This is a genomic window from Psychrobacter piscatorii (assembly GCF_904846415.1).
Taxonomy (GTDB): Bacteria; Pseudomonadota; Gammaproteobacteria; order Pseudomonadales; family Moraxellaceae; genus Psychrobacter; species Psychrobacter piscatorii.
Genome location: NZ_CAJHAR010000028.1, coordinates 1 through 49,060, shown reverse-complemented (window position 1 = coordinate 49,060; position 49,060 = coordinate 1). Strand labels below are relative to the sequence as shown.

Sequence of the window (49,060 nt, the reverse complement as noted above, 5' to 3'; positions counted from 1 at the left end):
ATCATATATTTATAATTAAAATATAGTTATGTAAAATAGTTCTACGTCATTGCCAAGGTTGGGGTCCGAGAGTTCGAATCTCTTTTCCCGCTCCAAACATGGCTTGAAAAAGCACTAAAAGCCTCACTCCTTAAATAGGAAGTGAGGCTTTTTTTTGTTTGTTTTTTGAGGGCTACTCCACTTAAGCTTATGTGTTACGACACTTACTCACAGACTCATTCGCTTATCTTTCAACTCTTCACAAAACCCGGTGTAAAGCTTATAAGTAATTAAATAACTTCTTCCTTTTGACAAACAGTAAAACATATCTTTTTTTAAGTAATATGCCATATCAGAATCATTCACATCTAAAAGATATAATTTATTAGACTGCTTAAAGTCAGTAATCCAGCTATTTGCAACTTTACTGTAATGAGACAGTTTTATCGAAATTTTTTCTAAACAATACAACGATGCCATGAATAAAAAGTTTTTAATATCACACCAAATGAGCTCGTTTAAAACTGGATTGCCTATTTCGTCAACTTCCTCACGGTAAATGATACCTGTGGACTGTTAGATACATAAAAGGCCTGATTTATTTTTACTGTCAGGGTTGCTGTTACCTTTATCAAATATTCCCGCTGCGATAGCAGGTACAGCAAGCCCTGCCGTACCTGTAATAGCTGCAATAACTTTCAAATTCTTAGGTAAGTTCCTTTGCTCATCAATAATCTCAGCCCGACCCGCCTGAGTCAACACACGCGTATCAATACCCGTATCGACAGCCAGTCCACCTGTTTGCACATCTTTAATAATTGTTTCAGTATTCAAGGCGTCACGGTTGACGCCTGCTAAGCTGTCCTTACCTGTGAGTGTATCCCCTGTGACAATAGCGCCTTGGCCAACAGTGGCTTTGTGAGAAACATAAAAAAAGCTACGATGCATGAAGTATCGTAGCTTTCTGATCTAATTGCGCTTAACTTTTATGTGTACGGCTCATCCCACACTACAATCAGTAATGTTAATGAGCAATTATCCAGCCATTTTTTAAAGCAACGCTTTGTGTATCTTGACGTAAGCTTTCAATGCCTGCTTCGTTTAATCCCTTTTCAATTAATAAATCTAGACTTCGCATCAGCATCTCGTAGATAAGCTGTTGCTGACGCTTGGCATCTCCATTGACAAATTCGGGATAGTCAATTTTTAGTTTAAAATCCATATCCTTAGTCTTAGATGAGTATTTTATCACTTCATAATACCGCTCTTGGTCTGCTTTGTCTTTCATTAATATCGCTATACAATCCCAGCTTCCTAATTTAATATTATAGTTTTTGTCTGCAATTTTCGCATTGATTTTATCTTCTACAAAGTTTCTTGCGGTTCTCATTTCATGACCAATATTACCACTGTACTCTGCGCTCATCCATAATTTCATATCACCTACCTTTAAGCTCAGGTAGTGGCAAAGTCATAAACTGCGTCATGCCATACTCAAAATCACGTTCTAGCTTATCTTCATCTATGACTTCACCCAATTCTATAGCTTTTTGTTTTAATGAGTCAAAACAGGATCTGACCCCTTCGGCAATGTATGAGCGTAACTCTACATCGGTTTTATTATGCCAACGCTCTTGTGGAATGGCGAAGTCGATGGTGTAAACATTTCGACTGTCTGACTTTTGCAAAAACTCTGCTCCTTCAGACTCAAAGTTTTGATGTTTATCACTAACTCTAAAAACAATGGATAAGAAGAGCAAGGTTTTAAAATAATCACTACTATCTTGTTTCTGATAAAATATTCTATTTAGTAGAATATGATAAGGTCTAGTAGCTTTACCAGCTTGACTCCCTCCCGATTGACCACTGAACTCAATCATATACATAACCTATCTCCTTTATATCATAAATTAATTATTTACTTTTATTATCGCTTTTCATATGTGGTGGTACATAGTCAGGGTCATAGTTGGGGTGAGAGGGATCGCGTTTGCTCTTACACTTTCAGTAAACTAAAAAAGGCTTAGTTAAACACTAAGCCTCTTTGATACGATTCATGCTATTAATGGGTAGTTATCCAGCCATGTTTTAATGCAACACTTTGCGTATCTCGACGTAGGCTTTCGATGCCTGCTACCTCTAACCCTTGCTCCATTAGTAAGTCTAGACTTCGCATCAGCATCTCATAAATCAGCTGTTGTTGACGCTTGGCATCTCCATTGACAAATTCGGGATAGTCAATTTGTAGTTTAAAATCCATTTTTTTAGTCTTAGATGAGTATTTTATGACTTCACAATACCGCTCTTGATCTTCTTTTTCTTTCATCAGTATCGCTATACAGCGCCATTTGTCTAAGTTGATACCATAGTCTTTGTCTTCAATTTTTGCATTAATTTCGTCTTCCACAAAATTTAAAGCATGGCGAACAGGTTCACCAATTCCTCCGCTTATCTCTGCGCTCATCCACAATTTCATAACTATTCCTTTGATCATTGATAGGTTTTATTGAACTCTGGTTTTTTGCCATTCTCTTTTTCATATTGTTTAATCATTTCTGTTTGTTTTCTATGCATATCTTTTTTAGTCCCTGAGTCTATCTTGTCATAAAGCACACCCATCTCTTCAATCTTATCAGTGGAATAGCGCTTTTGGTTACCTTTCCCGTAGCGGTCTTCACCAAGAGTGGTTTCGCCATATTTTTTTGGTTCACCTGTACGGCGACAGGTTAGGCAGTATAGTTCAGCAGGCTGATCGCCCAACGTATTACCATGCTCATTCGGCGAACTGGTTGTCCGTTGAACTCCATTATCATCAATCACATAGTAACCACCACTGTCTCTTTTATAGATTTTATGACTACTATCTTGATGCATTACGACTATTTTGACGTGAATGATACAGTTAAAGATATAAAGCCTAACTGGTTAAGTTAGGCTTTATGATAAAAAATCGTCGAATATTAGGCATCTTCTTCATCGGTCAAATACCAAATCATAAACTCGTAAAAGCTATCCCAATGCGGTAATGTACCGTCGGCTAGTTGCTGTAGCTGACCCATATTAAAATTCCATACACTATCATCTTCTGTATTGTAAAAATAACCGCCTTCACCTTCGCCTGTACTAAATAAAATGTAATGCTTAGAAACATCCCAATAGTCATGTGCCATTTTAGCTGAGAAACCTTGTGGAGGAAGTGGATCAACTACTTCACTTGCGCCATAACGGCAATTTAAAGACCTTAAAAAATATTTTGTATATAATTTAAAAAAACTGCTATGTTTTTGAACGCCAAGCTCTGTAAGAATGGCTTCAGTTTCTTGAATATGTTCAATTTTCTTTTCTATTACAGGATAATCCTGCTTAGATAATAAAACTTCAACTTCATTGAATGAGCTCACATTAATCTCCTTGCAGTTGGTTTAAACGATCTTTCCAATATTGATCTTTATCAAAAACCTCACGATTAACTGGATAGTCTGGATGCTGCTGAGGTGAATATGGATGCACAGCTTGCCTACTATTTTGATCATTACGCCCTAAATGAGTTGATTTAGAAGTTTCAAATAAAGCACCGCGCCCATCTTGACGTGAATGATGAAGCTGAACATGCTCATATTGACCATTTTTTAGTACATACGGTGATCCACCTTGTTTCATACGATTTGCGTTTGTTCTCATATCACCAAGACTCTCTCTAGGCTTAGCATTTAAATCAATATCTTGCTGATAAAATTTATAGTTTAAACCAGTTCCTTTACCAGATGCTTGCCACTCCGTCTCTGTGAGCTATGTTGAATAAACTGTAGAGATGGACTTGGTTTATGTTACGAATCAACTCTTCTACTATGAGTATGAAGGTGAAATACATACCTCATTAGTGCAGAGGCATAATTTCAACCGGAAATAGGCACAAGCTAGAGTCATTGTATTTTCATGACTCTAGCTTGTGCCTACTTTTTACGACCGCGCTGTAATTTTTTAGATTAGTAAAAGCACCTTCCTCTAAGTAGCGATCTTTGTACAAGTACTATTCTATATGGTTGTTAGTAGACTGAATATCATATTTACGAAGATAGCAGACTAACGATATCGAATAATAATCTGATTTTATCAATTTGGCTTAGCTACTTTTTAAAATCAATTCACTAATAAACAGCTGATCTTTATAACTTAACCAGCTGCCCCAATCCTTCTTCTTTGGCTTTCTGCGCAATCTTTAGCGCGACTGCTGCATCAAAACTTGCTGCACCAACGGACTTAAATAATGTGATGCCTTTATTCTCATTCGTATCAATCCTAACTTTTTCAGTGACCAGATCACTTAATGTGCCCGTTAGCTGCTCCCATGTCCAACTACAATTCATATCATTATGAGCTTGTATCAAGTCGCCCGCTTCGTGCAAACCTCCTTTGACATCATCAATAATCACAGAAGCACTAGCCTCTATTACCGAATTACTAACTTCCTTCATCTTTGCTTGATAAGCACCAATGGCATTGATGTGAGCATCTGGCTTTATCTGTGATGCTTCAAACAACCCTATCGTCGCTCGCGTGGCAAGATTAATGATATCGGCATCTTTGATAGCATCTGCAATATTCTCACAGACTTCAAATTCAACTTGCCACTGCGGGTACTCTTTGTTAAATCTATTCTGAAACTCATGCGCCACCTGTAGAGTTCTGTTCCAAATATTCACCTGTTTGATATTTGGACGCACAGTAAGTATGGCGTTGAGCTGCTCATAGGCCATGCCGCCTGTCCCGACCACTGCCACAATGCGACTATCCTGCTTTGCTAAATGCTTAGTCGCAATCCCTGATAGTGCCGCCGTGCGTACTTGAGTGATATATATACCATCCAAAAAGGCCAGCATCTCCCCTGTCGCATTGTCGGATACAGTAATCGTTGCCATCGTCGTTGGCTTACCACGCTTGGGATTGTCTGGACAGATACTGACCAACTTGACCACGGCATATTCGTTCTCACCATCAAAAACCACGGACGGCATGGATAAATGTGAGCCATTGGGATGGTTATCATTTTGCTCAAAAGTAGGAATCACTAAGCGCTCAGGTGTTTTAACCCACTTTGGATGATCACTTTGCATTTTAAGTAGCTTTTCAATAGCATTTATTGCCATCGACATCGTTAGTTGTTCTTTTACCGTATCGATATCTAAAACGTACATAGTAACTCCTAAAACATTCTGTGAGGGTACTATCCCCAGTCTATGAGAATACAAAAACAAACTGCATGATTCATCCATGCTTAGAGCAAGATAATGACAAATATAAAAACTACTTACTACATCCGCTTTTTTATCTACATATCAAAAATTTTGCCACGATTCATAATATTATTAGGATCAAACACCTTTTTGACCTCACGCAGATAATTGATCTCCGTCTCACTGCGGCTGTATTGCAAATACGGCTTCTTCGTCATGCCCACCCCATGTTCCGCAGATACTGATCCGCCATATCTTTGTACTGTCTCAAACACATGCTTATTCACCACCTGACACTCGCTAAAGAACTCGTCTTTACTCATGTTTTCAGGCTTTAAGATATTCAGATGCAAATTGCCATCGCCAATATGACCGAACCAGCACACCTCAAAGTCAGGATAGTTGCTGCTCACAATCGCATCAATTTCTGCGATAAAGTCAGGCACATGAGTGATGAGCACGGACACATCATTCTTATAAGGGGTAAACACAGAAATGGTCTCTGAGATGTACTCACGCAGCTTCCACAGCTCAGCCGCTTGCGATAAGCTCTGGCTCATCACCCCGTCAACAACCCAGCCCTCTTCCATACACTGCTCAAAAATGGCCATGGCTTTGTCCATGATTGGCTCGTAGGGCGCTTCAAACTCTAATAAGGTATAAAACTTAGTACGTGACTCAAACGGCTCTTGTACTTGACCATGGGCCATCAGCTTATCAATCGCCACATCATCAAAAAACTCAAACGCAGTCAAATCAATCTGGGCTTGAAAGGCAGAGAGGACATTCATGACGTCACTAAAGTTGTCCATACCCAGCACCATGACATTTAAGTCTTGTGGCTGACGCTCAAGCTTGATCTGCGCGTGGGTAACCAAACCAAGGGTACCTTCAGCACCGATAAACAGTTGGCGCAAGTCATAACCCGTAGCATTTTTCACCATACCGCGGTTGAGATGCAAAATGTCCCCTTTACCAGTAACGACCGTCAGTCCCATGATCCATTGACGGGTCATGCCATAACGAATGACTTTGATGCCACCTGCATTGGTACCGATGTTGCCGCCCATTTGACTGGAGCCTGCTGAGGCAAAGTCGACAGGATAGTAGAGGTCTTTGGATTCGGCGAACTGTTGCAGTTGTTCGGTGATGACACCTGCTTCAATCTCAACGATGCGGTCGGCTGGATAAAACTGGCCAATCTGGTTCATTTTATCCATGCTGACGACAATCTCGCCATTGGCGGCAACGGCACCTGCAGAGAGTCCGGTACGGCCACCACTAGGGGTGAGGACGACGTTGTGTTCATTGGCAAGTAGGACAATCGCTTGAACTTGTTCGGTTGTCTTTGGAAAGACGATGGCGGAGGCAGCGGGTGCGAAGTGTTTGGTCCAGTCTTTGCCCCAGTGTTCTAAGCTCTCAGCATCGGTTTTGATTTGGCTGGGGTCAAAATTATGATTGTCTTGTAGCGCAGAGATAATGGTATCGATTATAGCTGCTGAAGCATTGATAATATCACTCACTGAGTAGGTTCCTTCACTTAATAAAAAATAAGCCGCACCGTGAGCAGATAGCACTTTATTAGCGTGTCTATCAACCACTATGGATGCGACTATAATTGAGCGGGAAAGCTCGTTATCTGATAATTTTGAGACATTGACCCGCGTGATACAACGTCAACCCTAGCTCAGTCAATCCAGACCTAAGTCCGCTAAAGGCGATTTTTTCTTCTTCTAAGCGTTTAAAGGGTAAAGGGATGCTGTCGCTGTTACCTGTCAAGATATAATCTGCAAAACACTTACCCATGAGCGTCCCTGTGGTAATGCCGCGACCATTATACGCCGTCGCCGTCATGATGCCTTCAGCAGGCTCAAGTACACGAAAGATATGGTCCTGTGTAAAACCAAAACTACCGCCCCATTCATACTGCCAGTTAAATGCGGGCAAATCTGGGTAATAGCTTTTTTGAATGGTATTGGCCCATGACTGGTAAAAGGATTTTGGTTTGAGCTGCATACCGCCAACCGTGCCCAATAATAAACGATCATCTTTATCACGGCGAAAACTAGAGAGCGCCAAACGGGTATCCCACGCCCCTGTCCTGTATGGCAAAATACGATCTGCAACAGGTCCGCTCAGTGGTTCGGAGGCAACCTGATAGTAGTCAACCAAATAAAACGTCTTCGCAAGTTCTGTCCATTCACCTTCAGTATAAGCGTTGGTGGCAATAATCACCCGCTCGGATTTTACATGCGCTTGCGGGGTTTTGGTGTACCAATGACCATCTGCTTTTTCTATCGCTGCAACGGGTGAGTGCTCATAAATTGTGACACCCAGACTGGTAGCGACTTTGGCCAGTCCTCTGACATAAGCCAACGGATTTATCGTGCCTGCTCGATGATCAAGCAAGGCTTTATTAATACTCGTCGTGCCACAATACTCATGACACTTACTGCCAGTCAACACTTCCACATTCGCGCCGCGGCGGGTCAACTGCTCATAGCGGATATCGACATCGGTCTCGCCTTTGACATTGTGCGCCATATGAATGTTACCAGCATTGACCGCCTGCGCATCGATGTTATAACGCTCAATCAGATCAAACACCAAACGGGGCGCTTGTCCGAGCGCTTCGGTCAAGCGCTCTCCTGCAGTGTCACCTAGCGCAATGTTTAAATCCTCAGGACGCGACCAAGTGCCTGCATTGACCAGTCCCACGCTTTTCCCTGAGCCGCCATCACCAATGGTATGACCCTCTAACAGGACAACCTCAACCCCTTTTTCTGCCAAATGAATGGCCGCTGACAACCCTGTATAACCGCCACCGATGATGCAGACGGTCGTTTGCGTGTCACTACTGATCTGGCTATAGGCATCAATCGTCGGCGCGGTTATATCCCATAAACACTGCTGTTGCAACATGACATACTCCTTTGGAATCACGCTTCATTGGCTGAAGCGGTAGTGTCGAGCTTATTTTCCATAGGCTCTTCACGTGGGATAAATTTATTTAGGAACGCCCATAGCAAACCAAACAAAGGAGACAACCAACAGGCAAACGCAAACGGGGCATACGTCAGTGTGGCGATACCTAGAGTTGCCGCGACAAAGCTACCACCCATGTTCCATGGAATGAGCGGTGATAACAACGTACCACTGTCTTCGATAGAGCGTGTCAAGGTGGTGCGCTTGTAGCCCATTTCTTGATATTTGTCTTTTAATAAACGCCCTGGTAGTACCAGCGTTGTATATACATCACCGATAATCGTACCCACGCCCAAGACACTGGCATACGTGGTGAGAATCAAGCCGATACGCGACTTCACCGCCTGATCGATTTTTGCCATGATAGCTTTTAGCGTGCCGTAATGCTCAAGGGATCCGACAAAACCGAGCGCAAATATGGTTAAGGTAATGACCCATGTCATCGACATAACGCCGCCTTTTGATAGCAGTTTATCCACCACTTCAAAACCTGTCTCACTGACATAACCATTTTGTAAGACATTAAAGATCTCACTGACCCCAACACCTTGCATAAAGAACGCAATCAATGAGGCGACAACTACACCGCCAAGCACCGTCGGTATCGCTGGCATTTTCATCACCGCGGCTGCCACGACCACAAGCGCAGGCAATAGCGTGATCACGCCCAGATTGTAGTTGTCCGCTAGGTTGGTCTGTAACGCTTGGATAGAAGATAGATCGATACTGTCATCGCCGTAGCCCATCCCGATCCACGCATAAATGGCCAAAGCGGTCACCATAGCTGGCACGGTCGTTGGTAACATACCTTTGATATGGTCCCAAAGCTCAACACCCGCAGCTGCTGGCGTCAGGTTTGTGGTGTCTGATAGTGGCGACATTTTGTCCCCAAAAAACGCACCAGACACAATAGCGCCGCCCGTAAAGTGCGCAGGGATACCCAAGCCCATGCCGATACCCATCATCGCAAGACCGACGGTACCGACCGTACCCCACGACGTCCCTGTCGCAACAGAAATAATGGCGCAAATAATACAGACAGAAAATAAAAACGAGGAAGGCGAAAAAATACTAAAACCGTAATAAAGAATGGTCGGCACGGTGCCTGCAATAATCCATGAACCAATGAGCATACCCACGCCCATTAGAATAATCATGGCTGGCAGACCAATCTTGATGACTTTTAAAAATCGATCTTCCATACCCTGCCAGTCGCGACCACGCAGCTTCATAAACAAGCCTGTGATCAAAATACCGCAAGCTAAAGGTATGTGAGGGGTAAAGTCTTTGAATATAAAAAACTGCACCATCAGAATAATGGCAGTCAATACGAGGGGGGCAATATCAAGTAAAAAATTAGAAGATGGACCATAGCCATCAAAATCAGGGTTATGCGGTTTGTCATCAATCATGATAGTGCTACCTTCCTTAGTAGTAATTGATAATAATGGCAACCTCGTCCGTCGTTGCTCAATCCTTTAAAAAATTGCTGCTTACAAAAAATTCTCGCTCAAAAGACACAGATGTGTTGTAGGTTGCTGGTCAAATATGCCCAGCAACCGGTTTAATAATGAATAGTCAAAAAGGATAAAAGAAAATAAGCGTGTTGTTATTAGCCGAAACTAATGCCCTGTGCCAGCGGCAGCTCTTTTGAATAGTTGATGGTGTTAGTTTGACGACGCATATAGGCTTTCCAAGCATCAGAACCCGATTCACGGCCACCGCCTGTTTCTTTTTCACCGCCAAATGATCCGCCGATCTCAGCGCCACTGGTACCGATGTTGACATTGGCAATACCGCAATCACTGCCACGATCGCTCAAGAAAATCTCCGCTTCACGCAAGTCATTGGTAAAGATACAAGAGGATAGACCTTGAGGGACGTCATTTTGCATCTCGATGGCGTCATCGAAATCTTGGTAGGTCATGGTATATAAGATAGGCGCAAACGTCTCACTTCTGGCAACGTCATTTTGCTCATCAAACTCTACAATGGCAGGTTTAACATAGTAGGCATCAGGGTATTTGTCAGCCAAAACACGCTCGCCGCCTGTTACCGTACCGCCCGCCGCGCGCGCTTTTTCCAAGGCATTTTGCATGTTGTTAAAGCTGTCTTCATCAATCAGTGGACCAACCAAGTTGCCCTCTAGTGGATGACCGATAGTGACGGTTTCATAAGCAGATTTAACCCGCGGTAAGATGTCATCTTTGATAGACTCATGGACAAACAAGCGGCGTAATGTAGTGCAGCGTTGACCTGCAGTACCGACCGCTGAGAAGAGAATACCGCGTAGCGCCAGATCCAAATCTGCACTTGGGGTCAAGATCATGGCGTTGTTACCACCAAGCTCAAGTAAGGATTTGCCAAAACGATTGGCTACCTTTGGCCCCACTTCACGGCCCATACGTGTACTACCAGTGGCACTGACTAACGCCACATCTTTGTGCTCAACCAAGGCATTACCCACCTCTGTTTTGCCAAGCAGTAATTGCGACAAGTGCGCGGGTGCATCGCCAAACTTAGCAAGCGCTTTTTCAAACATCGCTTGACAGGCTAAGGCCACCAATGGGGTTTTCTCTGATGGCTTCCAGATCACAGGATTACCACAAGCAATGGCAAGTGCTGTGTTCCAAGACCATACCGCGACAGGGAAGTTAAAGGCAGAGATCACGCCAATCACACCAAGCGGATGCCACGTCTCACGCATATGGTGACCTGGGCGCTCTGAGGCGATAGTTAGGCCATATAGCTGACGCGATACGCCAACGGCGAAATCACAGATATCGATCATTTCTTGTACTTCGCCCAGACCTTCTTGTTTGATCTTGCCAGCCTCAAATGACACCAGCATACCTAGGTCTTCTTTGTGCTCGCGCAATACCTCACCAAGTAAGCGAATCAGCTCACCACGTCTTGGGGCAGGTACGGTGCGCCATGCTTTGAATGCTGCTTTGGCATTAGCTACTTTGATATCGACATCATTAACGCTATCCAAAGTAATGTTGCCAATAACAGCGCCATCAATGGGGCTGTTAACCTCAAAATCGCCATCTTGATACTGTGCTTCCTCGACACCCATGGCGGACATATATTGCTTGATCATACTCAATCCTCTTATAGTGGTTTATGCTTCCTTGAAACACTTATTAAATTAACTGCTGACAAGATAAGTTGCAAAATAATTAATTTCTTACTGCCATTCCTTTTTGGAATGGCGTGTCAATATCGTGCTCAGGCTTAGTCTCATCAAGCATTCAGCGCTAAGCTTTACTATCCAAAGCCAGCAAACAGAGCTCTAAACTCTGAGATTGTAGGCGTTGATAAAGCGCCAGCTCATCATAAACAGCCGCCCCTAACGCCTGCTCAAACTCCTGCTGATTGGACGGGCCTTGATAATCGCTTTGCTTCTCATCATGCAGATTGGACTGAAAAATGCCCGCCGCACTGACTGGCAAAAAATCCTCATAGACGATAGGATCAATCCGAACAGCCCCTTGCTCGATCAAATCGGCAATGGCTTGTTTTGCTGTCTCTGTTTGCGACGCACTGGTGTCTAGATCAGATATGGCAGTACTCATATCGACGCCATCATCAACTGCCCGATAATAAAAGTAGGCCAACCCCTCATCATGCAGCGTTTGATAATCATCTGGAAACGCCTCAAATGCGCTGTCTAACAGTTGATAATATTTTGCAGCATTGTGTTCATTCGGTGTCCCGCCAAGCTGCTCGCGCGCTTGATTGAGTAGTTTGTCGTACAACGCACGACCTTTAGGTGTCAAGGCCACGCCGCGCTGTTCAATCTCACCGAAGCGCGCGCTATGGTGACCAGTGTCGTAGCCGCCCTCTGCGTTTTGAAAACTGACGGCCTCTTCTAGCGCTTTAAAGCTCGTTTGTCGTAACAAGATAGGGCAATCACGTTTAGGGGGTCCTTCTATGATGGCTTTTGGTGCAATGCCTTTACCTTGCATGCGAGCTTGTACGGTATCGATATCGAGCGTTCTGGGCGTCAGATGGTTGATGTGTGGCCCCTTAAAACCGACCACATCCGCTATGAGACCATGCTGTGCTAGTAGGCTTTGGTACAGTGTTTTTGAGACGGGTGTGTTGTCATGCCAACGAAACGTCTCTAACGCTTCTTTGACAAACTGCTGACTCTCATCCTTGGTGAGTCCGCCTTGCTGCTCAAACCGCTCGATTAAGTCGATAACGTTATCAGTAAATATCTGGCGTTGGTCCAATGCCGCTCTTGCCTCTTGTCTGAGCTGCTCATCAGCAATCAAATCCAAGCGCAGCAAAGAGGTAAAGACTCGAAATGGACTTCTGTTCAATGACTCCGTTTCAATCGCTCGAAAGGCAGTCGAGTGTACAGGCACCCCTGCAGGCGCCAAGTCATAGTAACCAACAGGATGCATTCCCATCACCGCAAACAGTCGACGCATCATGCTCAGCTCAGCCGCTGTGCCCAATCTAATTGCCCCATGACGCTCCATATTGAGCCGAGTAAGCTCGCCACTGTGCTCAAGCTGTTGTCTGATTTCAGGCTGCTGCGCCAGCGTCTCTGTATTGACGTCGCTTACTAAGTCAATCAAGTCGCCGTATAACGGCACTTCTTTCTTGTACATCTCGGACATCGCAATAGAAAATTCGTGGCGAATATCATCGCTGTTTATCAAAGTAGATTTCACAAGTCATTATCCTTTTTAAAAAGCTGTGGCAGTTTTGGTTTATAAAGTATGTCGATACAGCACAGTAACAATGTATTCATCATCAAGGTTGGCGTTCAAAATCGCATTGAGATCGTATGGAAAGTGATTATTTTTCTAGCACCACTTTAGGTTTCTGGTAGCTCATCAGGCAAGGCCATGAGCACCTCTTTTAAGATATGGAGTCCAGCGGTTAGTGTCTCAGGCTCGATGGTAAGTGGTGGCAATAGGCGAATGATATGTCGGTATTTGCCACTAGGCATCAGTAGCAGCCCACGCTCTCGGGCGTGTTTTAACACATGGGTCATGATGATAGAATGCGCGCCGTGCGTCGGATGACGCAGCTCGATACCGCGCATGGCACCCACGCCTGTGAGTCCATGCAACCACGGAGAGATGTTTTCTTGCTGCCACGCGGTAACCGTCTCTTCGATGGTCTTGGCATAGTGCCTAGCAGACTGCCACACCTCCTCTTTTTGCATGATATCTAAAGTGGCATTTGCTGCCGCGCAAGCGACGGGATTGCCCGAATATGTACCGCCCAAGCTACCCTTGGGACGTCCATTCATCACGCTCGCCTTACCGACTACTGCGCCCAGCGGTAATCCCCCAGCGATACTCTTACCGAGCAGTACCATGTCAGGTTCAATGTCTAGGTGTGTAAAGGCAAAAGACGTGCCCGTACGTCCATAACCTGACTGGATCTCATCCATAATAAGCAAAATGCCATGCTCGTCACAGAAGTCGCGTAGATAGCGAGCAAACGCCTTTGACATTATCTGAAACCCACCTTCACCCTGCACAGGTTCTGCGATGATGGCACCGATATTGTTGATGTCAGTTTCGACCGTAAAGAGCCTATCTAACGCATCGATTGCCTGCTGATCGCTAACGTCATTGTCTGGGCTGGGAAAAGGAATGTGGTAGACGCCGCCTGCCAATGGTCCAAGTCCTCGCTTATAAGGGGCAACTTTACCATTCAAATTGACAGCAGCAAGCGTGCGCCCATGAAACCCGCCATCAAAAGCGATAACCCCTGTGCGGCCTGTGGTCATACGAGCGATTTTGATGGCGTTTTCAGTGGCTTCTGCGCCGCAGTTGGTGAGCATGCCAGCAAGCACACCTTCAATAGGCACCAGCTGGCACAGTCTGGGCATAAAAGTCTGATACGGGGTATGAGCCGCCGCATTGTAAGCGTAGTGGATAAGCGACTGTGCTTGCGAGACAATGGCACTCACGATATGAGGATGGCAATGGCCAAAATTTAGGACGCCAATACCCCCAACAAAATCGATATAACTTCGATCATTGTCATCCCACACCGTTGCATTTATGCCTTTGGTGAGTGTTATTGGATGTACCATCGTAAAGGCATCGGTAACGTTGTGTAGCTGATCCATATCAATCTCTCGTCTTCCTTGAGTTAGATACTCATTTCAGCAAAACCCTGCATTATCAGCAAACGAAGAATAGTTGTGACACCATTCCTTTTTGTCATTGCCAAAAAAAACCGGCATAAAGCCGGTTTACTGGTGTCAGTTATAGACTTTTCGGTAGCGTCCCTTTTAATCGCTACTATTCATGGATATGTCGTCGTTTGTTTTTTTACGACACAATAATTTGCCAGTTAATAATAGCTAAATTACACGATAGCATTTAATGTTTGCTCATTTGACTTGGCAAGATACGCAGATACCCATTCTAAAATAACCTTTACCTTGTGCGAATTACCAAGCGATAAAGGATAAGACATATAGTATGCCCCTCTGCCCTTAGCTGCATAATCCCATACCGTTATCAGAGCCCCTGATTGCAGCTCTGGCGCAACCAAACGTATAGGCACTAACGCGATGCCATAGCCAAGTAAGGCGGCGGAAATGATGGCGTTAAACGTATCAAAACGCGGGCCGACAAAGGTGCCATCGATACTGATGTCTTGCTGCCTAAAATACTCATACCATGCACTTGGACGTGAGCTAAGTTGCAACAAGGCGTACTGATCGATATGGTTTATACAGGGCGGCTTATCTGTCAGATACTTAGGGTGACAGACCGCCACCGTATACTCATCAAATAGCTTTATTGACTCCATACCACCCCAAACGCCATCACCGTACATAAAGGCAACGTCGACATTTTGATCTTCGGCAAAAAAAGGCACTGCAAGTTCTTTGATATTTAAATTAAGCAGTGGATGTGCTTGGCTGAATCCCTCCAGTGCTGGTATCAACCAACGAGCACAAAAAGTGGGATGGGTGACAATTTTAAGTACCTCTGAGTTGTCACTGTTTGACATCAGACTAGTTGTCGCCGCTTCGATATGTTTGAGAATATTCAACACTTCAAGATAATACGTTTTGCCTGCAGGCGTGAGTGAGATGCGATGCGGTGTCCGATAAAACAGTGACAGATTGAGCATCTCCTCTAGCTGCGCCACCTGCTTACTGATCGCACTCTGCGTCATATGCATCTCTTGCGCAGCATTGGTAAAACTCAAATGCCGCGCTGCTGTTTCAAAACACTGCATAGCCGTGGTTGAAGGATACCTTCTAAAAGCAAGTGGGGTTTGAGTTTCAGTTTTCATAATTTGTTGATTCTTTTATATCATATAGATTAGAGTGTAAAAATAAATTCCGTTTACTCGTGCTGGTCTCTATTGTCAATTTCATAAACATTAACTTAGATAATCCTATTTACGCAGCTTAACAATTATAGTCTAAACCTTTCTTATTATTAGCCCAAATGCGAGCATAGCTTTGGCCTTGCGGTGCTGCAAAGCAGTTCTCCATTAATCATTTCATTACATTAGAAATCACTCTTCAACACATATTAAAAGCTCTCTATGAGCGCATTATTAAAGCTGTTTGATCGTATTAGGTAATATCAATCAATGTCACTAACACCTCTCCCAAAAACTTCAAGACGCTGGACGACTCATAAATTGCCAATGGTGAGGAGCAATAATTTCACATTCTATTTTTAAGAATTCAGCCAATAGCTCATGTTGAGACTATTTAATACCAAACCTTAAGTACGATCTAAAGGTGATATGCTTTTGCTTATAGATACTGACAAGCTGGTGTAATCTATCAGGATTATGTACTGACATCTAATATGTTTTATCTAATGATAAAGCCAATCACCGCTTCATATCTAGCATCAATAAAAATAGAATAAGCACTCGCCTCTTCTGCGCTATTATTCTACTCTGTAAACGGATTGTCTATATCAAGCGCCGTGAATAAAAGAAAATGATAATCTATATAAAACAAATCATTTAATCTCATGTATTTATACTCAATACCTAATTATAAAAAATAGTTCGGAATCATTGCTTAAGTTTACACAATATATTAACAGCCCAAAATCAGAACCGTGCATTCTAACTAATGATAGATTAAGCCATTCATTAATTTCATAGACGTTGCGCCCACCCCACGCTAGTTGCGCGATATTTATATCGTTAGTATCATGTCGGTTTTAAAGCGGCTCAATGACAGCTACTATATTAGATGGACAGTCTGTAAATAATAAGGCAATGAGTTATCAACATTTTTAAAATGCAAAATGTAATTATGATCAGATGTCTATAACTATACAGAATGCGCATTAATAACTAGGAAAAATATTATGGCAAAATTAGAATCAAATATCGAATTAGAAGCTGCGGCATTTCGTCGCTTACTGGCTCATTTAGACGAGCGTAAAGATGTACAAAATATCGAGCTGATGAACCTTGCTGACTTTTGTCGTAACTGTTTATCCAAATGGTATAAAGCTGCTGGTGAAGAGCGTGGTATTGAAATCGACTACGAGGATGCGCGCGAGCTTGTTTATGGTATGCCTTATGCTGAGTGGAAAGAGAAGTATCAGCAAAAAGCAACACCAGAACAGTTAGCACGTTTTAACGAAATTGAAGCTGCCAAGAACAAAACGGATTAAGACCAACTAATAGTGGCTCAAATAAAAGAGCCACCATTATATAATTATATTGAAGAAGACAATATTGCCGCTAGATTAGCGGCTTTCTATAGATTTGAGTATACTACTAAATCCTATGGTTCCTTGTTTCTGCATTTGACGATCAAATAGGCGACCGATTAATGGCAATGGTACAATCAATCGACCCTCGGATATCCAAGTCACGTGTGTGGTGCCATCGCCCAAGTCTTTTAAATCAATGACGCCTTTATCATGTCGCATTTTGACAGGTTTAGCTTTTTCGATTTGGTATTGCATATGAGTAGGACGCTCAAACGCTGTAATCCGCTCCCAAAACTTAACAGGTCCCGCTTGAATGCTACGTAAAGCGCCAACACCATTGCGCTCCTCATTACCTTCAGCGACTAACTTAGCAACTCCCACCGCTTTAAATGAGCCATAACTGGCATGGTCGCTCAGTGCTTCAAATACCTCATCAATCGGTTTTTTGACAATGCGTTCTACTTTTATTTTGAACATAATATGATCTCGTTAGGATTAAAGTTATTTCGCTTAGTGCCATTTTAGAAACAAATAAAGCCGTCACACTTTGAAAACTTATGATCGTGAAGAAGCTCGTCCTTTTGAAAGACGCTTACCATTAATACTATTCAACATCATCTAACAGTTTATTAAGCTCGTCCACCATTGGATCGTCAATGATACTGCCTTCTACATAGCTGATTATCTCATCTACAGTCGTTAGATCCATGGCCGCAATGCCCAAGCTGGCTAGCTGCTCATTGATCGAGTCCAAGCTATCATTATCTTTGGAGTCGTCTAACAACTCCTCTTCAAACCTGCCTCTGACGAACCAATACATTTTTTCTAGCACGGTTTCTTTTTTGGTCAAAGTAGAATAGCCATCGCCATAAATGAACAGATTAAAATGATACGGTATTTCTACATCATTGATGAAAAAAGTACGCTGACACTCTAGTGTATAGGCCTGAATCTCTTCGCCTTCAGTGCTGTCGTCACTTTGAGTATCCTCATCATATTCAATCGCTTCCTCTACCAATCCGCCTAGCAACTGATAGCCGCCCACTTTGATTTTGTGATTATAAATAATACTCGAATCTGCAATTGCATCAAAAATAACGGCGCTGACATCTAGTGTATGGTTATCAATATCATAAAACGCTTTTAGGGCAGGCAAAAACCCTGTCAGCTCCTCTTCAGGTACTTGAATGAGAAACTGCTGCTCATATATTTTAATCATATCTTCAGGTGCATAGGTATTGGCAGTGTCGTTCTCGTTTCTACCAGTAGGCTGCAAAGGTAGGAAATTATACGGGTTATGTTTGGTCATTCAAAACGGCCTTTTTGCTTGAGTTAAATTTGTGAAATGTCTGTGTGGCTCAATCTTTAGGAGCCTTAGTACATGATACTTTCTTAATATCACGGCGCTTTAGATTTTATGCGTATATTGTCTCTTATTCAGGCAATTTTAGATAGACAGTTGTAAACATACAAGTTCAATCACTCTAGTTCAAACAAGCAGTCCAAATAACACAGACTAAAAAGGTATCTCCATACCAGTGACTAGCTAATTTGCTGCCATCCTGAGGTTGCCTGATGTTCATCTTGATGCGCAAACAAAGGGTGAGCCTTGGCTTCCTGTAAATTCAGCACGGGGGTCACACAGACATCCGTTACCGCAAATACGCCTTGCCAATGCTCAAGCGTTTGACTGGCGAATTTTTCCGCCATTGTTTTAGTCGCTGTTTGACTCTCAGGCCTATTGGGCATGATGCCAAGCTGCCAATGTACGTCTTTAAGCGCTGGCAACTCCAATACCTCACATAGACCTTGCCAAAATTTCAACTCTAACGAACCAACCGCCATATGGCGCTGGTCAGCGGTTTGGTACAATCGATAGCATGGCAATGCACCGCCTAAAAAATCATGCTGCGGCAGTAGAGTGTCGTTTAAGCCATTTCCTGAAAGGCTATTAATCAGTTTGCCTGTGACCTTTGGCATGACCATATGGTTGTACAAACTGTGCGTCATGCTAATAGCAATGTGTCGCCCCTTGCCCGTATGCTGGGCGGCAAATACAGCAGCCAACAATGCTATCACTGCTGTGTCACTGCCACCTGCCAAATCCGCAAACTGGATATTGGGCATGGCCTGCTCACCCTGAGCTGTTTTTAACTGATCAAGTACACCGCTCATGGCCATAAAGTTAATATCATGACCGGCCTTATCAGACCAATTATGATTTATTTGAGAGCTATTTTTTGACTCAGCACTTTCTAAGTAGACACCTTCTTTTGCGTCATTGTCTGCGACGCCATAACCAGTAATAGATACCATCACCAACTTTGGGTTGATGGTATGCAAGGTTTTAGCATCTAGTCCCATTTCTGCCAAGACACCTGGGCGAAAGCTGTCCAACATCACATCAGCTTCTTTAAGATGTGCTTTTATAGCTTCAATCGCTTTAGAGTCATGAAAGTCAAGCTTTTCGGTCACCTTGCCGTGGTTCAAAGCAGCTAATAACTCACCAAATACTCGAGCAGGGTCACCTTGTTTGGGTTCGATTTTAAGGACGTCTGCGCCCAAGTCCGTAAGCAAGCGCGTGGCAAAAGGTCCCGGTAGATTACGAGTCAGATCGACCACTCGTAAACCTTTCAGACAGTCCGCCATTTGATCATGATTTGATAAATGCGCATCAATCATCGGAGAACGCCTCGCCTTTGACTGCCATGTCTAGCAATATCTGAGCAGGCTCAAACCGTTCGCCGTATTTTGCCGCGAGCTCGCGACTACGTTTGATGAATTCATTGACGCCCATTGCATTGATAAACTGTAGCGTGCCCCCGTGCTGCGGAGCAAATCCCCAACCAAAGATAGACCCTATATTGGTATCGGCAACTGAGCGCACGACATTTTCTTCATAGCATTTGGCAGATTCATTGGCTTGAATAAACATCAGGCGGTCAACCAAATCTTGCTGCGACGGTTGCTCTGATTTTGGCGGATATAAGTTTATCAGCTCAGGCCATAGATGCTTATCACCCTCTGTTGGATAGTCATAGAATCCTTTGCCATTTTTCTTACCCTCGCGCCCATGGTCATTGACCAGCGTCTTTAGTATCTCGTAAGAAGGGCGCACAGCAACGGACTTGCCTTCGGCTGCCATATCTACCTGCTGTTGCTCGCTGACATGCAACGCCAAGCTTAACGACACTTCATCTTGTAATGCTAGCGGCGGCATCGGCATGCCTGTTTTTAGTCCGGCAACTTCGATGCTACGCGGATGCACACCCTCTCCTAGCATTGCGATACCCTCTGATACATAGGTGCCAAATACTCTGGAGGTATAAAAGCCGTGACTGTCATTGACGACGATAGGCGTTTTGCCTATTTGCACAACATAGTCGAACGCTTTGGCCAATGTTGCATTATCAGTTTGCTCGCCCATGATAATCTCAACGAGCGGCATCTTGTCTACGGGCGAGAAAAAATGCAGACCGATAAACTGGTTTGGTCGTGTACTGGCTTTTGCTAGCCCAGTAATCGGTAGCGTTGAGGTATTGGACGCATAGACGGCCGTGTTTGAAATCACTGCTTCACTCTTCTGGGTACATTTGGCTTTGATTTCTCGATTTTCGAACACCGCTTCGATAATAAGATCACAATCAGCTAAATCATCGTAAGAGACGGTTGGCGTGATACGTTTTAGGAGGGCTTGTTTTTTCTCTTCGGTAGCGCGCTTTCGGCTGATGGCTTTATCCAAAATATTGGTAGAGTACGCTTTGCCTTTTTCAGCATTGGCAATCTCTGTGTCCAACAGTACGACATCTATACCTGCTTTAGCAGTGACATAAGCAATGCCAGCGCCCATCATGCCAGCGCCCAAAATACCGACTTTTTTGGTGGTTGTGCGTTCAAACCCTTGAGGACGAGACTGACCTTTTTTAATGCTATTCAGCTGAGTCCATAAGGTGTTGATCATGTTCTTTGATTCAGTCGACATCACGCAAGCGGCAAAATAACGCGACTCGATCTCAAGCCCTGTATCGATATCTACGAGGCACCCTTCAAACACACAAGACATAATATGAGTAATCGCTGGATAGTTGCCATGTGACTTTTGATTGGCCATGGCTGGGGCGATAGAGAATATAGGAACCACCTTTGGATGCTTACTATCGCCGCCAGGGATTTTAAAGCCTTTCTTATCCCATGGCTGCTGCACGCTTGGATTATTTTGAATCCAGCTCTTAGCCTGCTTCAGCATGTCTGCTGGATCAGTGGCTGTCGCATCAATAAGCCCGATTTCTTTTGCCGCAGCGACACGTAACTCTTTGCCTTGCGTCATGAGCTCCAGTGCCATTTGAATACCGACCAATCGCGGCAAACGCTGTGTACCGCCGCCGCCCGGCAGCAAGCCCAATTTAACCTCAGGTAGACCAAGCTTAGTCTTTGGCGTATCAATGGCAATACGATAATGACAGGCAAGTGCCAACTCTAGACCGCCGCCCAGCGCCGTTCCTGTCATCGCAGCGACGATAGGCTTACCTGAAGTTTCAAGCTTACGCAGACTCCCTTTTAATTCTTCGGTCAGTGCAAATGCTTGCTCAGCTGTTTCAATCTTACCCAATTGGTCGATATCTGCGCCGACTACGAATGTGTCTTTGGCGGAAGTGAGAATCAAGCCTCTGGCTGTGTCATCATTGATGAAATTATCAACTATCGTGGCGAACGACACCGTAAAGCCATCACCGATGACATTCATTTTGCGTTTGCTTTGGTCAATCGTGACAGTGACGATACCCTCGTCATCACGCTGGGCAGAGAAGTTTTCTAATTCATTAATGGCTGTTACGCCATCTGCTGTCTGGTTATTTGTCATCATTTTTATCCCTTAAATGATTCTTTGTATATTGCGTTTTAATCTAATTGTGTTTTAGTCTATTTGAGCAAGAAGTTAAACGCGCTCTATAATCGTGGCAATTCCCATACCACCACCCACACATAGCGTAATCATAGCGGTCTTTAGGTCGCGGCGTTCTAGCTCATCGAGGACCGTCGTCATTAGCATCGCGCCCGTTGCGCCAAGCGGATGACCCATGGCGATTGCGCCACCATTGACATTGACGATATCAAGCGAGATTCCAAAATCATCAGCGGTATTCATCGGCACAGCAGCGAAGGCCTCGTTGATTTCCCAAAGGTCTATATCAGAAGCTTGCATGCCCGCTTTATCAAGGGCTTTTTGGCAAGCGGGTGTCGGGCCTGTCAGCATGATGGCAGGCTCTGAGCCAGTGACTGAAGCCATTGTGATCTTGGCGCGTGGTTTTAGCCCTGCTTTTTGACCAGCCGCCGCGCTACCGACCAAACAAATCGCCGCTCCATCAACGATGCCAGAAGAGTTGCCTGCATGATGCACATGATTGACGGTTTCAATTGTCGTATATCTATCCAAGATAACGCTATCAAAGCCCATTTTGCCCGGCATGATAAAGGAAGGCTTTAGCCCAGCTAAGGTCTCGACATTGGTATTAGGACGGATGGTTTCATCTTTATCCAACAGCATCATACCGTTGAGGTCGGTAACAGGGACGACGGACTTATCGTAATATCCCTTCTCCCATGCCTGTGCAGCGCGGCGATGCGACTCGGTGGCAAAGGCATCGACATCACTACGACTAAAGCCTTTGAGTGTTGCGATAGTATCTGCACCCACGCCTTGCGGTACGAAATGCGTCGCTTCATTAACGCGCGGATCCATATACCAAGCGCCGCCATCTGAGCCCATCGGTACGCGGCTCATTGACTCAACGCCGCCCGCCACCACCATGTCTTCCATACCTGACATGATTTTGGCCGCTGCTAGGTTGATAGATTCTAGACCAGAGGCACAAAAACGAGACAAGGTAAGACCTGCCACACTTTGTGCCCAGCCAGCATCGATAGCAGCAATGCGGGCAATATCAGAGCCCTGCTCGCCGACTGGCGTCACGCAGCCAAGCACCACATCGTCGACCAAACTGGTATCCAAGTTGTGGCGCTGCTGCATCTCTTTTAACAAAATACGCGTCAGCCAAATTGGTGATGCCTGATATAAGGAGCCGTCCTTTTTTCCTTTGCCACGTGGCGTACGGATCGCACCATAAATATAAGCAGTCTCAGTCATAAAAAATCCTTTTTTTATTTTTTAAATAAACAATAGTTATTGTAGTCTTATAATATAAGCGTCTACATAAAGCGTGATGCCAGCTCTTTCATAATCTCATTGGTGCCACCATAGATTTTTTGCACGCGCGCATCAGCGTATAGACGTGCGATAGGATATTCTGTCATATAGCCATAGCCACCAAACAGCTGTACGCATTCATCGATGACTTCGCACTGTTTTTCGGTGACCCAGTATTTGATCAATGAGGCATGCGGTACAGACAGTTTGCCATCTAACATCGCATCTACTGCCGCATCACACATGGTGCTGGCAGCAAGATAATCGGCATAGCATTCAGCCATTTTAAAACGCGTGTTTTGAAACTTCCAAATAGGTTTGCCAAAGGCTTCACGGCCCTTTACATAATCTAGCGTTAGATTAATAGCAAGCTTCATCGAACCGACCCCAGATAACGCAATGATTAAACGCTCACGTGGCAGCTCCTGCATCATCTGAATAAAGCCCATACCTTCTACCGTACCCAATAGATTTTTTTGTGGCACACGTACATTGCTAAAGAACAGCTCTGAGGTGTCTTGAGAGGTCAGACCAATCTTATCTAGATTACGTCCACGCTCAAACCCTTCTACGTTGTCTGTTTCTACGATGATAAGTGAGACGCCTTGTGCGCCTTTTTCACGATCTGTTTTGCATGCTAATAGGATAAGATTGGCATGCTGACCATTGGTAATAAAAGTCTTAGAGCCATTGATAATGTAATCATCACCATCTTTTACTGCATAGGTTTTGATGTTTTGTAGGTCGGAGCCAGTGCCAGGTTCAGTCATGGCGATAGCGCCAATATATTCACCTGTTGCCATTTTTGGTAGCCACGCTTGTTTTTGTTCTTCAGTACCATGGGCCAAAATATAAGGCGCGACAATACCTGAATGCACCATACCGCCAAATCCCGATTGGTTGGCCTCAGTCTGTGCGTAGATGAGCGCGGCTTCGTGACCGAAATCTCCGCCGCCGCCACCATATTCAGCTGGTATCGCCGCACACAGAAACCCCATCTCGCCCGCCTCTTCCCATGCATCGCGATCGATCATGCCGTTTTTGCGCCACTGCTCATCCTTTGGCTCCCAAGATTGAAACATTTTTAAGGCGCTGTCATATACCATCTGATGTTCTTCGGTCATCCAGTTTGGGGTGAATTTTTCGATACTCATGATGTCTATCCTTGACAAGGTGGAGTGAATAACAACTATATAGTCAAGTCTATATAGATCCGCTACATCGTCATCCTCGCTAAGCACACTAATGTATAACTTGCACTCGGTTTCCTTGTATCGAAATTATATTGAATTGACTATAGCTAAGTCGTTTTAAAAAATTTACGGTAATTTATATTACCGTCATAGATATACTATAAATTCTTTGTATTTATTAATATATGAGTCTTATACTAGGCTACGAAAAACCACTTCGCAATCCATTAAATAAAAATGGTAATTCAAATTACTCATTAATTTAATAATGAGAACTAGTCAGCAATTTGTTCAATTGGTAGGACATATCAAATAACCAATACTTTAAGAAGCGATAAATATGAAAACCTTTAATCAGTCAGATAGCCTCACGCAAACTCGATCTCTAGCGCCTCTATCCGATATGCGGCCCGCAACTTTGGATAAAATTGAACAGGCCGTTCGTAAAGTCTTTGCAGGATTTGATGCGAATGAAGTGACGATGGCGCAGATTGCAAAGTCTGCAAACGTTTCCTTGCAAACGCTCTACAAGTACTTCGGGGACAAGCAAACGCTGTTTTATACCATTATGGATATCGTACTCGGCAGATTAGCCGCTCGTATTATGGATCATCTGCAAGGGATTGATAGCGTACAAGATCGTCTACGTAAGACGCTGTGGGTCTGCTTTGATTTTGTCGACTCGCATCCAGATGCGGTGATGGTGCTGTCTTCTGTGTCGGCCTCGCGGATACGTAATATCGCAATCTATGAAAACAAAGAGTTAATTGGCGCGTTTTTGGCGGTACTAGAAGATGGGCAAAATCGCGGGGTGCTCAACGACACCGTTCCACTGCATATACTCTTCGATGTGTTTATGGGATTTATTAGTCGACTTGGCTTAATGCATACCATTCGCCAAACAGAGACGCCATTAAATGCAGAATTTGATGCGCTATTTGTGATTTTATGGCGCGCTATTTCTAAACCTGAAACATAAGACAAAAAATCTAATATTAAAAACCAAAAAGCCCCACAATAAAGTGAGGCTTTTTTATACTGCGTCTTCTAATTTATACTAAGGCTTCTTAGTCGATGAGCTTAGATTATTACACTCTTCACATACTCACAGCATTTTAAATACTGCTAGATTTTGGCAATCCATACTCTGCATGATCAACCACATGGTTGTTTTGTTCAATCGTCAGTCGATAGCCTTTGATGATACCATCGTATGGCAAACTGCCCTCATACTGCTGATAATGCTCGCAGATGCTGTCTTGAATCACTGATTCGCGCGTAGCATCGTCTAGTTTGGCAAAACCGCTAGGCAAGTGTACTTGCGCAAAACGTGAAGCCGCGCCACGAGACATCCAATTATCGACACTCGTAAATGTAAAATCCACTTCCGCTCGTAAGCTATATCTAGGTAACGTATGAGAGTAATTCGCCAAGTCATATTTAATTTGGGCAATATCTTCTGCGAATGGCTGATACGGTATCTCAAGTACGGCAAATAGTTTTGCTAAAAACTCATCAGCGGTAAAGTATTTGTCCATATAGCTGCTATCAAGTCCAAGATATCTATGCGACAGTACATGGCGCAAGCGGTCACAGGCAGGAATGGTATGTTTGATAGGATAACCCATGGCGCTGACAATATCTTGCGAACGTAGCTCAAGCGTGGCTATCTGATTGATCGCATATTGTGCTAAGAGATGGCGTGGGTGATAACGACGGGTATATTGAGATTGGTTGGCAATGTGGCTCATGATATTGAACACCTTAGACTCCTATAACTCCGACGAAAAAGGTTGATATACGCCCAAATAGGCAAAAAATCAGGCACAAATGAGGTTGTCGGAGTACAGGCTCATGCGCTTTACCAAGGTTATTTTATATCGTGCTGGAAGTTGCAAGGTTTGCCACGCTGCCATGAGACGGTTGTCACGGACGGCGATAACAAAACTGTTAAACCCACGATAGTTCGTTCAATGATGATAGCACAACAGATAGCAGAAAATAAATACCGATATGTTTACTTATTTTTCAACGGTAAATGGTTGGGTTTTTAAATTAAAAGCACCTCATATTGAAGTTTAATTTTCTTTATTTGTTTCGTATTTTTCATTAAATCTCTTTTCCTAAGCCTTCCATGCTGAGCTTTGGGTTAACAATCCTTATCAAAAAACATCTTTTACAATCGACTTTGGCTTGCTATCTTGCCTCGCGACGCTTGTATTCCAAGAATACCTGCCCCACTTTGACTTATCACCCGCTGTATTAGGGCGTGTCCCTATTTTAAAAATGGTGATAAAAATGGCTCAATCGCAGGCAAACAAGGAAAATAGCTGGTTAATATCGAGATATTAACTAGCTATTTGAAGCCGTTTGTCAAAGATTTAGCCATTTTTGGCCCATTTAGTGATAAACGTTTGAATTAGGGACACGCCCTAGCACCTGCTTTATATTGGATTTTATGAAAAATAACATTGAGACGAGTGCAAACGCTCGCCGAACTCAGTATTTTCAAGTATTTTTGATGGGCGTTAGTGCCTTTATTATGAACACCACAGAATTTGTCCCTGTGGCACTCTTGAGCGATATCGCCCAAGATTTCTCTATCACCACAGCAGAAACGGGCTGGATGTTGACGCTCTATGCTTGGATTGTGGCAGCGATGTCATTGCCGCTGATGCTATTGACCAGTCGATTTGAGCGCAAACGATTGCTCTTGGGGCTGTTTGCCGTCTTTATTGCCAGTCATGTGCTATCTGTATTTGCATGGAGTTTTGACGTACTGCTCATTAGCCGAGTTGGGATTGCGCTGTCGCATGCGATATTTTGGTCCATCACAGCAGCAATCGCCATACGTGTGGCACCTGAAGGCAAGAAAGCCATGGCGCTGAGTGTGCTCGCGACTGGGACGTCGCTTGCGATGGTATTAGGTGTGCCGTTAGGACGCTTGGTTGGTCAGTGGTTTGGTTGGCGCGCGACATTTGGCGGCATTGGTGTCATTGCACTGGTGGTATTCATACTCCAAGCAAGGCTGCTGCCTACGCTACCCAGCATGTTTGAGGGGTCTTTTAGAAAAATTCCAGAATTACTCAAAAACCCACTATTGGTCTGCCTATATTTGCTTATCTTGCTCGTCTTTACCGCACACTATACAGCCTACTCTTATATAGAACCCTTTATGCGTCAGGTCGGTAATATCAGCGAAAATGCGGCTACTTTTGTGCTACTACTGTTTGGCGCGGCTGGGATTTTGGGCAGTGTGATATTTAGTCGTTGGGGTGATAGATATAACACCCAATTGATGCTGATATCTACGATACTAATACTCGTCTCTATGCTGACATTGCTGTTTGTCGTGACGTCTGTATGGGCGCTTAGTGTTAGTGCACTGCTTTGGGGCGCGGCACTCATGCTGCTGATTATCTCGATGCAGGCAAAAGTCATCATGGTCGATGTCAATGCACAAGACATGCTGATGTCGATGTTCTCAGGTATTATTAATTTAGGTATTGGTACAGGTGCGCTATTTGGTGGCTATGCAGTGACGCATATCTCGATATCAAGCGTGGGTTATGTCGGCGCGGCTATTGCGAGTATCGCTCTGCTCCTAATGTTATTTATGATAAAACGCTTCCCTGAATTGAGTCGGCGACTTGGTTAAGTGATAGTTTAATCGAATAGCTCTGTTTTAATAGCACAGCTTTTTAATAATACAGTTTTAAAAATCTACTTTACCGCGTAATGCTTTGGTCTTACCGCGCTGAGTTTTTTGATCTACCCGTTTGCGTTTGGCATTCCGACTTGGTTTGGTGGGCCGTCTGGTTTTGTTGACATGAGTGGCTTTATTGATAAAGCTTTGTAGCCTTTCAAACGCATCGATTTTATTGCGCTCTTGGGTACGAAGCTGCTGTGCTTTAATGATAAGTACGCCTTCTTTGGTGATTCGGCTGTCTTTACTGTCTAGCAATTGCTGTTTGTACGCATCACTCAAACTTGAGGTGTGAATATTAAAACGTAGATGGATGGCAGAAGAAACTTTATTGACATTCTGCCCGCCTGCGCCTTGTGCGCGTATGGCGCTGATCTCTACCTCATTATCATCGAGGCTAATATGGTTATTGATAAAAATCATAATGTGCTTTTATATACGAATAGATATGGTTCATGATAAAGCATTATAGATTTGTCTGCTACTTTGCTAATAACCGTTACCTGTCCAATAGTTGACGACTGCGCGCAATCACTGGCGCATCGACCATCTCGCCATCTATTTCAAATACTGCCTGCCCGCTTTTCTCATACTTTTCTATCACCCTCGTTGCAAACGCAAGCTCACGGTCTGTTAGCTGCAAGGCTTGATGAACGATCTCTACTTGCTTGGGATGAATACACAGCATCCCTGCCATACCCATTTGTGACCACAAATTTACTCGATTACTTAACCCTGACTCATCTTTAAAATCAGGATAAATGGTATCGATTGGCGGCGATAACTGGTGTACTTTTGAGGTCAAAATAAGCTGATAGCGAATCTGATTGGCAACTATCTCCGCTGATGGCGTCCCTACTTGTACTTGCAGATCATTACACAGATCCAAAAATCCATAGCTAAACGCGACCAAGCCTACTGATTTTGCCATGCTATCGATTTGGTATAGCCCGATGGCACTCTCTATCAAGGCGATTACAGGTAAATTGGTAAGCTGATGTACGCTTTCAATATCAGCTACTTGCTCGGCCTTAGCCAATAACACACCAGCCAAGTTAGGCATTCTCTGACAGAGTGCGATGTCTTTGAAAAACTCTTCGCTACCCGCTTTATTAATGCGCAGCCAAATCGGCTGATAAGTTTGCTTCGCATTTTGATCATCGTAGTAGTTTTTTAACGCCTCTCGAGCCTCCGCTTTGTCTTTCTTGGCAACGGCATCTTCCAAATCTACGATGACGGTATCTGCACCACTGGCAAAGGCTTTGTCTATCCTATCGATGCGAGTCGCTGGCACAAATAGCCATGTTTTATTTTGAGAAATAGTATTTATTTTATGATTGGTCAATGAGTCCATGATTCACTCCTTTTAATTATTTGGACTTATTATGCCACGGTGCCGCCTATTTTTGCTTCGCACTAGTAGCCCATTTAATGGCAAAGTACTCAGAATAGCTATGCGATTTATTAAAAATAAAGTCAAAAAAACCGCACGAAACGTAATCTCATGCGGTTTTGATAGTCACTTTTATTTTTCGAATCATTTTCTATAGATTGTTTTTTAGCTTGCTGATTAAGCCAACATACCACCATCGACAACGATAGTCGCGCCAGTCGTATAGCTTGACGCATCCGACACGAGATACAATACAGTACCAGCCATTTCATCAGGTTCTGCCACGCGCCCTAGCGGGATCGAATGTAGTGCCATTTTTAAGACTTTATCATTGGTGGTCAAAGCAGAGGCAAACTTGGTATCCGTCAGGCCTGGCAATAGTGCATTCACACGGATATTGAGTGAGCCACATTCTTTGGCAAAGGCTTTAGTCATGCTAATAACCGCCGCTTTGGTGATTGAGTAAATGCCTTGCTTATCGCCTGCCACTAATCCATTGACCGACGCAGTATTTAAGATAACACCGCCGCCTTGTTCTTTCATCATTTTGCCAGCGGCTGTTGACATAAAGAAGTAACCGCGAATGTTTACCTCAACCGTTTTATCAAAAGCGGCTAAGTCTGTATCTAAAATATGACCGTAATACGGGTTGGCTGCAGCGTTATTAACCAAGATATCAATTTGACCAAACTCACTTTTGATATGTTCAAAAACCGCGTCAATTTGCTCCATATCTCCTACATGACAGGCAAAGGCGCTGGCTTTATGACCGTCAGCTTTGATGCTATCTGCTACTGCTTGGCAAGCATCAATTTTGCGGCTAGAGACAATCACATGCGCGCCTCTTGAGGCCAGTAGACGAGCAATAGACTCACCAATACCGCGACTAGCACCTGTCACTAGGGCAACCTTACCGGTTAAATCAAATAAATCCTTCATCGTTATTCCTTATATTTTAAATATTCTATGACATTTTTCGTCAAAATTATGCCAACATGCCACCATCTAAAGTAAATGCGTGACCATTCATAAAGCTGCTCTCATCACTAGCCAACCATGCAATCGCGGCAGAAACCTCGTCCACCTCGCCCAAACGGCGCAGTGGACTGGCCTTAACGGTTGCTTGCTGCGCGCGTTCGTTCATCGTTGCCATCGTATTGCGTACCATTGGCGTATCAATAAAACTTGGACATACCGCGTTAAAACGAATATTGGCGCGTGCGTACTCGTGAGCCGCAGATTTGGTCAATCCCATTACGCCATGTTTGGCGGCACTATAAGCCGATAACATGGGCGCAGAACGTAGACCGGCAATAGAAGCTACGTTAATCACATGACCACCGCCATTCGGTATCATACAATTGACAGCAGCACGCATACAGTTCCAGACCCCTTTTAGATTGACGGCGATATTGCGATCAAAGTCATCATCGCTTAGCTCATGCATGGGTGAAGGCTTGTGGTCGATACCTGCGTTATTGACCACCACATCTAGGCCACCTAATGTCTCCATCGCGAAGTCAAACAATGCACGCACTTCATCACCGCTAGTCACATCTACCTTTCTAAAAGTGATGCTGTTGCCAGCCTCTTGACCTTGCTGGGCAACAGACTCACCCATTTCTTCTGCCATATCACCGATCACGACTTTAGCGCCGCGACTGGCCAATAGTAATGCGCTTGCGGCACCAATACCTGATGCGCCACCAGTGATCAAAATACGCTTACCCGTTACATCTGATGCAATTCCGTTTGTATTCAGTGTCATGATTTATCCCTCTACCTTAAGTACTAGTTTGCCGAAGTTTTCACCGTTAAAGAGCATCATAAGCGTGTCAGGGAACGTCTCGATACCCTCAACGATATGATCTTTTACTTTGATATCACCTGACTGGATCCAGCCAGCAATCTCTTTCATCGCGATTGGATATTCTTTGATATTATCAAACACCACGATGCCTTCCATACGAGCACGATTGACCAGTAGTGACAGATAATTTGATGGGCCTTTGACTGCTGTCGTGTTGTTATACTGACTGATAGCACCGCAAATAACGATACGAGCTCGTAGATTAATCTGAGTAAGCACGTCATTTAAAATATCACCGCCAACGTTATCGAAATAGACATCGACGCCATTTGGACAGGTTTTCTTGAGTGCTTTTTTGACGTCTTCGTTTTTGTAATCGATCGTCGCATCAAACCCAAGCTCATCGACTAAGAACTTGCATTTCTCGCTACCGCCTGCGATACCAACGACGCGGCAGCCTTTGATTTTGGCAATTTGACCGACCAAGCTACCAACAGCACCCGCAGCACCTGATACCACGACGGTCTCGCCTGCTTTTGGTTGACCTGTTTTTAATAAACCAAAATACCCAGTCATGCCCGGCATCCCAAGTACGCCTAGATAATAAGGTAGCGGTGCAAGATTTGGATCAACTTTGTGCAATCCTGTGCCATCACTGACCGCATATGACTGCACGCCATCGTGACCTGCAACATAATCCCCAACGGCAAATTTCTCATGCTTACTTTCAATCACTTCGCCCACAGTACCGGCGCGCATGACTTCACCAATTTGTACCGGTGCGATATAAGATTTGGCATCGTTTAGCCAACCACGCATCGCAGGATCGATAGAGATATAGTCAACTCTAATCAGTAATTGACCATCGGTGATGGTCGGTATTTCTGTCTCAGTATAATCCCAAGTTTCAGCACTTGGTTCGCCGACTGGTCTTGCTTTTAGTCGCCACTGCTTATTTATTGTTGTCATTGCTCTTTCCTTAGAGTTGTTCTTAAAACCAGTCCGCTTGCATATCAGTACAAACAGAATTGGTGTTGTTTAAAATTGCTATATCACGATTGATTAATGGTAGCTCCCAATCGATGAAGTATTTCGCTGCTTGTATCTTGCCTTTATAGAAATTCTGCTGTTCCACATCTTGAGTTGTACTTAGTAGTTGTTCGGCTTTACTTGCTTGGCGAATCCAAATCCAGCTCAGCACAATTGAGGCAAAAATATTCATCAGTGCTTGGGCATTACCAGTAAGGGTGATGGCTTCTTCTTTCTGCAGCACCTTGCTCAAATGCACCAGCACTTCATGTAAGTTACCCATATAAGGCGTGAGCTTACCCGCCAACTTGGCAGTCTCAGGCGTGGTGATATTTTCTAGATCTTGCGTGATTTCACGCTTCAATATTTGAATACCAAGACCACCTTTTTGCCACAATTTACGAAATGACAAATCTAATGCCTGTACGCCATTTGTACCTTCATGAATAGGATTGAGACGATTATCACGCCAAAACTGTTCGGCATGATATTCGCGCGTATAGCCAGCACCGCCCAAGACTTGAATACCCAAGTCATTGGCTTTCGGTCCATATTCAGACGGCCATGCTTTTAGCACTGGCGTGAGCAAATCTAACAGTTCTGTCAGCTCATTTTTTAGGGTGTCGTCTTCACAAGTATTGATACGGTCAATCAGGTTTGAGCCATACAAACACAGAGAGATTCCGCCCTCAGAATAGGATTTTTGCGCCAGTAACATGCGCTTGACATCACCATGCTGGATAATAGCAGTGGCATCGTCCTCAGGCTTGTTATTGGGTGCGATTCTGCCTTGCGTTCTGTCTTTGGCGTAATCGAGCGAATACTGATAACCGCGATAGCCAATCATCGCAGCGCCAAATCCAACCGCAATACGTGCCTCATTCATCATTTTGAACATATAACGCAGACCAAAATGCTCATCACCGATCAAATAACCATGACAATCGCCCGCGTCACCGAAGCTCAATGCCGTCGAGGTCGCCCCTCTATAACCAAGTTTATGAATTAGACCTGTCAAATGCACGTCATTGCGCTCGCCAACAGACATATCATCGTTCAAGCGATACTTAGGTACGGCAAATAAAGAGATGCCTTTTACCCCACTAGGACCACCGGGAATCTTGGCCAATACTAGATGGACAATGTTATCAGATAGCTCATGGTCCCCTGCTGAGATATAAATCTTGCTGCCTTTGACACGATAGGAGCCGTCGTCTTGTTTGACCGCGGTGGTTTTGATATCGGCAAGTGATGAGCCCGCGTGCGGCTCTGTCAGCGCCATGGTACCGGTGAACTCGCCTGTCAGCATGCGCGGCATAAAGGCGGCTTTGATATCCTCACTGGCAAAGTGCGAGATGACATTGATTGCTGCTGTCGTCAAAAATGGATAGGCCGTCGTTGATGGGTTGGCAGCCATAAAGTAGCCTGCCACGGCTGTCATCACCGTTTCAGGTAACTGCATACCGCCATCTTCAAAGCTGTAACGACCAGCGATAAAGCCCGACTCGCGAAACGCATCAAAAGCGACTTTGACATCGCTTATCATGCTGACTTTTTTGCCATCGAACTGCGGTTCGTTCTTGTCTGCCAGATGATTGTGCGGTAAAAATAAATCCGTCGCGATCTTATTTGCCGTATCTAATACCGCGTCGAAAGTTTCACGGCTGTGTTCTGAAAACTTTGCGTGCTCAGTGAGGGTTTGTGTTCCCAATACATCGTACAGCTGGAACGGTAATTCAAAGTCGTTGATAAGGGTATCTGCTGCCATAGTCGTCTCTTTTAATAAAATTCAAATATCGTCAATCATGAAAATCCGTTTATCTTACTGCCATCTGTAATGGCTTTATCTCTTCTATTTACTGCATCATTGAGAAGGCAAAACAAAGATCATAAATGCTTATCAATTGATATTAAGCTAATTTAACGCTTTGCCGTATTGTCATTTATGACATAATCATGGTCAAATAAGACAAAATTTTAAGAAAAATTCATTAAAAACACCCTGTTTTTAACAAGCGCATCTAAAGACACGAGAGACTTATGCCTTATTTCAAACCGTTTAAAGTAATCATTCTTGGCTTCGATGGTGTGCTTGGGAGCGTGCTCGCTGGCGCATTGGATTTATTTTCATTTACAGGGGTCAGCTGGCAGCGATTTTTAGATGAAGACGTAGAGCCTAGATTTAAGGTACAGATCGCAAGCTTGGGTGGCGGTGCTATCAGATGTAGTAATCGCTTAATGGTTCATGCCCATTGTGATATTAGAGATGTGATGGAGTGCGACTTGTTACTGGTGCCAACCATTGGCGATTCTATTGATAAGGTATTGAAGCAAAACAGCGAGCTACTCCCGCATCTCAAACGGCTGGCGAATACCAACGCGGATATTGCGAGTAACTGTAGCGGGGCTTTCTTTCTGGCGGAGGCAGGGTTGTTAGATCATAAAGTCGCCACGACTCATTGGGGCTATGCCAACAAATTTAAGACAGATTTTCCACTGGTGGACTTACAAGAAAACCAGTTTGTTACTCATTCAAGTAATGAGTCCGGCAATATATTTTGTGCAGCAGGCGGCAGTGCTTTTTATGACTTAGGATTGTTATTAATAGAGCGCTACTGCGGGCGGGAGATCTCTACACAGGTCGCAAAAACCCAGATTATTGATAGCAAACGAGGCAATCAGAATAGCTATACCAACGTGACTTTGCACAAGCCGCATTCCGATCAACTGGTCAAACAAGTTCAAGAGTTTATCGAACAAAACTTTCAGCAGCCAATACAAGTCAGTAGTTTGGCTGCCATGGTCAATATCACCCCACGTACCTTGAATAGACGCTTTCAAGCCAGCGTGGCGATGCGACCCGTTGAGTATATTCAGGCTGTCAGAATTGAGCAAGCCAAGCGCTTACTCGAGTTAGGCGATGTGACTATCAAATCCCTTGCCGATCAAGTCGGCTATGATGATATCTCTTCGTTCACCCGCTTGTTCAAACGTGCGACAGAATTAACGCCCAAAGAGTATCAAGACAAGTTTTCACGGCTGGCGATTTAAGATTGGTCGTTTCTACTATTAACGTTTAAACCGTCTGCCATAACCCTTCCACATTGATAGCATCGGCCTTGATAGTGGGATAATCGGTGAATGACAATTGATAGCCGCCCACTGTATTAGGAGTCAGCTGACAAGTCGCCCCAAGCGGAAAGCTGTGTTTTTTGCCGATATGACCGAAACGCATGCCACTATATATCGGTAATCCGGTCAGCTTATGCAATTGACGAATGACGGTGGCGACATCATAGCGCTTGTCATAGCTGTCCTCACCTGCACCAGACAATGCGCCAAATACAATCGCCTGTTGATCTTTAAACACACCAGCTAAATACAAGTCATACAGCATGCGTTCAATACGGTAAGCCTGCTCTCCCACATCCTCTAAGAACACAATACCGCACTCAATGCGCGGCAAATACTCACTACCTGCCAGCGCAGACACCACGCTCAGATTGCCACCCCAAATCGTACCAGTGAGCACTTTAGGCTCGCCTGCTGTGAGCATGGTAGGCAATTGCTGACTGGTTAGAGCGGCATCTTGTATGGTGATCGTGAGGTTAGGATTGGTTAGTGCTTGGGCGAACTGCCGACAGCTGATTTGATCAGGTGCTGTTTTGCCAAACTCGCTATAGAGCATCGGTGCCGCAAGCGAACTCATCGCCCCTTTTGCTAGTAGTGCACACTGAATCGCGGTCACATCACTGAACCCTGCGAGTATCGTGCCGCGCTCTTTCATAATACGTCCAAGAGTTACCCAGTCCACCATCGGCAGTATTCGCATTGCACCATAACCACCGCGCACACCCAGTAGCAGCTTTGGCGCTGCTATCGCTCCGGTCGCGAGGTTTTGGAAGTCACTGGCACGCTGCGAGTCCGTACCTGCAAAGCGCAAATACTGACGATTGGTAATATCAGGATTATTTATTTTAAACCCAGCACAGGCCATACGATCTAGTGCCAACTGATTGCGCTCATCACTACCGCCCACGTTGGAGCTGGCAAAAAGTCTGGTTTCAATCGTAGGCGCAATACAGCTTGTGGTTAGGGAGGTTTGTGCTGAGTGCTCATACAACAATTCAGTCGGCAGATCGTCTTTGGTCAGCTGCGAGCTATTATTAGACTCAATGGGACTAGCAGCCAATACGTGAGGAATACTTTGAGTCGCCAATGCCGCAGCACCTGCACCAACCCCTATTCGGCGCAAAAACTGCCGACGGTTTAGGCCAACACTAAGCTCATCAGCTAGGTTTGACTGTAGGTTTTTATCTTTTATTGACTGCTGGATGGACGGTGTTTTTGAACCCATACGTTGTTACTACCTATACATTTTTGTTTTTATGATTTATGCATTGTCACTTTTTGCAGCAGCGCACATCACAAATTACGCCGTCATACTCAAGCATTGTAACGCATCTTGCCAGCAGTCAAGTTACCCAAGCCTTTACCTATATTTACTTTTTCGCTACCGAGACACACAACATGGGGCGAGTATATTTGTTACTGTAGATACAAATTCATCGCAAATAAACAAAGGCAACAATTATGTTTACCAAGAAAAATGATAAAGAAAAAACACTTGTTTCTAATTTGAAATACTTGATTGGAAAAGAAGACAAACTTAAAGAAAAGCTAGAGGACAATAGCTACCTTGAACCTTTTAGCGATGACTTGATGCTATTTATGAGTCTTATCAAAGACTACTATAAAGGTGACTATCGTAAGATTCCTTTTAGAACCATTTCAGCTGGCGTGGTTGGGGCAATCTATACACTAAACCCTATTGACCTTATTCCAGACTCTATTCCGTTTATCGGTTATATCGATGACGCACTTGTGCTCAAATTTTGTTTAAAACAAGCCCAAAAGGATTTGCAAAAATATAAAGTATGGAAACAAGAGCAAGCGGATGCCAAAAATAAGTCAGTAGATGAAAAAGACACTGACAACATCAGTAACGATAAGACCAGCACTGATGAAGAAGATGATAATGAAACCAGTACTGATCTCAAAAAAGCTTCGTAACTATTTATGTCTTAATTGCTAACTCTTTAACAGCTAAAGAATTACAGTTTGAAAAAGCCACAGCCATTCACATTGGTTGTGGCTTTTTGTTTTTTTAATCAATCTGACGCTGAAAGGCTAAACCTCTAAACATCAGATTTTAATTCGGCACATCATAGCTTGCTTTTTCTGGATTGAGTCCGAACGAATACACAAAGGTTGCCACGAGGCTGTTGACAATAATAAATGGTAAATCGATCGCAGCATGACCAAGCGCATAGCGACCAATCAACCACGAAACAATCAGCATAACGATAAAAAACCCACCCAAGTACGCCAAAATGGCAGGATGCTTGAGATTATAAGGCTGGTCAGTCTTCGACTGCTTTTCTAATACATACGTTCTTATCGCCCAACCCGCGGCATAAGAAAACCCACCTAACACGACATAACTAAAAAAATTCATATAGCTTGACTCTACTGATTTAACGGCTTGTAGCAAGATCGTTTTGGACACATACGATTAATCATCAATGATGTCTATGAACAATACTTGTCTAATTACTCTCATTCACATTATCGATAATGATGTTGGCGTGTGGATTGGCCAATATATCGGTATTGACGTCGTCACACTCTACTCGGTAGATGGTATTAGCACCTCGGTAGATATAAGACAGATACTCACTGTCTAATAGTGGGTCGATATTGGCATAGGCAGGCTTGACATGCGCCAATACTAGCACTCGATCAGGACGTCCAATGACCGCATCGACATTGTCTGGATCAATAGAGAAAAACTGCGGTATGTCACTATTTTTAATCACTTCTAACGCTTCAGGCTCATCCCAGACACGCTTAGCACTTGCAGGCTCTTTCATCTGCATCACCCAAGCGCCTTCTTGTTGGCTAACCTTTATTTGCGCAGGCTCGTCTTGACTCACCGTATAACAACCTGCAAAGACAGATAAATCTGCTGCAACTTCGGTATCTGCTTGAGTACTGCTGTTATCACTACAGCCACTCAAAAGAAGCGCTGTGCTGGCCGTAGCACTGAGCATCAGATACGTCAGTCGCTTATAAAAAACATTTGAGCATAAAGACATAATAAATCTATCCTGCGGTCATGTATGGGAGACTTGCATTGAGCGCGTTGTTATAAAAAAACTATCAAATAGCTACCTACAAATATTTTCTGTGGATAGTATTGTGACAAATGTGACAAAGACAGCGCGCTGATATTGGCTTCTTTAAAAGCATTTTCGCGAAAAAATAAACGTTTTTTAGCGAACCAAGCTATTTTAACAGAAAACAATCAGGTTACTATTGTGTTATGCGTTGCCATCGCTGGTTTTGCGATTTTGTGCGTCACGACCACCCATATTTACGATAGATTTGTTATACTCACAGCGGTATTAGCATCGTTCAATTAGCATGAGCGCAATGCTCTAATATTACTTTTATGCTTACTATTTATTAGGTTTATACATTTCTATGTCAGACAACCGTAACGCCATGCCATACTCTAATACAAGCAACGCAACTGATCCGTTAGCCGCCAAGAAAAACACAACGGTAGCGTATACTGACGGTGCCTGCAAAGGCAATCCCGGCGCTGGCGGTTGGGGCGCGCACCTCATATTTAGCGATGGTAGCACGCAGGATTTATATGGCGGTGATACGGAAACCACCAATAATCGCATGGAGCTCATGGGTGCGATACAAGCCCTAACACACAGCTCACATGAGCAAAAACTTGAGATCTGGACAGACTCCAGCTACGTCCAAAAAGGCATCACCGAATGGATTGAAGGCTGGAAGAAAAAAGGCTGGAAAACAGCCAGTAAAAAGCCGGTCGCCAATCAAGACCTTTGGCAACAATTGGATAAGCTATGTCAACAGCGTGATGTTGATTGGCATTGGGTTAAGGGTCACGCTGGACATGCCGGTAATGAAAAAGCAGATGAACTGGCAAACTTAGGAGTTACGTCAAACAGTGGTCACTCCTCTATGATAAAAGAATCTGTAACACAAAAACCTGTAATAAAAGAATCAGACGCACCTAAAAAAAAAGACCACATAGCGACTGATAAAAAACCTGTCACCGATGATGATTGGCTAAAGTTTGACCCATTGGGTCTAGATATGGTAGATGACGAGTTTGATGAGGATGTGTCAGAAGATGAGTTACTAATCAATGACAGTCACCATAGCCATGAAGAACGTATGATGAATGATGATGTCATGGTAGAGACTGCCCACTATCAAGACAATGCACCCAAAACGATGAGTAACAAAGCCATGCCAGAAGCCCAAACACCCATGAATGATACCGTCATGACTAGTGATATCCCACCTATAGATACTGATGCACCCAAGTTTGATGGGGATACTAGCCGTGCCAATCCTCATTTCAAACCGCTATTGCCAAAACCGATACATCGTCATGAAGCAAATCGTCAGCTCATCATGGATACAGAGACCACAGGACTTGACGCACTAAAGGGCGACCGTGTCATCGAGGTCGGTATTGTTGAGATGGTTGGGCGTAAATTTACTGGTGAAAAACTACACGTTTATATCAATCCGCAGCGCGGCATGGATGATGATGTTATTCGCATTCATGGTATCTCTGAGGCATTTTTGGCCGACAAGCCTACTTTTGATCAAGTTGCTCAGTCATTATATGACTTTATGGATGGTGCTGAGATTATCGCTCACAACGCCACCTTTGATATGAACTTTCTCAACATGGAGTTTGCTAAGGTCGGTCTAAATGACTTTGCTGAGCGCGTACAAGTGACCGATTCACTGGTCATGGCAAAGCAGCAGTACCCCGGACAAAAGAACACGTTGGACGCCCTCGTACGTCGTCTGGACGTTGGTAAACAAGACCGTACTTTTCACGGGGCTTTACTTGACTCAGAGATTTTAGCCGAAGTTTATTTGGCGATGACTGGTGGACAAGTGACGCTCGCCATTGAAGAGGACACGCAATCAGATGGTGGGCAGACTGCCCATGCCAGCTTTGCTAATTTGGCCAATTTATTGCTAGCGTCGACGTCAGATGAGACTACCAATCAAAGCTGGTACGCCTCTCTTGCAGAGGACTACCCTCAGCTAAAAGCCAATATGTAGCTGCTATATCAATCCTGCATTACACTGACATTTATACAATATAATCTTGATTATTGTCATATAAAGCGTTAAAACATCACTAACACCTATTTTTTGATATTTTTATACCATTGCTAATCTCATCAGTACATTATGGAAAAATACTTATGGACCAGTCTGCGCAAATGAAGTTAACCGCCCCAACGCTTAGTGTTACTGATTTTAACCTGCCATCACTTCACTTATTACATGATGAGGTTATCGCAACGCTTAAAGATACTGAGATTCATCTGAGCGAGTTCAATGATGATAGTAGCCAAGCGCCTTTATTGGCAGATTCTATTGATGTGCTAAAGCAGCTGTCTTGTATTTTTAAACTGATTTCTCTTGTCGGTGCAGAAGTGTTAAACAATGCGATCGTCGATGGTTTGCAGCGCCTTTATGATAGTGGCGATAATCATGATACCGCGCTTATCATGGATTTATCAGAAGCAATCATGACTCTAGATCGCTATGTCGAGTTTGTCTTATTGACTGAGTCGGTAGAGCCGACTTTGTTATTGCCCGTGGTTAACAAGCTCAATGCTCATGTGCAAAAAGCGCCCATCACCGTAGAGTCTTTTTCTGCTTTTGGTAGCAGTAGCGTCATCATTGCCAACCCTGAAAAAAACTTCGAACCCCTAAGCACACTTAACCTAGACACAGAGCTGCTAACTTACGCTTATCGTAGTGGTCTTGGCGTTGTCCTACTCAATCAAGATGGCAACATCAACTCAAACGATCAGCAAAAACTCGATGCCATGAGTGCTGCCTGTGCGTTGATCGCAGCAAATACCAACAGTCTGTTTTGGCAGGCAGCGACTACTGCCGTGACCGATATCGCAGCGGTCTTGCCATTGAACTTGAGCCAAAAGCACACGCTGATTTACTTAGAGCAGCAATTTCAAAGTTACTTACCAGTGATGGATACGCGTTTTGCAGACTTGGTCAATTTTGCCTGTCAGCGTGATACGGTTGAGGCGCAGCAACTTCGTGAGCAGTATGCAAGCAACCATCTAGAAGGTGCTCAGCTTGAGGAGATGAAGCGTTTCTTATTTGGTCCCAATCGCGCGCTGACCGATACGTTGAACGATATCATTCAATCTCAAATTAATACCATCAAAGAAAATGTGGACAGCTATGCCCGCGGCGACTCCATCAATCCTGTTGATATGCAAACTGCCCAGATCATTGAAGAGTTGACTGAACTGAGCTCAGCCTTACGTTTGCTAGGGCTGTCCAATGCAGCTGATAGCCTTAGCACAGCGGCAAGTGCGGTCAGCCGTTGGCAGGCGCCTTCGCCGGATGATTTTGATCACTTGCTACTGGCATTGATGCATGCAGAGAACGCTACGATTGCAATGGCAGAGATGCATACCCCAGGGGCGATTTATTTACCACTGAATAACCAACATATCTCATTGCATCAGCTCAATACAGCAAACGATACCTTAATACAAGAAAGCCGTACCGCCATTGCCAGTGCCGAACAAGCCATCAATGACTATTTGGCAGAGCCTGAGCGCGACATGCTTAATATCCAAAATATACCGGGAATGATGCGCCAAGTAGCAGGCGCATTGCGCTTTTTACAGTTACCAACACCTGCTAGTATGCTTGGTCAATTAGCCATTTATATCGAAAAACGCATAGAGAGTGGACGACGTATCGAAGACGATACACTGGCTTATATTGCTGATGTTATTATGGCAGTCGATCATCATCTGGATGGTTTTGAGAACAATCGCCCTGTCAGCAAACAAGCACTTGACGTTGGCCAGCAAAGCTTGAGTCACCTACTTGCGGCTTAGTACTGCTTGCACAGGTTTTATCGTCGCCATTTTGTCATTTTGCGGCGATGAAATTTAATCGGAATACTTCACGTTAAATAAGTCTGTATCTAAGTCGATACAGATTTGCTTCAAACCGTTTGGAATTTTTTATGGCCCATGCTTTTATATTGAGTGATGACACCGTTTTATGCCGTCAAATGCCAGATGGTTGGTGGCCATTACAAATCCAACTACCACAGAGTAGTACTGGTTCAGACGAGCAAGCTTATCAAGTCGGTCACGTGACGCTACATGAGAGTCTATCGCCAAATCATTGGCAATCTGATGATAATAATATTAGTAGCCTTTCATCTGATTTGATCAGTCACAACAATGACCAAACTTTCACTGCGCCGTCCACTACTGCCATGACTTATGATTACGCAGTCGCTCATAACGTGACGCTGCCTATCATCGCCGAAAGCAGTACTGATACGTTTGTTCCTTATCGACAGCTGATGCTCCACCTGCCTGTCGCCCTATCGGATCAGATTAGCCAAGCAATACAGTTGCTAAGGTGGCAGGCAGATACGCAGTTTTGTAGTCGCTGTGCCAGTCCTACCGTACATGCTGACCAAGGCGAGCGTGCCATGGTTTGTCCAGTATGTCAGCTGCGCCAGTATCCTCGCGTGCAGCCGTGCGTGATTACCGCTATCACTCGCTCAAACCCAGTGTCAGGTGAGACGCAGATCTTACTCGCGCACCACCATCGACACGGACAGCAAAAACTGCCGCCCATGTATGGTTTGATCGCAGGGTTTGTTGAGGTCGGTGAAAACCTAGAGCATGCAGTGGTACGTGAAGTGGCAGAAGAGGTCAATATCAGCGTGGCAGATATTCGCTATGTGAGTAGTCAGCCTTGGCCGTTTCCCTCCAACTTAATGCTTGGATTTCGTGCCTCTTATGCCAGTGGCGATATTATCATTCAAGAAGACGAGCTAGCGCATGCTGACTTTTTTGATCTCTCTAACCTGCCCAAGATTCCACCAAAAGGCAGTATCGCTCGAGAATTGATCGATCAGATTGCCAAAGAACAAGGCATCTTATTATAAAATTCAATAGCACTGACACTGGCAGCTCATTTTAGCTGGTAATGTCAGTGCCTACTGCGTCTTACTTTAGACATTATGCACAGTCAGACGCTGATGTTGCCATTTGACGAGTCTAGGTATCAATAGCCCTGCAATCACAATCGCCATGCCTAATAATTGCAAAGCGGTCACTTGCTGACCGTAAGCAAAGGCAGTGAGCGCAGCAAATACGGGTACAAAGTTAAAGAATAATGACGCATTAGCAGCGCCCAACTGCTTAACGCCAGAGATCCACAATAGATAACCGCCAACTGTGCCGAAGACGCCAATAAATATCAGGTCACCAAAGACACTGCGACTGATGGCTAAGCTTTCTTGCAATGGATGAACGTCTGCACTAAATAGCACCATGAGCGATATCACCCCAAGACCGGACAGCATACCAACCAAGGTATAAGGAATCATTGGCATCCATCGGCTGATTCCTTGGGTCAGATAAGTATAAAGACTCCAGCACAGCATGCCTAAAAAGATCATTTGATCGCCGTGGTTAAATTCAAACCCTAGCAGTTTGGCAAATGCGCCATCGGTCAGTACCAGCAGTACTCCAGAGAGACAAACCACCAAACTAAACAGCGCGCCTTTGGTAGGAAACTGGCGCTGCGCTATAGAGCCAATCAAAGAGGTCACCAGCGGGCTAAGCGCCATAATCAAAGCACCATTGTTAGCATTGGTCTGTTCAAGCCCAGTAAACAAACCCAAGTTCAAGCCGCCAACACCGATGATAGATACACCAATCGCCCACGCCCATTGTTTGGGTATGAGATTAGGGATTGGCATATGTTTATATTTTGTATAAAGATACAGACACACCGAGGCAATGCTAAAACGCCACATGACTAAGGTTAATGCATTGACCTCGCCCAAGGCATGCTTGCCAACAGGAAAGGATGCGCCCCAGAGAAACGTACACAGTAATAAATATAGGACGGCGGTGGTGTTCGCTGAACGACTCATATTACATCCAAAAAACTTGCGAAAAGATAACCACCAGTGTATATATTTTAAATACGGTATAAACAAGCAATAACGAGAGCATAGATTCCGAATATGAAATTTAACTACTCCCTCGATGACATGCGCAGTTTTTGCGCGGTTGTCCGATACGGCAGCTTTCGCCAAGCCTCTATGATGCTTGATATGCCACTATCGACATTGAGTCGCCGCGTTGCCAAACTAGAAGCAGATCTGGCACTTAGGTTGCTCAATCGCAACGCGCACCGTGTACAATTGACCCATGCAGGACAACAGTATTATAAAAGCAGCGCCCATCTGTTTGATGAATTAGAAAACGTCGCATTTTGCTTACTACAAGATAAAAATGAGGCCAAAGGCACAATCAGAATCAGCGCCCCTGTCAATTTTGGTAGTGATATTTTAGCGCCGCATTTCAATGCTTTTTTAAAACAATATCCAGATATCCATTTAGATTTGCGTCTGTCAAATCAAACTATTGATATTGACGCGCAAGCTATTGATATCGCTTTTCGTATTGGCGAACACAGTGCCGATCATTGGATTGGACGGCAGCTGACCAATATTCGCTTTATCATTTGTGCAGCCAGCGATATCGATGTATCCGATATCCAAACGCCCAATGATTTGGCAGGCTACCCTACGGTGTTGTGCACCCCTATGTCTACTTGGCATCTACAGCATCGTACGACAGGCGAGGTACAGACGCATCAGCCAACAAACAATATACGTCTAAAGGTTGATAATATTAGTTTACTAACACAAGCTATTGCGGATGGTATTGGTCTAGGTTTCATCCCCGATTATGATGCACAGCCTTTGATTACATCAGGCGGTTTGCAACAAGTATTGCCTGATTGGAATAACCAACCTAGAGGCTGCCAGATGCTCTATCGCGACCGTGATAACATGCCGCATCGCATGCATCTATTGATTAATTTTATCCTCAAGCGTTTTGGTAAGTAGACATTCCAAAAGCGCTCACCGTTTTCAGAATAAATGCATCACGATATGATTGCTCTTATACTTTAACGTTATAGACTAGGTTTTTGACGCTGATGTTTTACGGCTTTAAATGTGTTAATCTTCGCAGCGCAACAGCGATCAACACGTCTGGGTCATTGACTATTTGACATAGAACGTCAGTACAAAAACCCATAATTTGCCTATAGAATATGCAATGAATAGTCACTTATCTAACTAGCCACTGACAGACATAAGTGACAATCGCTAATGATGACCGATACTAAGGCCAGTAATACCATGTCCCAGACCGACACCTATCCTCAAAGTACTGAACAGACACGCTTGGCAGACTTACCGATCTTGTTTAAGTCGCTGCACATTGACACTCTGCCAAATGATGTACAAGAAAAAATTGCACAAGTTGACGCTTGTCTGCCGCAAACGCAATGCGGACTTTGTGAGCATCCAGATGGTTGCTTGCCATATGCAGCTGCTATCGTATTAGATGGTGAACCGTACAATAAATGTGTGCCTGGCGGTCAATCCGTGACCGATGCGATTGCTCAGACAATTGGGGTAGATACTCATCTGACAGCCGCGCCATCACAATGGCCGATAGACATGACATCAGGACGCCCAACTGAGGTTCGTGCTGTGATTCGTGAAGACGACTGTATCGGCTGTACCAAATGTATTCCGGCTTGCCCAGTGGATGCTATTGTTGGTACTGGCAAACACATGCACACGATTTTTACCGATTTGTGCACAGGCTGTGAGCTATGTATCGCACCCTGCCCTGTTGACTGTATCGACTTGGTCGTTGTCGAGCGCGAGCTTTCTCCCTTTGAGAGAGTAGCCGAACAAGAAGATTTGAGACAACGCTACCACACGCATCTCAAACGCGTAACAGAACAATTGGCTGATACCAGCAATAGCAAACCTGTGGTCAGCATGGTAGAGGCCAAGCTCAACAATGCAGCGAGCCAATCACTAAATATCAGCGAAGCACAAGCAAAGAATACCATTGCAACGGCTAAGCTACGTACCAAAATCAAAAAACTAGAAAAGCAGCTCAGCGTGCGCGCCAATGATAAAAAACAAATGGAGCTTGAATCCTTGCAAGCAGAGCTCGAATCATTACAAGTAACGCTTTGATTACGTGATTGATACTTTAATAACTCATATAAATGCCATCGCTAGCATATAATTTTGCAACACCACTCACTAAAATAATAGTTAAAACACCATGAGTAAAACGGTCAAACACAAAACAGCCGATACACCGCCCTCTAGAAGAATGCCCAACCGCGATGTGCGTCCATTTTTTGAAAAGCTAGCGGCGACGATTGACGAGCCAGTCACAGAATTAAACTACCAAAGTAATTTTGAGCTCCTCATTGCGGTTATCTTATCTGCACAAGCGACTGATGTGAGCGTTAATATTGCCACCCAGCAGTTGTACCCCGTGGCTAATACGCCTGAATCTATACTGGCATTGGGCGAAGACGGTCTAAAAGCTTATATCAAAAATATTGGCTTATATAATGCCAAAGCAAAAAATGTCATAAAAACTTGTCGTGATTTGATTGAAAAGTTTGATAGCACCGTCCCTGACAACCGCAAAGATCTAGAATCATTGGCTGGTGTGGGGCGTAAAACTGCCAATGTAGTGTTAAATACTGCCTTTGGTCAGCCAACCATGGCGGTCGACACGCATATTTTTCGCGTAGGCAATCGCACAGGCCTCGCCACTGGTAAAAACGTACTTATCGTCGAAAACAAACTGGTCGAGCGTATCCCAGATGATTTTATCGTTGATGCGCATCATTATCTTATTTTGCATGGGCGTTATACCTGCCAAGCGCGTACGCCAAAATGCGGCACATGCCCTGTCTATGAAGAGTGCATGTTTAAAGATAAAGCGACCTTTTTAGAACTATAACGTAACGACAATCCTGTCTCAAAGGCAAACTTGTGTAGCCATGAACTGGCAAGTGCCTACGTTTTACTACAGTGAATCACTTGTTGAGCATTTCTTATATTATAGCAAGTGCTGCTCACTAGAGTTTTATAACGTTTCAGGGTAGAATAACCCTATTTTGCGTTAAGAGATTTTGGCAATTACCCCGCTTCTGATAAGGCAATCTGCACACTGACAGTAGCCTATTAGAGCGAACATTGACCTAACTCTCTACTGCCATAGCTATAAAAGCTTATTATCATTGCTCCATATATGAGTTGGTTGAATGATAGTAGGCCTAGATTTTAGCCAAATTGATGACAAAAACTTTGTTCAACACCGATTTTTAGCATTGAGAAACACCGATTATCTGCCGCGTAAATGCGTGGTCAACATTAATTAGAGCAGCACCTAAAGTGTTGCTTTTCCTACCTTTATTGATTCAATTAAGCGATCCCATTATGCGTGAATACAACTTATTTACCTCCGAATCTGTGAGCGAAGGCCATCCTGATAAAATGGCTGATCAAATATCAGACGCCATCCTTGATGCTATCTTACGTGAAGACTTACACGCACGTGTGGCCTGCGAAACTTTAGTAAAAACAGGCGCGGTGATACTTGCCGGTGAAATTACCACAACTGCCAATATCGATTTAGAACGTCTGGTGCGTGACACGGTCAACGGCATCGGTTATCACCATTCAGACCTAGGTTTTGATGGTGAAACCTGTGCGGTTATCAACATGCTAGGTAAGCAGTCTCCTGAAATCGCGCAAGGTGTCGATCGTAGCGACCCTGAAGAGCAAGGTGCAGGTGACCAAGGTTTAATGTTTGGTTATGCCAGTAATGAAACTGATGTATTGATGCCAGCCCCTATTGAATATGCCCATCGTTTGATGGAGCGTCAATCTGAGCTACGCCGCGCAGGCGAGCTACCTTGGCTCCGTCCCGATGCCAAAGCACAGGTCACCTTAAAATATGATGGCAACCGTCCTGTCGCTATCGATGCTGTTGTATTATCCACACAGCATGACCCAAGTATTGCGCAGTCTGATCTACAAGAAGCGGTGATGGAGTCTATCATCAAACAAGTACTCCCAGCTGACCTATTACATGCGGGTACACGCTACCATATCAATCCAACAGGTAAGTTTGTTATTGGTGGTCCAGTTGGTGATGCAGGTTTGACGGGTCGTAAAATCATCGTTGATACTTACGGCGGTATGGCGCGTCATGGTGGCGGCGCATTCAGTGGTAAAGATCCCTCAAAAGTAGATCGCAGTGCTGCTTATGCCGTACGTTATGTGGCCAAAAACATCGTCGCAGCAGGTCTTGCTGATCGCTGTGAAGTACAAGTGAGTTACGCGATTGGGGTTGCTGAGCCGACTTCTATCTCGGTCAACACCTTTGGTACGAGCAAAATCAGTAACGATGAGATCATTCGCCTGATTCGTACTCATTTTGATTTGCGTCCTTATGGCATCACTCGTATGTTGAACCTGTTACAACCAATGTATCAGCAGACGGCTACCTTTGGACATTTTGGTCGTCAAGGCTCAGAAACTGCCTTTACTTGGGAAAAAACAGACAAAGCTGATATCTTAAAAGCAGACGCTGGTTTATAAGAGTCATTACGTTGAATCATTTACAAACCGTCTTTATATACTAAAATTATCGGTGGTGTTCTAAAAAGTATGCTGGCATCAGACGTAGCCATAATTGACATAAAAGAACACCAGATCAAACACTTTTAAGTGATTATCGAGCTTCTTAGAGAAACAACAGGTTCTTCTAACGGCTC

44 protein-coding genes and 1 pseudogene are annotated in these 49,060 nt (G+C 44.2%); 12 read left to right on the top strand and 33 right to left on the bottom strand.

Annotated elements, in window-relative coordinates; translation table 11 throughout:
* Nucleotides 1-555: 555 nt before the first annotated feature.
* The 15 genes from JMX83_RS11900 to JMX83_RS11830 all read right to left on the bottom strand — a co-directional run bounded on the left by JMX83_RS11900 (nt 556) and on the right by JMX83_RS11830 (nt 15,488).
* Nucleotides 556-927, bottom strand: a complete 372-nt coding sequence (locus tag JMX83_RS11900) for a hypothetical protein (protein ID WP_201602041.1) — start codon at nt 925-927, stop codon at nt 556-558.
* 76 nt (nt 928-1,003) lie between these two features.
* Nucleotides 1,004-1,417 (bottom strand): Imm44 family immunity protein, encoded by a 414-nt coding sequence (locus JMX83_RS11895; RefSeq protein ID WP_201602039.1) that lies wholly within the window; start codon nt 1,415-1,417, stop codon nt 1,004-1,006.
* Between the two features lies 1 nt (nt 1,418).
* Complete coding sequence (locus tag JMX83_RS11890; protein WP_201602036.1) at nt 1,419-1,865, bottom strand: hypothetical protein; 447 nt, start codon at nt 1,863-1,865, stop codon at nt 1,419-1,421.
* Between the two features lie 176 nt (nt 1,866-2,041).
* Nucleotides 2,042-2,455 carry an Imm44 family immunity protein gene (locus JMX83_RS11885; protein ID WP_201602034.1) on the bottom strand — a complete coding sequence of 138 codons (414 nt, stop codon included), beginning with the start codon at nt 2,453-2,455 and terminating at the stop codon, nt 2,042-2,044.
* A 14-nt stretch (nt 2,456-2,469) separates the two neighbouring features.
* Nucleotides 2,470-2,853, bottom strand: a complete 384-nt coding sequence (locus JMX83_RS11880) for a hypothetical protein (RefSeq protein WP_201602032.1) — start codon at nt 2,851-2,853, stop codon at nt 2,470-2,472.
* An 86-nt stretch (nt 2,854-2,939) separates the two neighbouring features.
* Nucleotides 2,940-3,380 carry a hypothetical protein gene (locus JMX83_RS11875; protein ID WP_201602030.1) on the bottom strand — a complete coding sequence of 147 codons (441 nt, stop codon included), beginning with the start codon at nt 3,378-3,380 and terminating at the stop codon, nt 2,940-2,942.
* 1 nt (nt 3,381) lies between these two features.
* Nucleotides 3,382-3,660: an HNH/ENDO VII family nuclease gene (locus JMX83_RS11870; RefSeq protein WP_265089545.1), complete on the bottom strand. Its 279-nt coding sequence runs from the start codon at nt 3,658-3,660 to the stop codon at nt 3,382-3,384.
* Nucleotides 3,661-4,145: 485 nt separating this feature from the next.
* On the bottom strand, nt 4,146-5,174 hold the full coding sequence (locus tag JMX83_RS11865) for an ornithine cyclodeaminase family protein (RefSeq protein ID WP_201602026.1): 1,029 nt from the start codon (nt 5,172-5,174) through the stop codon (nt 4,146-4,148).
* A gap of 134 nt (nt 5,175-5,308) precedes the next feature.
* Nucleotides 5,309-6,706, bottom strand: coding sequence for an FAD-binding oxidoreductase (locus tag JMX83_RS11860; protein ID WP_227675841.1), 1,398 nt, complete (start codon nt 6,704-6,706; stop codon nt 5,309-5,311).
* Nucleotides 6,707-6,848: 142 nt separating this feature from the next.
* Nucleotides 6,849-8,135 carry an L-pipecolate oxidase gene (gene amaA, locus JMX83_RS11855; protein WP_201602024.1) on the bottom strand — a complete coding sequence of 429 codons (1,287 nt, stop codon included), beginning with the start codon at nt 8,133-8,135 and terminating at the stop codon, nt 6,849-6,851.
* Between the two features lie 17 nt (nt 8,136-8,152).
* On the bottom strand, nt 8,153-9,610 hold the full coding sequence (nhaC, locus tag JMX83_RS11850; protein WP_201602022.1) for a Na+/H+ antiporter NhaC: 1,458 nt from the start codon (nt 9,608-9,610) through the stop codon (nt 8,153-8,155).
* 200 nt (nt 9,611-9,810) lie between these two features.
* The gene (gene amaB, locus JMX83_RS11845; RefSeq protein WP_201602020.1) at nt 9,811-11,301 is read right to left on the bottom strand and encodes an L-piperidine-6-carboxylate dehydrogenase; all 1,491 of its coding nucleotides are present in this window, start codon (nt 11,299-11,301) and stop codon (nt 9,811-9,813) included.
* A 157-nt stretch (nt 11,302-11,458) separates the two neighbouring features.
* Nucleotides 11,459-12,832: a 2-oxoadipate dioxygenase/decarboxylase HglS gene (gene hglS, locus JMX83_RS11840; RefSeq protein WP_406947635.1), complete on the bottom strand. Its 1,374-nt coding sequence runs from the start codon at nt 12,830-12,832 to the stop codon at nt 11,459-11,461.
* A gap of 200 nt (nt 12,833-13,032) precedes the next feature.
* Complete coding sequence (locus JMX83_RS11835) at nt 13,033-14,304, bottom strand: 2-aminoadipate transaminase (RefSeq protein ID WP_201602014.1); 1,272 nt, start codon at nt 14,302-14,304, stop codon at nt 13,033-13,035.
* A gap of 242 nt (nt 14,305-14,546) precedes the next feature.
* The gene (locus JMX83_RS11830; protein ID WP_201602011.1) at nt 14,547-15,488 is read right to left on the bottom strand and encodes a LysR substrate-binding domain-containing protein; all 942 of its coding nucleotides are present in this window, start codon (nt 15,486-15,488) and stop codon (nt 14,547-14,549) included.
* Between the two features lie 1,046 nt (nt 15,489-16,534).
* Here JMX83_RS11830 and JMX83_RS11825 point away from each other — a divergent pair.
* Nucleotides 16,535-16,846, top strand: coding sequence for a DUF1244 domain-containing protein (locus tag JMX83_RS11825; protein WP_201602008.1), 312 nt, complete (start codon nt 16,535-16,537; stop codon nt 16,844-16,846).
* A gap of 75 nt (nt 16,847-16,921) precedes the next feature.
* Here the strand turns inward: JMX83_RS11825 and JMX83_RS11820 are convergent, their stop codons facing one another.
* The 6 genes from JMX83_RS11820 to JMX83_RS11795 all read right to left on the bottom strand — a co-directional run bounded on the left by JMX83_RS11820 (nt 16,922) and on the right by JMX83_RS11795 (nt 24,247).
* Nucleotides 16,922-17,365 carry an SRPBCC family protein gene (locus JMX83_RS11820; RefSeq protein ID WP_201602006.1) on the bottom strand — a complete coding sequence of 148 codons (444 nt, stop codon included), beginning with the start codon at nt 17,363-17,365 and terminating at the stop codon, nt 16,922-16,924.
* A gap of 127 nt (nt 17,366-17,492) precedes the next feature.
* Entirely contained in the window at nt 17,493-18,197 is a 705-nt protein-coding gene (locus JMX83_RS11815) for a hypothetical protein (RefSeq protein WP_201602004.1), read from the bottom strand.
* Nucleotides 18,198-18,430: 233 nt separating this feature from the next.
* A complete protein-coding gene (locus JMX83_RS11810) occupies nt 18,431-19,570 on the bottom strand; it encodes a CaiB/BaiF CoA transferase family protein (protein WP_201602002.1) in 1,140 nt (379 codons plus the stop codon).
* Entirely contained in the window at nt 19,563-21,752 is a 2,190-nt protein-coding gene (locus tag JMX83_RS11805) for a 3-hydroxyacyl-CoA dehydrogenase NAD-binding domain-containing protein (protein ID WP_227675840.1), read from the bottom strand. Before JMX83_RS11805 ends, JMX83_RS11810 begins: the two co-directional genes overlap by 8 nt.
* Nucleotides 21,753-21,824: 72 nt before the next feature.
* A complete protein-coding gene (locus JMX83_RS11800; protein ID WP_201602000.1) occupies nt 21,825-23,033 on the bottom strand; it encodes an acetyl-CoA C-acetyltransferase in 1,209 nt (402 codons plus the stop codon).
* Between the two features lie 62 nt (nt 23,034-23,095).
* The gene (locus tag JMX83_RS11795) at nt 23,096-24,247 is read right to left on the bottom strand and encodes an acyl-CoA dehydrogenase family protein (protein ID WP_201601998.1); all 1,152 of its coding nucleotides are present in this window, start codon (nt 24,245-24,247) and stop codon (nt 23,096-23,098) included.
* A 379-nt stretch (nt 24,248-24,626) separates the two neighbouring features.
* Here JMX83_RS11795 and JMX83_RS11790 point away from each other — a divergent pair, with 379 nt between their 5' ends.
* Nucleotides 24,627-25,265, top strand: coding sequence for a TetR/AcrR family transcriptional regulator (locus tag JMX83_RS11790; protein WP_201601996.1), 639 nt, complete (start codon nt 24,627-24,629; stop codon nt 25,263-25,265).
* A gap of 136 nt (nt 25,266-25,401) precedes the next feature.
* On the opposite strand, the gene JMX83_RS11785 is transcribed toward JMX83_RS11790, so the two are convergent.
* Nucleotides 25,402-26,037: a hypothetical protein gene (locus tag JMX83_RS11785; RefSeq protein WP_201601994.1), complete on the bottom strand. Its 636-nt coding sequence runs from the start codon at nt 26,035-26,037 to the stop codon at nt 25,402-25,404.
* A gap of 707 nt (nt 26,038-26,744) precedes the next feature.
* On the opposite strand from JMX83_RS11785, the gene JMX83_RS11780 reads away from it, so the two are divergent.
* Nucleotides 26,745-27,944 carry a sugar transporter gene (locus tag JMX83_RS11780; RefSeq protein ID WP_227675839.1) on the top strand — a complete coding sequence of 400 codons (1,200 nt, stop codon included), beginning with the start codon at nt 26,745-26,747 and terminating at the stop codon, nt 27,942-27,944.
* Between the two features lie 57 nt (nt 27,945-28,001).
* Here the strand turns inward: JMX83_RS11780 and arfB are convergent, their stop codons facing one another.
* The 6 genes from arfB to JMX83_RS11750 form a co-directional block, all read right to left on the bottom strand.
* A complete protein-coding gene (gene arfB / locus JMX83_RS11775; protein ID WP_201601991.1) occupies nt 28,002-28,415 on the bottom strand; it encodes an alternative ribosome rescue aminoacyl-tRNA hydrolase ArfB in 414 nt (137 codons plus the stop codon).
* A gap of 76 nt (nt 28,416-28,491) precedes the next feature.
* Nucleotides 28,492-29,346, bottom strand: coding sequence for an HpcH/HpaI aldolase/citrate lyase family protein (locus JMX83_RS11770; protein WP_201601988.1), 855 nt, complete (start codon nt 29,344-29,346; stop codon nt 28,492-28,494).
* 216 nt (nt 29,347-29,562) lie between these two features.
* Nucleotides 29,563-30,324, bottom strand: coding sequence for an SDR family oxidoreductase (locus JMX83_RS11765; protein ID WP_201601985.1), 762 nt, complete (start codon nt 30,322-30,324; stop codon nt 29,563-29,565).
* A gap of 46 nt (nt 30,325-30,370) precedes the next feature.
* Nucleotides 30,371-31,153: an SDR family NAD(P)-dependent oxidoreductase gene (locus JMX83_RS11760; protein WP_201601982.1), complete on the bottom strand. Its 783-nt coding sequence runs from the start codon at nt 31,151-31,153 to the stop codon at nt 30,371-30,373.
* A gap of 3 nt (nt 31,154-31,156) precedes the next feature.
* Nucleotides 31,157-32,164, bottom strand: a complete 1,008-nt coding sequence (locus JMX83_RS11755) for an NADP-dependent oxidoreductase (RefSeq protein ID WP_201601979.1) — start codon at nt 32,162-32,164, stop codon at nt 31,157-31,159.
* 22 nt (nt 32,165-32,186) lie between these two features.
* The gene (locus JMX83_RS11750; protein WP_201601976.1) at nt 32,187-33,992 is read right to left on the bottom strand and encodes an acyl-CoA dehydrogenase; all 1,806 of its coding nucleotides are present in this window, start codon (nt 33,990-33,992) and stop codon (nt 32,187-32,189) included.
* Nucleotides 33,993-34,264: 272 nt separating this feature from the next.
* Here JMX83_RS11750 and JMX83_RS11745 point away from each other — a divergent pair, with 272 nt between their 5' ends.
* Nucleotides 34,265-35,275 carry a GlxA family transcriptional regulator gene (locus tag JMX83_RS11745; RefSeq protein ID WP_201601974.1) on the top strand — a complete coding sequence of 337 codons (1,011 nt, stop codon included), beginning with the start codon at nt 34,265-34,267 and terminating at the stop codon, nt 35,273-35,275.
* Between the two features lie 25 nt (nt 35,276-35,300).
* Here JMX83_RS11745 and JMX83_RS11740 read toward each other — a convergent pair whose 3' ends face one another.
* Entirely contained in the window at nt 35,301-36,581 is a 1,281-nt protein-coding gene (locus JMX83_RS11740) for an LD-carboxypeptidase (RefSeq protein ID WP_201601972.1), read from the bottom strand.
* 236 nt (nt 36,582-36,817) lie between these two features.
* On the opposite strand from JMX83_RS11740, the gene JMX83_RS11735 reads away from it, so the two are divergent.
* Nucleotides 36,818-37,297, top strand: coding sequence for a YkvA family protein (locus tag JMX83_RS11735; protein WP_201601970.1), 480 nt, complete (start codon nt 36,818-36,820; stop codon nt 37,295-37,297).
* Nucleotides 37,298-37,436: 139 nt separating this feature from the next.
* On the opposite strand, the gene JMX83_RS11730 is transcribed toward JMX83_RS11735, so the two are convergent.
* Both JMX83_RS11730 and JMX83_RS11725 read right to left on the bottom strand, forming a co-directional pair.
* Nucleotides 37,437-37,742, bottom strand: a complete 306-nt coding sequence (locus JMX83_RS11730) for a hypothetical protein (RefSeq protein WP_201602045.1) — start codon at nt 37,740-37,742, stop codon at nt 37,437-37,439.
* Between the two features lie 91 nt (nt 37,743-37,833).
* Complete coding sequence (locus JMX83_RS11725; protein WP_227675837.1) at nt 37,834-38,382, bottom strand: hypothetical protein; 549 nt, start codon at nt 38,380-38,382, stop codon at nt 37,834-37,836.
* Nucleotides 38,383-38,770: 388 nt separating this feature from the next.
* Here JMX83_RS11725 and dnaQ point away from each other — a divergent pair, with 388 nt between their 5' ends.
* The 3 genes from dnaQ (at nt 38,771) to nudC (ending at nt 43,316) form a co-directional block, all read left to right on the top strand.
* The gene (gene dnaQ, locus JMX83_RS11720; protein WP_201601969.1) at nt 38,771-40,414 is read left to right on the top strand and encodes a DNA polymerase III subunit epsilon; all 1,644 of its coding nucleotides are present in this window, start codon (nt 38,771-38,773) and stop codon (nt 40,412-40,414) included.
* Between the two features lie 146 nt (nt 40,415-40,560).
* Nucleotides 40,561-42,243: a hypothetical protein gene (locus JMX83_RS11715; RefSeq protein WP_201601967.1), complete on the top strand. Its 1,683-nt coding sequence runs from the start codon at nt 40,561-40,563 to the stop codon at nt 42,241-42,243.
* A gap of 131 nt (nt 42,244-42,374) precedes the next feature.
* Nucleotides 42,375-43,316 (top strand): NAD(+) diphosphatase, encoded by a 942-nt coding sequence (nudC, locus tag JMX83_RS11710; protein ID WP_201601965.1) that lies wholly within the window; start codon nt 42,375-42,377, stop codon nt 43,314-43,316.
* Nucleotides 43,317-43,382: 66 nt separating this feature from the next.
* Here nudC and JMX83_RS11705 read toward each other — a convergent pair whose 3' ends face one another.
* Complete coding sequence (locus tag JMX83_RS11705; protein ID WP_201601962.1) at nt 43,383-44,312, bottom strand: DMT family transporter; 930 nt, start codon at nt 44,310-44,312, stop codon at nt 43,383-43,385.
* Between the two features lie 93 nt (nt 44,313-44,405).
* Between JMX83_RS11705 and JMX83_RS11700 the strand changes: the two genes are divergently transcribed.
* The 4 genes from JMX83_RS11700 (at nt 44,406) to metK (ending at nt 48,884) form a co-directional block, all read left to right on the top strand.
* Nucleotides 44,406-45,296, top strand: a complete 891-nt coding sequence (locus tag JMX83_RS11700; protein ID WP_201601961.1) for a LysR family transcriptional regulator — start codon at nt 44,406-44,408, stop codon at nt 45,294-45,296.
* Nucleotides 45,297-45,593: 297 nt separating this feature from the next.
* Complete coding sequence (locus JMX83_RS11695; protein WP_201601960.1) at nt 45,594-46,451, top strand: RnfABCDGE type electron transport complex subunit B; 858 nt, start codon at nt 45,594-45,596, stop codon at nt 46,449-46,451.
* A gap of 91 nt (nt 46,452-46,542) precedes the next feature.
* Nucleotides 46,543-47,238: an endonuclease III gene (gene nth, locus JMX83_RS11690; RefSeq protein ID WP_201601959.1), complete on the top strand. Its 696-nt coding sequence runs from the start codon at nt 46,543-46,545 to the stop codon at nt 47,236-47,238.
* A 479-nt stretch (nt 47,239-47,717) separates the two neighbouring features.
* A complete protein-coding gene (gene metK, locus JMX83_RS11685; RefSeq protein WP_201601958.1) occupies nt 47,718-48,884 on the top strand; it encodes a methionine adenosyltransferase in 1,167 nt (388 codons plus the stop codon).
* Nucleotides 48,885-48,962: 78 nt separating this feature from the next.
* On the opposite strand, the pseudogene JMX83_RS11680 reads toward metK, so the two are convergent.
* A pseudogene (locus tag JMX83_RS11680) lies at nt 48,963-49,060 on the bottom strand (IS1 family transposase); the annotation flags it as partial.

Excerpts from the sequence above, each read along its gene's own strand:
- JMX83_RS11900 (WP_201602041.1), bottom strand. The coding sequence starts at position 927 with ATGCATCGTAGCTTTTTTTATGTTTCTCACAAAGCCACTGTTGGCCAA.
- JMX83_RS11895 (WP_201602039.1), bottom strand. The coding sequence starts at position 1,417 with ATGAAATTATGGATGAGCGCAGAGTACAGTGGTAATATTGGTCATGAA.
- JMX83_RS11890 (WP_201602036.1), bottom strand. The coding sequence starts at position 1,865 with ATGTATATGATTGAGTTCAGTGGTCAATCGGGAGGGAGTCAAGCTGGT.
- JMX83_RS11885 (WP_201602034.1), bottom strand. The coding sequence starts at position 2,455 with ATGAAATTGTGGATGAGCGCAGAGATAAGCGGAGGAATTGGTGAACCT.
- JMX83_RS11880 (WP_201602032.1), bottom strand. The coding sequence starts at position 2,853 with ATGCATCAAGATAGTAGTCATAAAATCTATAAAAGAGACAGTGGTGGT.
- JMX83_RS11870 (WP_265089545.1), bottom strand. The coding sequence starts at position 3,660 with ATGAGAACAAACGCAAATCGTATGAAACAAGGTGGATCACCGTATGTA.
- JMX83_RS11865 (WP_201602026.1), bottom strand. The coding sequence starts at position 5,174 with ATGTACGTTTTAGATATCGATACGGTAAAAGAACAACTAACGATGTCG.
- amaA (WP_201602024.1), bottom strand. The coding sequence starts at position 8,135 with ATGTTGCAACAGCAGTGTTTATGGGATATAACCGCGCCGACGATTGAT.
- nhaC (WP_201602022.1), bottom strand. The coding sequence starts at position 9,610 with ATGATTGATGACAAACCGCATAACCCTGATTTTGATGGCTATGGTCCA.
- amaB (WP_201602020.1), bottom strand. The coding sequence starts at position 11,301 with ATGATCAAGCAATATATGTCCGCCATGGGTGTCGAGGAAGCACAGTAT.
- hglS (WP_406947635.1), bottom strand. The coding sequence starts at position 12,832 with ATGTCCGAGATGTACAAGAAAGAAGTGCCGTTATACGGCGACTTGATT.
- JMX83_RS11835 (WP_201602014.1), bottom strand. The coding sequence starts at position 14,304 with ATGGATCAGCTACACAACGTTACCGATGCCTTTACGATGGTACATCCA.
- JMX83_RS11830 (WP_201602011.1), bottom strand. The coding sequence starts at position 15,488 with ATGAAAACTGAAACTCAAACCCCACTTGCTTTTAGAAGGTATCCTTCA.
- JMX83_RS11825 (WP_201602008.1), top strand. The coding sequence starts at position 16,535 with ATGGCAAAATTAGAATCAAATATCGAATTAGAAGCTGCGGCATTTCGT.
- JMX83_RS11820 (WP_201602006.1), bottom strand. The coding sequence starts at position 17,365 with ATGTTCAAAATAAAAGTAGAACGCATTGTCAAAAAACCGATTGATGAG.
- JMX83_RS11815 (WP_201602004.1), bottom strand. The coding sequence starts at position 18,197 with ATGACCAAACATAACCCGTATAATTTCCTACCTTTGCAGCCTACTGGT.
- JMX83_RS11810 (WP_201602002.1), bottom strand. The coding sequence starts at position 19,570 with ATGATTGATGCGCATTTATCAAATCATGATCAAATGGCGGACTGTCTG.
- JMX83_RS11805 (WP_227675840.1), bottom strand. The coding sequence starts at position 21,752 with ATGATGACAAATAACCAGACAGCAGATGGCGTAACAGCCATTAATGAA.
- JMX83_RS11800 (WP_201602000.1), bottom strand. The coding sequence starts at position 23,033 with ATGACTGAGACTGCTTATATTTATGGTGCGATCCGTACGCCACGTGGC.
- JMX83_RS11795 (WP_201601998.1), bottom strand. The coding sequence starts at position 24,247 with ATGAGTATCGAAAAATTCACCCCAAACTGGATGACCGAAGAACATCAG.
- JMX83_RS11790 (WP_201601996.1), top strand. The coding sequence starts at position 24,627 with ATGAAAACCTTTAATCAGTCAGATAGCCTCACGCAAACTCGATCTCTA.
- JMX83_RS11785 (WP_201601994.1), bottom strand. The coding sequence starts at position 26,037 with ATGAGCCACATTGCCAACCAATCTCAATATACCCGTCGTTATCACCCA.
- JMX83_RS11780 (WP_227675839.1), top strand. The coding sequence starts at position 26,745 with ATGAAAAATAACATTGAGACGAGTGCAAACGCTCGCCGAACTCAGTAT.
- arfB (WP_201601991.1), bottom strand. The coding sequence starts at position 28,415 with ATGATTTTTATCAATAACCATATTAGCCTCGATGATAATGAGGTAGAG.
- JMX83_RS11770 (WP_201601988.1), bottom strand. The coding sequence starts at position 29,346 with ATGGACTCATTGACCAATCATAAAATAAATACTATTTCTCAAAATAAA.
- JMX83_RS11765 (WP_201601985.1), bottom strand. The coding sequence starts at position 30,324 with ATGAAGGATTTATTTGATTTAACCGGTAAGGTTGCCCTAGTGACAGGT.
- JMX83_RS11760 (WP_201601982.1), bottom strand. The coding sequence starts at position 31,153 with ATGACACTGAATACAAACGGAATTGCATCAGATGTAACGGGTAAGCGT.
- JMX83_RS11755 (WP_201601979.1), bottom strand. The coding sequence starts at position 32,164 with ATGACAACAATAAATAAGCAGTGGCGACTAAAAGCAAGACCAGTCGGC.
- JMX83_RS11750 (WP_201601976.1), bottom strand. The coding sequence starts at position 33,992 with ATGGCAGCAGATACCCTTATCAACGACTTTGAATTACCGTTCCAGCTG.
- JMX83_RS11745 (WP_201601974.1), top strand. The coding sequence starts at position 34,265 with ATGCCTTATTTCAAACCGTTTAAAGTAATCATTCTTGGCTTCGATGGT.
- JMX83_RS11740 (WP_201601972.1), bottom strand. The coding sequence starts at position 36,581 with ATGGGTTCAAAAACACCGTCCATCCAGCAGTCAATAAAAGATAAAAAC.
- JMX83_RS11735 (WP_201601970.1), top strand. The coding sequence starts at position 36,818 with ATGTTTACCAAGAAAAATGATAAAGAAAAAACACTTGTTTCTAATTTG.
- JMX83_RS11730 (WP_201602045.1), bottom strand. The coding sequence starts at position 37,742 with ATGAATTTTTTTAGTTATGTCGTGTTAGGTGGGTTTTCTTATGCCGCG.
- JMX83_RS11725 (WP_227675837.1), bottom strand. The coding sequence starts at position 38,382 with ATGTCTTTATGCTCAAATGTTTTTTATAAGCGACTGACGTATCTGATG.
- dnaQ (WP_201601969.1), top strand. The coding sequence starts at position 38,771 with ATGTCAGACAACCGTAACGCCATGCCATACTCTAATACAAGCAACGCA.
- JMX83_RS11715 (WP_201601967.1), top strand. The coding sequence starts at position 40,561 with ATGGACCAGTCTGCGCAAATGAAGTTAACCGCCCCAACGCTTAGTGTT.
- nudC (WP_201601965.1), top strand. The coding sequence starts at position 42,375 with ATGGCCCATGCTTTTATATTGAGTGATGACACCGTTTTATGCCGTCAA.
- JMX83_RS11705 (WP_201601962.1), bottom strand. The coding sequence starts at position 44,312 with ATGAGTCGTTCAGCGAACACCACCGCCGTCCTATATTTATTACTGTGT.
- JMX83_RS11700 (WP_201601961.1), top strand. The coding sequence starts at position 44,406 with ATGAAATTTAACTACTCCCTCGATGACATGCGCAGTTTTTGCGCGGTT.
- JMX83_RS11695 (WP_201601960.1), top strand. The coding sequence starts at position 45,594 with ATGTCCCAGACCGACACCTATCCTCAAAGTACTGAACAGACACGCTTG.
- nth (WP_201601959.1), top strand. The coding sequence starts at position 46,543 with ATGAGTAAAACGGTCAAACACAAAACAGCCGATACACCGCCCTCTAGA.
- metK (WP_201601958.1), top strand. The coding sequence starts at position 47,718 with ATGCGTGAATACAACTTATTTACCTCCGAATCTGTGAGCGAAGGCCAT.